This is a genomic window from Winogradskyella marina, from assembly GCF_015645385.1.
Classification (GTDB): domain Bacteria; phylum Bacteroidota; class Bacteroidia; order Flavobacteriales; family Flavobacteriaceae; genus Winogradskyella; species Winogradskyella marina.
This window is the reverse complement of sequence record NZ_JADOET010000001.1, coordinates 576,713-634,383: the sequence shown is the minus strand read 5'-3', so window position 1 is coordinate 634,383 and position 57,671 is coordinate 576,713. Positions and strand designations below refer to the sequence as shown.

The following is a 57,671-nucleotide window of genomic DNA, read 5'->3' as shown; positions in this document are numbered from 1 at the left end:
AGATACCGTAACCATCTCTAAAAGTCAACGTATTATTTCTTTTAATTTAGTTGCAGAACATACGTCTGCTCCTGCTAAAAATAAGATTGCTTATAAATTGGAAGGTTTTAATAAAGACTGGGTAGAAACAGACGAAGGTAAATCTGCTGTAACTTATACCAATTTATCTGATGGGACTTATACACTAAAGATAAAATCGGCTAATGGAGATGGCATTTGGAGTGATTCTACCAAATCCTTAACTTTAGTTGTTTTACCACTCTGGTACCAAACATGGTGGAGTTACACATTGTTGGTACTTATATTTTTAGGAATTGGCGTCGGAATTGTGTTCTATTTTGTTCAACATGAAAAATTGAAACAAAAATTAATCTATGAGCAATTAGACAAAGACAGAATGGAAGTCATTAACCAAGGTAAATTTAAATACTTTACCAATTTATCTCATGAGTTTAGAACGCCTTTAACCTTAATTTCAGGACCTTTAGATAGAGTAATTGAAAATAATACCAATCCAGAAAGTGAGCGCTTTTTAACGATTATAAAGCGAAATACACACCGACTTTTAAGTTTAATAGATCAATTAATCACGTTTAGACAAGCAGAGCAAGGATATTTGAATTTAAACTATACAAAGTCTACTTTGGGCGATTTCTTATATCCAACTACAGAAGCTTTTGAAAATTATGCTTTAGAAAAAAATATTAATTTTCATTACAAAATAAGTTCTCCCAATGAAGAGATTGTTATTGATGTAGAAAAATTAGAACGAATACTTTTTAATTTATTATCTAACGCTTTTAAAAACACACCTATACAAGGAACTATCAGTATTGATGCCTCTATTATATTTGATGATGATGTTAAAAAGATAAAAATAGATGTTATTGACACAGGTAAAGGCATACCAAAAGAAAGTTTAAACAATATTTTCGAACGGTTTTACCAATTGGGTAATCAAGATGGTAATGTTAGTGGAGGTGGTATTGGTTTATCCTTTTGTAAGTCTTTAGTCGAATTATTTAATGGTAGTATTTCTGTTAAAAGTAAACCCAATAAGAAAACTCGATTTAGGGTAATTATCCCATCTTCGACTATTGAAGACGTTGATATTGAAGACAGTGATTCTAAAAAATCTTTTATAAAAAATTGGGTGCCCTTACAAGGCAATACTATTGAAGCTTCTAAGAGCAGAAAAAATGGTGAAAAGCAGCACAATGTTCTAGTTGTTGAAAATGAATTAGATATTCAAGAATTTCTTAATAATGCTTTGTCGGATAAATATAACATCACCATAGCAAATAATGGAGTAGAGGCGTTAGAAGAAATTAAAAAAACAGAGTTTAGTACTGTTATAAGTGATGTTATGATGCCAGAGATGGATGGATTTGAATTATGTAAACGCATCAAAGCTAATCCTGAAACCTGCCAGCTCCCTGTTTTATTATTAACAGCGTTAGGAGATAATGTAGATTTAATTAAAGGTTTAGAGTTTGGGGCTGATGAATATATTAGTAAACCATTTTCTTTAAAGCATCTTGAGCTTCGACTGAAAAAGCTAATAGAGAATAATGTTAGGATAAAGGACTATTTTTCTAAGAATAGTTTACCTCCAAAAGACAAAAAGGAATTAGGGTTCTCTAAAAGGGATCTCGAATTTTTAGAGAATATTACCGAGATCATAGAGAAGAACTTATCTAATTCAAATTTTGGAGTAGAAGAATTATCTACAGAAGCTGGTTTAAGTTCCTCTCATTTCTATAGAAAGTTGAAGCAACTTACAGGGCAAGTTCCTAATGCCTATATACGTAATTTTAGATTACAAAGGGCTGCGGAATTATTAGATAGTAATAGTGGTTTTAATGTCGCCGAAGTGATGTATCAAATCGGTATAGAATCTAATTCTTACTTCTCTACCTCATTTAAAAAACTTCATGGTATGTCGCCTTCAGAGTACTCAAAAAGGCAGAAATGATAGTTTTGAGCAATGAAATGATGAATCATAGAATACCATTAAAGTAGATATCAATTAGGTTTGTTGTAAACAATAAATAATTAATCTTAAACAATTTTAAAATTATGAAAAAAACAATAGTATTACTTGTATTAAGCATCGCAATGTGTAGTACAGTATTTGCTCAAAAAAATTTAGAAAAAAGAATAGATAAAAGAGTGGATACATACGTCGAAAGGGTAGAGAGTAACATGACTTTATCAGATAAAGAAAAGAAAACTTTGGTGTCATTAAGGGAAGCACATGCGATAGCTTTTTATGAAATCAAAGAAAAGTATGAAAAAGGTTCCGCAGAGAATAAAGAGAAAAGAAAGGAAAACAACAGGGAATTTGCGAGATCATTAAATGAAGCTTTTGGAAAAGCTAGAGCAAAAGAAATAAAAAATGCTTCGAGGAAGAATTAAAGCAAATAGAAGAAAAAGTTAATGCCTAAAAAAAGGCATAAAGTGTAAAGTCCTTTAAAGTATTCAACGTTTGAATACTTTAAAGGACTCTTTTTTTGCAAATAAGTTCACTGTAGTTTTGCAACAAAAAACGGCTAATCGTGACTACTAATTCTATTCATAAGGCTTTAAAATACAGGCTTACAGAATTGTTTAAACACAAATGACATCTATAAAATTTTATCATTAATATATTTTCTCATAACGATAAACCACGTAAAGCTTCTATGTTTACCAAGATGCTAAGGCAGTTCTTACCCATGTGTTAGGCGCAATACAAACGTAAATATGTGTATTGGTTACTCTTATTTCGCCTTCAACTCCAGTATCAGTAGCACTAGTAGGTGCTGTATTTAATGCTGATAGTTTATATTGAGTGGCTTCAGTTGTGCCTTCTACTTCAAGAGCATGTGTCGTTGCTATTTTGGCAATACCCACTCTGTCATTGGTAAAGTCTCCATAAATTAATGGTGTAGCTTCTGTATTATTTTGAATTAATAGGGTTGAAGAAAGTGTACGTAAGTTCGTATGATAACCTGCACCATTACCAATTAAAACGTTAGAATCTCCTGTGGTAAAACGACCTGTGTTTTTTCCGATAAACACGTTGCTATCTCCAACTAATTCGCGACCAGAATGTTGACCGATAAGTACATTCTCATTTCCTGCTAATTCACTACCTGCTCTATTACCAACGATTACATTTGAGTTTCCAGAAGAGCCATCTCCTGCAAATGAACCCAAAGCAGTATTATTGCCAGATGTGTTACCACTAAGCGCAAAATGACCAAATGCGGAATTGTTGTTATTGTTAGTATTACTAAGAAGTGCCTGGTATCCTACAGCTGTATTTCGAACTCCTCCTGCATTTTGATGTAAAGCATAATAACCAACGGCTGTACTACTAGCTTCTGAACCTGACGCTGTATTATTAGTTAAAGCTTCTGTCCCAACTGCAGTATTGCCATTTCCAGTAGTGTTATCATACAACGCTAAATTACCAATCGCAACATTTTCTGTTCCAAGCGTATTTGTAAACATGGCTCCATTGCCAATAGCTGTATTTTGAGCACCAGTATTTTCTCCTAATGCGTCTGCACCCATTGCTGTATTATGATTGCCAGAAGTGTTTTTTTCTAAAGCTCTTTTACCAAAAGCAGAATTTCCTTGTCCTGAAGCGTTAACGCGCATGGCACTAAATCCAAAAGCCGAGTTATTATTGGCCGTATTATTCGTTAAAGTTGAATAGCCAAAAGCAGCGTTGTTATTGCCTGTTGTGTTTACTTCTAAGGCTTTGTAACCTACACCAACATTTTTACGATTGGCACTATCATCATTTAATCCTGCATCAACCCCAATGAAAATAGAAGAACCATCTTCAGAACCATCCACATCAGATTTTGCATCAGAAAGATCGTTGAGTTTTTCAATACTTGAAAACCGAATCCAACGTGTTGTAGCTTGGTCCCAATGATAAAAACCCTTAGCGTTTAAACCAACTGTTGTAGTTAGGTAAACAAGCATGCCATCTTGCGCGGCAGTAGGGTCAGTACCTGGGAAATTATCAATTCGAGGAATTAAGATGCCATCTTCATTTGATGGTGCTGCTTGGTTAGATGCCGTTATATCTAAAGTGGCTTGTGGGTTTGTGTTTCCAACACCGACTTGTGCGTAGGAAAAAGAAGCCATAATTAACATCACGTAAAACGCGATATATTTATTATACGTGTTACTTTCCGTAAATAATTTAGTTTTCATATCAGTAGAGGGATTTGATAATTGTTGTATTGTTGTAAATGTGGTTATTATTGTTTTATAAATTTAAAAACCTGAATGTCACTAGTTGCGGTATACGCTTTTATAAAATAAACGCCTTCAACTAATTTTGAAACATCAAAAGAAGCTTGATTACTATTAAATTTTAATATTTCCTGTCCATTAGCATTGTAAATAACTGCAGAAGAAATTTCTTTTGATAATCTAAAGTTTTGCTTAACAGGATTTGGGTATAAAACAAGTTTATTAAAATAATCATCAGAGTCAATACTTAATGTTTCGCCTACTAAGTAAGCTCCCTCTGGTCTTACGTAGGGGATGTAGTCTGGTTTTGGTGTTTGTTCCATTCTACCATTTATGTCTTCCATTATGGCCATTTCATCATCCGTAATGGCACCATCGGTAATCGTTGTGCTATAGGTAATAGTCGCCCCTGCGTCTGTTAAGGTTCTTACAAAACGGTAGGCTTGTTCAACTTCAAAAACTAAGTCTGTACTGGCTACACTCCAACGTTTTCTAATGGGACAAAAATAATGCTTTAAGCCGTCCTTACTGCCATCAAAAGAACCCCAAGGTGCTGCAGCAATTAGAGGAAAAAGAAGCTCTTCATAGGCCCAAGAATTAGGAGGAGCTCCTTGGCCAAGAGGTGTAGGATGGCCAGCTGTAAAATCCATATAAGGATCGTTGATTACGAAGTTTCTAATTCTATAATCTCTTGGGTCTTCATCATCAGTAGCATCTGAATCTACATAAATGAGATCCCCATTGTCGTCCGTTAGATATGATGCATTTCCATTTGTAGCAATGGCTATATTAGGGTCAACGTCTCTAATCATAGCGATAAAATCACTTAGTTCTCCCGGTAGATTCCCTAAATTATCTAACCAATAACCATCTACCAAGCCTTGAAACCGTTCGAGGTAGCCTCTAACTAATGTTCGCCATGCCAAAGCCTCATCACCAGCAAATTCAGTGTTGTAATAAGTTTCCCATGCTGCTGAAATTTCTAATTCTCTGTTGTCAACACTGCCTTGAATATATCCTGGTCCTGCACCATTTAAATAGAGAATTACTTTTTTTCCTGAATTTCTAAAAACATCAATGACATCTAATATAATTTGTTCATTTTCTAGTGTAGGTACCATATCAGGATGAATTTCATTGGCAATATCTACATAAGGATTATCTCTTAAAGTATAATAATAACCATGAGCAGGATGTGTGAAATTTGTAATAACATGACCAACAGCTGGTAAGTTATCTACAATTTCTTGTGCGCCAGCAACCCAATCGTCATTGCTACTGTTATCTAATCGATACCCGCCATTTAGATTAAATCGCACACCCCAAGAACCAGATAAAAATAAGGCATTTCTTAAGGGTTGCTCAAAACTTCCTGAAATGGTATCTATATAGTAAGTAGATGTTAATCCTGAAGTGTCTCCAGAAGCTAGTACAATCATAATTTGATCATAACCTCCTGCTACTAAGACATCAGAAGGAATTGTTTCTTGGTCAAAATCAAAGGAAAAAGACTCCCAAGTTTCGCCTTCAGAAAAGTTTGATTGTAGAAAGAGGTTGCTAGAACTTCCAATACTTGAGTTTTTTAAATACAACCGGATTCTGCTATTTGTGGTATTCAAATCAACAGTAGGTATAGAAATATAGGCTTTTAACGAAATTGTTTTTGATGATAAATCCGTTATTGGTACGGATAAATCGAAACTAACTTTAGGGTTTGTTTGTCCATCTCTAACAAATTTAGAGACTGACGCATTAGCGTTGATACTTGTTATTTCTGGATTTGTTTCATCGGTCGTAAATAGGCCTTTTTGTGCGTTGGCAAAATGGATGATGTTGGTGTGACTTGAGTTTTCATACCAAACTTGCTGTGCTGCAATAGGACTGTTAAAGATAAATACCAATAGAGCAATTAAATAAATTTTGTTAATCATACGTTTAGAAGGTGTTAATGAAAATTGTTTATTCTTAAGCTTTTTAAAAATTTAATTTATCATATCGATATTAATTGCTAAAGCCTAGCAAATGGATTATGCTTATACGAGATGAAATAATTATGTTATAAAGTTAATCGGACTGCTATTATTACGTTTTCTCTAATCCACCCATTTCTTACTGTATTCCGTCTAAGGGCTTTTATTGTAGGGGATTAGATGTAGTGGTTTCAAAATAATTTTATAAACCAATTTTTCAGAGGGTTTCGTTAGCGATTACGACATCAAAATTTCAGCAGAGGGTGAATTGATGGATTAAAGCAAAACTAAGAGCAAAATAAGGTATAGAATACCGAAGCTGTTTTGTTATTTAGCAAAAAAGTATAACATTTATTAATGTATCCCCTGAATTTAAAAAGACAGAAATGAAGTATAAGAACTATGTAACTTGCCTAATCGTCGCAATTTTTTGTTTTAGCTGTAATACACAACACCCAAAAGTATCGAGCCAGAAATCTCAAAGTACTGATAGACCAGAACCAAATGTTCTACTTTTACTTACTGATGATTTAGGTTGGCAAGATGTAAAAATCTATGATATTGATGAACCTTCGCCATACGAAACACCTAACATTGATGCCTTAGCGAAAAATGGCGTTCAGTTTTGGCAAGCGTATTCTCCAGCACCTACTTGTGCACCAAGTCGGTGTGCTATAATGAGCGGGAATCATCCAGCAAGAGCTCAAAAAACGCATGTTGTAGGTGGTGCTCCTCCTACGGTGTACGCTCGCAAAGAGACACAGCGTATCTTAGACCCTTGGTATAGCGGACGTATGCCAGAAAACGAAATGACTTTAGCAAGGGTTTTGCAGCAAAATGGCTACACCACAGGACATGCAGGAAAATGGCATATGGCTATTAATCACCACGCCTTTCCGCAACCAGAAGATCAAGGTTTTGATGTAACAACACATGATCGTGGTGTTACAAGTCCTCAAAAACCGCATCGTTTAACAGATTTTGCAACAACTGATGCTTCTGATCCTTACCGTTTAGATGAAAATGGTTTTCCTTTTCACCAAAACAATCAAGATGCCTTAAACTTCATAAAAGACAATAAACAAGATCCGTTTTTCCTGTACTATGCTACGTTTCTTGTGCACGCACCAATTCATACAAGGAGTAAAGCGCTTTTAGAAAAGTATTGTGAAAAGTTAGGGGTGCCTTTTCCAACGGATCCTGATCATTGGGAGTTAGAAGGACAGAATAATCCGTATTACGCAGCCATGGTAGAAATGTTAGATTATTATGTAGGACAAGTTTTTGAGTATTTAGAAACTACTGACGATCCACGATGGCCAGGCCACAAACTTATTGAAAACACCTATATTATTTTTACTTCAGATAATGGAGGCATGGAAGGCCATCCTGGAGAAGTTTTTACAGATAATTATCCATTAGACAAAGGGAAAATAAACGCTAAAGAAGGGGGAACAAGAGTGCCTTTATTAATCTCTGGGCCAGGTATTAAAAAAGGTGTAGAATCTAATGTTGTTGTAAATGGTCTCGATTTTTACCCTACAGTTCTATCTTTATTAGGTGTTGAAAAGCCTAAAGACAAACATTTAGATGGTGCAGATTTATCGACCTTATTATTAAAAGATCCTACAGATTCTAAATTGGTTTTGGATAAAAATGGCAATGAGCGAACAACGATGATGTGGCATTTTCCACATGCTTCGTACCAAAGCACCTTGCGTGTAGGAGATTATAAATTCATTAGAAATTATGATTATAAAAATAACCCAAGAAAATCACAATTTGAATTATACAAATTATATACGACTGATAAAGGAATCGCAGAGCGTGTAGATATTGAGGAGGCAAATAATTTAGCAACGTCTTATCCTGAAAAAATAAAAGAAATGAATGCGCAATTGACCTCTGTTTTAACAGAAATGAACGCGAGTTATCCGTCTTATAATCCGTATTACAAAGGTGAGATGGAACATAAAGAAACGGTTCCTACGGTATTATCTGCATCAAAAACACATAATAAAGTTGTTTTTAAATACAAAGAAAATGGTGCTGAGGTGGTTAAAGCTGATCTAATTTATACCACCAATGGTGGGCATCGTTACGAGGAGTGGTTTAAAATCGATGCAAAAATAAATACCGATGGTACTATAATAGCGAATTTACCAAAAGGAACCACGCATTATGTTATTAACGTAATTGATACGCATAATTTCTTAGTGAGCTATCCTGAAATGCCCACGATAAAATCACTTAGAAAGACGAAAAAAAAGTATTCAGATTATGCCTTAAGTAGTGAATAATTCATTATTTTATAAGGGCTTAAATAAATGATATTTTATTAAAAAAAATCATAAACCCTTCTGTTTTAGCTTGTATATGACCATTATACAAGAAATAAGAATGTTTTTGGGTGAATTAAGCAAGACGAATTTAAGTCATATGGCTAATTTTGATTAACTAATTTAAAACAATATATTATGAAAAAACAATTACTTTTTACGGCAGCGTTATTTGTTGCTACATGTACCACTTTTGCTCAAGAAGTTTGGTATGATATTGATAATTCAGTTACAGATTTAACATTGTCAAGTACAGTGAGTTGTGATGGTTGTACAGTTACAACGGAAGCCAATCCTGATGCTGCTGATGCTGCTGCTACCAATGTAACGTTATGGAAAGTCCCTGGAAGCGCTACCCCTGTTCTTGAAAACAAAGTGCTTAATTTTAGTTTTCCATCAGGTGAAGGTGTGACGCTTTCTGATTATTCTACATTAACTGTGACGGTACGTATTTATTTTCCTGAATACGATTATTTTAATGCCTTTGATAATGCAGACCGTTTTAGACTTTATTTAATGGATCAAGACGGTAATGGTTCTTATGTACAGAGAAAACTTCAAGAAACAAATGAAGGAGGGTGGCATCAATTGGTGTTTGATTTCAGTTCAGCTAGTGGAGCAGCACCTATTAGTGATATCGTTAAAGGTGAAATAAGAACAATTTATCAACCGACTAGGTTTGATAACCTAGATAACGATCTTGATTATTACATTGATACAATTTCAAGTAATAAAGCGATAGGGTCTATTACCTTATCAGTCGATGATCAGGAATTAAACGATTCTAAATTAAAATTATATCCAACGAGCGTGGTTAATACTTTTGAAACTTCAAGAGATATTGATTCTGCTGAGGTTTATAACTTAACAGGACAAAAAGTTAAAACATTTGGAGCACAAAACGCATTTGATGTTTCTAATTTAGCAGCTGGCATATATTTATTTCGTGCTCAGTTAGATAATGGAGCTACACAAACGTTGCGTTTTATTAAAGAGTAACGTATTATATCCCAATAAAAAAGTTCCTTGGTTAAATTGATCAAGGAACTTTTTTGTTTTTCTACAATAGTATAACATAATAAGGCTCTTAATTGCAAGATTTGAGTACCGATTATTAATCTACCTGTTATACATCAAAAGAGTTATATGAATTCAGAAAAGTGTGTAAAAGCCTGCTTATTAGTGTTGTTTACTTGTTTTTGCAAGAAATGAGAATACTTCTGGGTGAATGCAGCAAGAAGTGACTTCTCTAAATAGTTAGCTTTGACTAACTAATTTTAAAAGAATAAATATTATGAAAAAACAATTACTTTTTACAGCAGCATTACTTTTTGTTGCATTAACAGCATTTGGTCAAGCAACAGCACTTGACCCATTGGCGACAGATACACAAATTAGAGTAGCAGATACAGATTTTTCTCAAACTGATGGACCTTTTGGTGCAAGTGGAAATGGTGTTCATGTTAATGCAACTGAAGCAGAAGTTATTAATGGAACAATTAGTTTTGATGTGGTTTCCTCTGGAGAAGATTTCGAAACATCAATTATATTTCACGTAAGAAAATTATATGGTAATTCTGGTAGTGTAAATTTAACTATTGATGGCACAACAGAAGCGTTTCCACTGGCTCAAGATGCTGGTGCAGCCAATCTTGATGCTTATGAAACATTTAGCAATTTAACATTTTCGCAAAATGTAATGATAACATCGACTCCTAAAACGATAACATTGGATGTTAATATTTTAAAAGACGCTGCTGCTGAAGCTAAATTTAGATTCTATTGGGTTAGATTTACTAATGAAGCTTTAAGTGTCGATAATTTTGAAATACAAGAGACAACTGTTAATGTTTTTCCTAATCCTGCAAAAAATAGCTTTCAAATAGATTCTAACAATAGTATTGAGCGTGTAGAACTATATAATATTACGGGGCAATTATTAAAAACATATAGCGAAGAAGCTAATTATGATATTAGTGATTTAGCAACAGGAATTTACATTGCAAATATTAAGACGCAGTTTGGGTCTAAAACCTTGAGAATAGTAAAAGAATAAAGATTTTATTAATAACAAATTCATTCATTAAGAGTTCCGTAGTTACATTAACTATGGAACTTTTTTTTTCTATAGCATCTAAAAATTGTCACTTAAATTTATTTTGAAATTTAAGTGGTAGTATTCAATACATGAATCCATCACGGGTTTTAATACTAGTATTCCTTGGCCTGTCTAATAGTCTATTTAGACCGTCTGAGCCGTAAATTACAGGTGTTGGTAGTTTTGTGGGGCATAACAAAGGGTTAAAAGGATTGGTTTCTGTAGCGCTTCTTAAACGTCTTTTTCTATAGAGCAAGAGCTCAATAGAACTTATAGAAAGCAATATTACTAGTCAGCTATAGATTATGATGTTACTGAAAAACTAAGTTTTAATACCCAATTTGATTACTATGTGTTTTCAGATCATCAGTTTGCTACAGACCTGAAACTTCCTAAACAGAATATGGCTATTTCCTATAGTATTGGAAATAGCCATATTAGTCTTAATCTGGTTTTAATAGATTTTCTTGATAACAATGTTGATTTCGAAAAACGAAGTACGACTAACCTTTTTGATGAAACCACCTCAGAAAGTTTAGGACACTACATCATCTTAAGTTATACCTACAGATTAGGTAGTCGAAAGCAACAAAAAGCTGTTTTATTCCTTCAATAATTTTAAAGTCGATTTACTGCCGTCTTCATGTATGACTTCTAAAAAGTATAAGCCTGTTTTAAGCCCTGAGATATCGATGTCTTCATGCTGATTATTAAATTCGTATGCTTTAGCACCATGAATGTTATACAACACACCAGATGCTACGGCTTTTGAAAGACTAAAAGTCCCCTTTACAGGATTTGGAAATAGCTGAAGTGCTTGATTATTTGAAGCTACCTCTTCCACGCCCAAGCTACTTAAGTCTAAATGGAATGTAAGTGAGTAAACTCTAAACCTTGGTGTAGTACCTGCAGTAGCATTTGTAAGGTTAGTTACTAACAATTCCATAGTTTGCGCCGCTTCAGTGATAGTGACAGGCGTATTAAATTCATAATATAAATCATCGGTATCGCTAGTACTTGTGTACTCAAAACTTTGGGTCTCACCACCAATGGTCACATCAAAGTTTGCCGTATCACCTTCACGCGATCTTACTCTAAATGTGATCTTTTCACACAATACAGATTCGGTAGCCTTTACATTGATATTGAAACCATCGCCTCCGCCTTCTGTTCTCGTTTGTATAAATGCTGAGTTTGCAGTTGCATTTCCTATTAATTCTCCATAGACATCTGTACTTTCTGGTTCAAATTGTTGTGCTTCTTCCGTTGTATTAAGTGTGATTTTAACCACAGGAACTGTTGATACTTCCTCAGATTTAATTAAAAAATTATTTTCGTCTATGAGTGTGAAAACGATACCGATTGCCGTTTCTGGTACTTCAGCAGTAATCGTATTACCATTAACAGTGGCATCTATTTCAAACCATTCTTGATTATCTTCAGTATAAAGTAAATATGCTTTGTTAATCGCTGCTTCACCTGATTCTGTTGTTACGCTTGTAGTAGCAATTCGCGTATCTTGATTAAAAGAGCTTGCAATAATTGAAGGTACATTATTCTGATTTGCTAACGGTGCATCAGAGCCTGAGTAATCTGGATTCCATTGTGGAAACCTAGCGTCGTTATCGGCTAAAAATGTTTCTAGCTTGTTTGTCAGTTCATTTACAACAGTCGCATCAGCTGTATTGATGATGTTCGTAGTTTCTTCTATATCATAATTACTTCCATCAGTATTGTACAACTGATACAATTCATAAGAATTATCAACGTGATTTTTATAAAATTTATACTCGTTACTTCTAATAGCCGATTGCATTTGTATATCTTTATTATGCGGGAAATGCCAATAAAGATCTGTTCTTTCATTTCCATTCGCATCTGCGATAACAGTAGCTTCATTCTTTAAAAATGGATATAAATCAACACCATCTAATTTATCGGTAACACTTGCAGGAGCATCGGTGTCTGTTATAGATAAAATGGTTGGGTAGAAATCTAAATGCGAAACAACATTGTCATAATCTCCTACTGCTACATCAGGACCTGTAATAACCATAGGGGTACGAATACCACCTTCTTGAATATACTTTTTACCTTTATCTAAAGGGGAATTATCTGTAATGATTTCTGGGCCAGCATTCATTACACCTCCATTATCAGATGTAAATATGATATACGTTGTTTCGAATAATTTTTTACCTGGATGTCTTGGGTCATCTGTTGTTTTCAAATAATTGACCACTTTACCTAAACTCCAATCTAAAGAGGCAACCATAGCGCCATAATATGGATTTGTTTGTCCTCCTGTTGTAATATCTGTATCTGTCGTTGGTACAGGAATCCCTAATTTATCACAATAATAGGTTAGCAAAGCTAAATCTCTAGTTTGTATAGGTGTATGCACTAACCACGTAGCCATATATAGGAAAAAAGGCTCTGAATTATTAACTTCTAAAAATGCTAAAGCTTCTTCTGTTACGGCATCATAAGGTCTTCCGTCCTCATCAATCATATAAGGATCATTGGGATCACTTGTTGCATAACCTGTACTTCTATCAGGCATGCCAGATTGAATACCTCGACCAGTGTATTGAGAATCAAAGCCTTGGTCTACCGCTTCAGGAAATCGATTATGACTAGAGGCCATATGCCATTTACCAACATGACCCGATACATAACCTGAAGGTGCTAAAGCTTCAGCAATGGTCGTTTCTTCAACATGTAACCTTCCTTTGTAAAAAGGAGGAATCATTTTATCATTATTATTGTTAGTATTGACTTCTGGGATTCGTCCACCAGAGACATGTGTCATTCCGGTTTGTGTGGTATGACGACCACTCATCATCGCAGATCGCGATGGTGCGCAAGTAGGAGCAGGCGAGTAGGCCTGTGAAAAATTAGCTCCTTCTGCAGCTAAGCTTAACATGTTTGGGGTTTCCCATGGCACTGGCGTGCCTTCGTCATTCAATTGGGTGTCTTGCCAACCCAAATCATCTACATAGAATATAATCACATTTGGCCTATCAATGGTTTGGCCATAAATCTGTGGTGTTAAAAATAGACTAAATAAAAAAAATAGTGTAGTGTTTCTCATCTTAAAATTATTTTGGGTAAAGTTAGATTTTATAGAGAGTTCACTTATGCTATAATTACCCAAAACCTTTCTGAAATCACCCTTCAAATTTCTGAAATCACCCATTTACATAGGTAAAACGGAATTTCTAGGGTGCTAATAGAGTTGTCTGTTTTAAAATGTTAAATCACTATTTGTCAGTAGTATAGTTGGCAATCTAATTGAGCTCAGACACTAGCGTTTTACAGCGTTCTCTGTATTCATTTAAAATCTCTAAATACTCTTTATTTCCAACTAAGTTATTCTGCTCTTTTGGGTCGTTTATGATATCAAATAGTTCTTCGTAAATAGGTTTTTCATCTGTTTCAATAGATTGATTTGGGACATATTTTTTTCGATCATTCGCTTTACTAAACGAGCGAATGTATTTAAACTGTTTACTTCTCACGCCTTCTTGTCTTGGATAGCCTTGATCTGTAAATAGATTTTCTAAAAAGATGTCTTCTCTCCAATCTGTGTTTTCTCCATCTATTAAGGGCAGCATACTTTTTCCTTGATAGGATTGTGGCGTTTGTACACCACACATTTCTAAAATAGTGGCAGGTATATCTTGTCCAACTACCAATTCGTCAATCACTTTTCCTTTCGTTTTATCCTTGAAAAACGGGGAATACACAATCATTGGTACATGAACAGATTCATCATACAAAATGGTTTTGCCGCCTAAGCCGTGTTCGCCTAAGAACAAACCATTGTCGGAACAAAATACAATAATGGTATTGTCGGCTTCTCCTATGTCTTCTAGAAAGTCACGTAGTTTGCCTACCATGAGATCGATAGCATAATTAGCGCGATCCATTTTTAGCTTTTCATTTAATAATTTCCCTTTTTTAGACGTCACATAATATTTCATTAAATCGGATGTGGCATACACTTCTTCCGGCAAACTAATAGCTTGAGGGTAGTTATCTGGTAATTCCATTTTATGCTTTACATCATCATATTTGGTTTTGTAGTATTCTGGATCTGTTTCGCGAGATCCCATACCTCCAATACTAGAGGCATGCGGAAGATTTAAGTTAATCCAAGCTGAAAAAGGCTTGTTAGGATCTCTTTTCTTTAATTGATTTTTAATAGAAGGATCCGCATTTTCATAGAAGTAATCGTAATCATCTCCTTGTGACAAATAAGCTTTTGTCGCTTCTAGTAGGCCTTCAACTTGTGTTTCGTTTTTAAGATTGTTGAATTGCTTGTGCTTTTTGGCTGGATAAAACCCTAAATGCCCATTGCCATAATAACTGAAATCGGTATTTTCAACTAAAGGTGTATCTTTTCGGTCTCCAATTTTGGTGTGGTGTTTCCCAATAAAAGCCGTGGAATACCCCGCTTTTTTTAGTTGGGCTTGCCAGCTGTTTTGGTAGGTTTCTTCAGAGATCACATGTTTTGAAACATAGGTGAATCCAATTTTATTTTTGCGTTCCCATTGCCCAGTAAAGATATTAGCTCTGCTTGGGCCACAAATAGGACTTGTAATATATGCGTTGTTAAAAAAGACCCCTTCCTTAGCTAACTGATCTATATGTGGTGTTTCAGCTATTGGGTCGCCTGTCATGCTCAGTGAATTAAACCGTTGGTCATCCGAAAAAACAAAAATAACATTCGGTTTCTTTTGTTCTTCTTGTGCTTTGCACGCTATAAAAGAAGCGCATATAAGGATGCTGTATAGAATAGTTTTTTTCATGTGTTTATATGTATGGTTTATTTAAGGTCACACGCTGTTCGCTATTAATCATTATCCTTTCGTGATAAAATGTTGAACATGCTCGTTTCATAATACGTTTAGTAAGAACTGTAATAGTCGTGACCTGGTAGTCGTTTTGTTTTTTCACCATAACCGAATAGATTTTGCTCTGCTTCCGATTTTGGTAATTCTTTAATACTTAAATCTGTTTTGTTTATTTCTTTGGAAGTAATAATAACGGATTCATTTTGTTTTAAATCAATGTTATAAGAACCATCTTCAGATTGATTGATAACAACCGATTTTCCATCGATATAAAACTGTGGGTTTTCAAAATCAACTTGAACGACACAAGCTTTTCCTTTTAAACTTTTTACAGATACAAACTCTGTGTTTCCATCTATTTTTTTAGCACTGACTAAAAAGGCACCTTCCGTTCTTAAGTTGTGAAACGCAACATCTTTCCATTTTTTCGGGTTTGCAGGAAATACACGTATTTTCCCTCCCCAACTTTGCAACATCATGTCGTGTAAGCTTGTGGCAAAGGACAACGGACTTTCAATAACCGGATTTATTTTTCCTTCGGAATACATGGTTGTAGATGAAATATTTTTATGTTTAATTAAAAAATCAAGATAATAATACGCTTTATCGGCATCGCCTAAATTAGCATACATAGAAGATGCGCCAGTCGCTGTATAACCTGTAACAGGCATGGCTTTGATTTTTTTGCCACTATTAAACGTCACATCTAACCAATGGTCTAGAGACGTCCGTAATAATTTTTTATCTTCTTCTTTTTCTGGTGTAATCACCATTAAAGGATAATAGGCGAGTAGATGTGAATAGTGCCTGTGCGGATTTTCAAAAGGTCTATCTTTTCCTACCATAAGACCGTTTTCATCAATCTGAAACTCCACTAAATTATCTAATAAGTGTTGCCATTCTTTTTTAAGCGGATCGTTTATGTGATGCTGATTATCAATATCAATTAATGTTTGAGCACTCCAACGAATTAAAGCCAACGTAAAATTAATATCTTGACCACGTCCTGGTTTGTATTCGGGCGACCAACTGTATTTAATATGAATTTTACTGTCTTCGGCATCTACAGGATTGTCTTTAATATAGTTGAGGTAACTATTTACGGTCTTCTTTAAAATCGGAAACAATTTATCGCGCATACGACTATCATCGCCTGCAAATTGGCAATGCAACCAATAATCGTTTAACATCCATGCTAACATATCTGGCACTTTTGCGCCGTTGAAAGCAATGAGGTCTTGCGGCATTAAAGCAGCAACGGCAGCACTGTTTTTCCAGTGTTTTGGTGTGTTGCCTTCTAAATTAGCAGTGTATTTATCAATGTTATTGGGTAAAGATTCACCAATAAACATTCTATTAGCAGTTAAATGCGTCCAATAAATCAATTGCACATTTAAATCGCCCCAAACCATTGGCCAAAATGTTCGGTTATACCAAGGTCCCATTAAATCTAAAATTGGGCCGTTTCCTCTAGAAGCTGAGCCTAATTTATACATTTGTATCCAGTAGAAAGACTCTTTTTCAGCATCGTTAAGCGTTAAAAAACTTAAAGGGTAGTAGTCGTGCCACCATTTTTGGTGGGTAGAAATAAAGTTGTTCTTTTGGATTAAATCCTCAGCCTTTTTTAAATTTTCGGTAACAATGTCTAAAGAATTATGCTCAGGGAAACTGTGATGTACACTCGCTATTAATTGTTGTTTTCCTGAAGCTGGACCTGTTGTTTTCCATCCTGTTGTAGTTTCTCCTCTATTATCAAATAAGGCTTGATAGCAGAAATTATAACCATTTTTTTTACTGAATTCTGCCTTTGGTGCCATTTCCAAAGTCACCGCTCGCATTTTATCCCAAGTGCCACCTTTTGGACCGCCACCGCTTTTTAGAACTTCATAAACTGGTGGAATAGGGGCTTCGGCATGCCAAGTAATTTCTACATCTTCATTTTTAGCATCGGTTTCAAAATAGATGATATCAGTGGTGCTATGGGTAAGCCCTTTAATGGTATAGCTTCCTTGAGATGTTGTTATAGTGCCTGTTAATTCTGCATTCCATAAATCTAAACGCATATCTATATCGGTGATTTTTCCTTTAGATTTCAGTTTAAAATGACCTAATGGTAATCTACTACGTTTAATCCAAAGCATTTCATCAGCCTTTGTTTTAGCTTCTCTATGATCGTAATAATCATGACGACCTATATGTAATGAGATGATATTGTCTTTTTCCTCTGGACTTTGATATAATAGAAATCCAACATTACCATTTCCTGAATAAGGTGCAGTTTGCCATTTATCTGGAACAATATCCCAAAGCATGTCGTGTTTAGACAAAAAGGATTCGTAATCCACTTTAAAATCGACCTGATTATTCTGAGAAAATAAGGGACTCGAAATAATAATAAAAAGTAAAAGAATACGTAATTCAAATTTTAATCGAAACATGGACTATGATTAGTTTATACAATGTGTAACAAATATATTTTATTAACTAAGGAAAAGCGTTCTCTAATCTTGCATTTACTTTCTTTATTTCAGCATTCGGTCCATAAACGGTAGCTAAATCTATATTTAAATATGAAATAGGATGCCCTTAAAAAAAACGAATTGACCATAAGAAAGTAGCGGATGACCCGCGATGATTTAGTCAAGTTCAAATTGAGTAAGCAAATGGTCGATAACAGAAAACAGATTTTAGTCTTAATTCATAGGTTTACGATATTAATTCCAATATCCAATCTAAATCGACATGTACAAATCTATAATTGCAATTTTTGTTTTATGTTTTAGTCAAAATATACTAGCACAAAAACAAGTAGACACGAGTCGTCCAAATATCATATTTATTTTTGCTGATGATATGGGAATAGGTGATGTTTCTCATACCACAGGAAAAGCTGCAACACCACACTTAGACCGTTTGGCAGAAGAAGGTATTCGTTTTACGGATGCACATACATCATCTTCGGTGTGTACACCATCTCGTTATTCGCTTTTAACGGGACGTTATAATTGGCGTACAAGTTTATCTAAAGGGGTTATTCATAAACCGACTACCAAACCGTTGCTAAAAAAAGAGGAAACAACGGTCGCTAGCTTATTAAAGCAAGCAGGTTATCATACAGCGATTATTGGCAAATGGCATTTAGGTATCGAATGGGAATTATTACCTGACTTCAAGAAAGAAAAATGGCAAATAGGTGGCGGATGGAATATCGATTACACAAAACCTGCCGTTACGCCAACAAGTAATGGTTTTGATTACTATTTTGGAATCGCCGCTTCTTTAGATATGCCTCCTTATGTATATATTGAAAATGAAAAAGTGACAGAAATCCCTTCTGTTATGAAGGACCCAAATATTCGTGGTCGAAAAGGACCTGCAGGTCCTAGTTTTAAAGCGGATCATTGTTTACAAGATTTTGCAGAGAAATCCGTGACGTATATAAATGAGCGAGCTAATGAAAAAGAACCGTTCTTTTTGTATTTGCCATTAAGTTCTCCGCATACTCCTATTGTACCTAGTGAAAAATGGAGAGGAAAGTCGCCACTTGGTGATTATGGTGATTTTTTAATGGAAACGGATTGGGTTGTTGGAGAAGTTTTAAAGGCATTGGATAAACAGGGCTTAACCGAAAATACCATTGTTTTATTTTCTACAGATAATGGGTGTTCACCCGCAGCAAAAATTCCAGCTTTACAAAAGAAAGGACATTCACCAAGTGGGAATTTAAGAGGGAACAAAGCCGATATTTACGAGGGAGGCCATCGCGTTCCTCTTATTGTGCGTTGGCCAGAAGTTATCAATACAGGAACACAAACAGATAGATTAACCTGTTTGACGGATTTTATAGCTACATGTTCTGAGATTACGGATATAAAATTAGAAGGGACATCAGGTGTAGATGCCGTTTCCTTTTTATCCACATTGAAAGATCCAACCATTACAAACAGAGAAGCCATTGTGCACCATAGTATTAATGGCTCTTTTGCTATTAGACAAGGCAATTGGAAACTAGCACTTTGTCCTGGCTCTGGAGGTTGGAGTACGCCAAGAGCAGGTCAGACTCCAGAAGGATCACCTAATGTGCAGTTATTTGATTTAGCCAATGATATCGCAGAAACCACCAATTTACAAGATAAATACCCTGAAAAAGTAGAAGAATTAACCCAACTACTTCAATCTTATGTAGATAAAGGAAGAAGTACACCTGGAGAAATTCAAAAAAATGATAGAGACATCAATATCTATTCAGAAGATATAGCCAACTAAATTACAGCTTTAAAAGGAATAAAAAAATAAGGTTCTACCACGAATGATGTGGGACATAAGAAATTAGAAATTAGAAAAAATGGAAAAATAATTATACACTATTAAACTAAAGATTCTCAATTAGATTGTCCCCTTGAGGGGACTTTAGGGGTGTTCTTGGTCATTTTTTCCTATGAAACGCCTAGATAAACACAGTTTCTACCCACACAAATATTGGTAGAACCAAAAATAATGTAAACGAATGAAAAAAATAATCACCTTATTACTAGCACTGTGTATTGTACCATTATATGCACTAGACATTCATGTCTCCACAAATGGTTCGGATACTAATGAAGGCACAGCGTCTAAACCTTTGCTAACTATAAAAGCAGCACAATCTAAATTAAGAGCTAGTGGACGTTTAGGTAAAGAACCCTGTAAAATCATAATTCATCAAGGCATTTATAGGTTAAAAACGCCTTTACAAATTACAACTGAAGATAGTGGTACGGCACAATTTCCTGTTATATATACCGCAGCAAAAAATGAAGAAGTTGTTATTACTGGAGCACAATTAATTACCTCTAAATGGGAATTATTTAAAGATGGCATCTATAGAACTCATGTGGGAGATTTAAATGCTATAGATCAACTTTTTGTAGAGCATAAAAGACAGCATATGGCACGATATCCTAATTTTAACGCAGGATTTATACCTACCGATGGTGACGATTCAGTACGTGGAAAAAAAGCAGGAACCGTTCCTTTTTCAGGAGCGACACCAGACGCTTGGGATGCTAAAAAAGCGGCAGAATGGAAAAACCCTGAAGGCGCCATCTTAAATGGTATGCACAGAGGGCTTTGGGGTAGTCAACATTATTTTGTAACTGGTAAAAACGATAAAGGCGAATTGGTTTACGAAGGTGGTTGGCAAAACAACCGATCTGCGCCACCGCACAAAGGCTATCGCATGGTTGAAAACGTTTTTGAAGAATTAGATGTGCCAGGAGAATGGTATCACAATACCAAGGAGGGTTGGTTATATTATATGCCAGAAGCTCATATAAGCCTTAACGACACAAAGATTGAAGCGGTCCTTCAAATTAAGCACCTTATTGAAATTTATGGGGATCATAAACTACCTGTTGCAGAAATGGTTATTCACAAAAGTGGTAATGCACAAAAAGAGACCGTTGTTAAAAACTACGAAACTACGAATCCGGTAAAACATATTCAGATTTCTGGCATTCACTTTACAGGAACAAAAAGAACTTTAAAAGAAACGATTGAGCCTTTACTAAGAAGTGATTGGTGCGTATATCGTGGCGGCGCTATTCATATTCGTGGGACAGAGCATATTGTTGTTAAAGATTGTTCCTTCGAAGAACTAGGAGGAAATGCTGTTTTTATTGATAGTTATAATCGTAATGTAGAAATTAAAAGCAACTTTTTTCAGAATAATGGTTCTACGGATGTCAACTTGGTAGGTTCCTTTGCTGCGGTTCGTGATCCCGCTTTTAATTTTCACCATCTTCCACCAGCCATGGATGAGATAGATACTACAATTGGTCCAAAATCAGAAGATTACCCAGCAGATTGCCTAGTGGAAGATAATCTGATGATGCGTTGTGGTCGTTTTGAAAAACAAGCCTCAGGGATTAATATTTCTATGTCATCACGAATTACACTTCGTCACAATACCATTAGTCACACACCAAGAGCTGCCATAAATATTTGCGATGGTACTTGGGGAGGTCATATTATAGAATGGAACGATTGTTTTGAAACCGTTTTAGAAACACACGATCATGGTGCATTTAATTCTTGGGGAAGAGACCGTTTTTGGTTTAGAGCTTCACCTTCAGGGCCAGATTTAATGGATGAAAATGGAAAGCCCATGATTAGTAATTATATTGAAAAGTATCCAGATATGCCTTTATGGGATGCTTATCAAACCACTATAATTCGAAATAACAGAATGCAATGCGATCATGGTTGGGATATTGATCTCGATGATGGCTCTACGAATTATGAAATCTATAATAATATAAGTTTATCAGGAGGTATAAAAACTAGAGAAGGTTATCATCGTGTTGTTACCAACAATGTCATCCTTGGGAAAGGATACACCTGTAATGTACCATATCCTAAACCAACACATGATGTTTTTGAAAGAAATATTCTATGGGGTTCACCAACGTATCGTTCTAGCAATCCAACGCTTTGGGGAGGAACTAGAAATTTCAATTTTGTTCATAATCCAGATGCTAAAAATGTGGTACCGGCTTACGGCGTACAGCAGCAAACACTAGATGATGCAGAAAGTCTATATGGAAATGTTCTGTTTTCGGGAGAACCTCAACATGGCGACTTTACAGTTTCAAATAATTCAGAAGCATTACAACTTGGATTTAAAAACTTTCCGATGACTGGTTTTGGTGTGACTTCTGAAAAATTGAAGCATTTGGCAATGCAACCACAAATTCATACACCAAAAGAAATAGCCTCTAATGTATTTGTGAAGTCTAAGTTGAAAGGATTATTTGGAGCTAAGTTTAAAACGTTAGAAACAGAAGCAGAACTTTCTGCAACAGGAATGTTTGACACCTATGGAGTTTTATTGGTTTCTGTTCCTAAGAAAAGTAAATTGGCAAGAATGGGGTTTAAAGTGGATGATGTAGTGATCGAAATAAATTCGGATAAAATAAAAGAAGAACAAACTTTTTTCAAATATATGAGGAGCTTGCCAAAGGGAGAACACACCGTAAAAGTTTGGAGGCACCAAAAACAAGTTACTTTTTCTTTTATAAACTAAATAACAGAGTAACGTCCGTTTTTATCATACTTAAAAAATAAATTGATGAATACAAAGAACAGAATAAAAGTAAATAAAGTCATTTTATCAATACTTACAATTAAATTATTTGCCGCTTGTGGAGTGCAACAAGAACAGCAAACGAGTTCATTAAAGGCTGATATTTGGACCATTGCGTCTCAGGAAGACTGGCAAGCGAATATAGCTACAAAATCAAACTTGGAAATCACCAATGGAAAAGTGGTTCCTACTGAAAATGAAGCTATTTTTAAAAGCACCTTAAAAAAATTCACGAAAAAAAGGGCTGCAAAATCCATTACATTTTCACAATCACCAGAATGGTTAAATTGGGAACAAATTGCGCCTGTAGGACCTGCAAACTTAGGTGATGCTCCTGTGGCATTGCAGTTAGGCGATGGAAATTACTGGATGTTTGGTAGATATGATACTAGAGATAACAAACGACCAGCATCTTTTAAAAGTAAGGATACCGTTTTAAAAGGGTATGATGTGGTGTTGAAAACGACACATCTTAAAAATCAATTTGATGCTCCGGGAGGATTAAAAAAATCAGAAAGAGGTTACCATGCTTGGCAAAGTATTGATATGAAAAATTGGGTGCATCATGGTCCAATAACAGATGCGTCTTCACGTTGGGTGACTTCAGCAGAGTATGTTGATGGAAAGTTTTATTTTTATTACGATTTTCCAAACGATCAAGACCCACATTTACTTATTGATGAAGATCTAACGGATGGTCTAATTGGTAAAAAGATGGGCATGGCTTTTAAGGATCCATCAGATGGTTCAGATTGTGCAGTCATCAGAGATTTAGATGGTAATTTCCATATTATAGCTGAAGATTGGTCGCCTATTGATGCTTCTACGCATGCATGGGATTCGCCCTTAGCAACCCATGCGGTAAGTGATGATGGTTTTAATGATTTTAAAATTTTGAATCCTCCTGTTGATGAACGTACCCAACCCACAGGAAAATTTGCAGAATATGCACATCCACATTGGTTTAAGGAAGATCCTGATAACTATCCTGGAAAAGTTTCACAAGTTGATATTCCAAAACAAAGGATTAAAAAAGGAGATGTTGTTGCTTTTGGTACCTACGAAATCCACGAACCAGAACAGAATGCATTCGGAGATTGGGCTTCTATCGCTATCGGAGGACAGTACTATTTGTTTGCAGATTATGATCCAGCAGGTAAGACAGGTGGTAAACATATGAGTGCTGCTTGGTTTACGTCTAATGATATTAATAAACAATTTGAATTTTGTGGAAATATTGGACAAGGCCACCCAGATCCGGATATTATGTTTGCAGAAGGTAAATACTACCTACTTACGCAAACAAAGAATGATTATGTAAGTTCTGGTCCTTGGGTGGAAACTGTAGAAGTAAGAATGGGAGTTGATACCACTAATGATGGACGTATCAATGTTTGGAGTAACTGGCAGCTTGTAAAAGAACACTATGACTATATAAAAGGTTTTTCTAAGCAGGTTGAAAAAACACCAGCACAGTTGCATTTTTCAGACTTACCTAAAGGCTATGGTTTTCAATTTGAGGTTAAAATGACCGATACTACAGAAAATGAATCCAAACCAATTTTAGATCAGGTGGTTGTGTCGTTTGAGGATTAAGATTCTGAAATCTTAGTATTAATATCAAAAAAATAAAACAAGAAAATGAATAAAGTCTTTATACTGGTACTCTCATTTTTATTATTTACGGGTTGCGGAGTTCCTAAAAACAAAAGTATTTCAAACGAGAAAGCCATTGCAGCGTATGATGTAAAAAATGTAAGAACTTCAATTGATAAAAAATTTAAAGACTATAAAGTAGAAGAATTTTTGTTTGAAGGGCATAATGCAAAGATTGTGTTTCCAAACACTAAAAATTCAAATAATTACTGGATTTGGAGAGCTCGATTTTGGGGGCATGAGCCACAAGTAGATAAGGCTTTGTTAGAAAAAGGTTTTCATGTGGTGTATGTTGATGTAGGCAATTTATTTGGAAATGATGAAGCTGTTAGCCTATGGGACAGCTTTTATAATTATTGTGTAACTAAATACAATCTTAATTCTAAAGTTGTTTTAGAAGGCATGAGCCGTGGCGGTTTGATCGTTTATAATTGGGCATCAAAAAACACAGACAAAGTATTTTCTATTTATGGAGATGCGCCAGTATGCGATATAAAGAGTTGGCCTGGTGGTCTTTTTAATGGAGAAGGACATGCTAAATCTTGGGAGAACTGTTTAAAAGCATACAATCTAGACGCTAATTCTGTAAAAGCGTACAAGAACAATCCTGTTGATAATTGTGTACATATTGCAAAAGCAAAAATACCTGTAATACATGTTTATGGGGATATGGATACAGTAGTACCTTATGAAGAAAACACAGCTATAGTTGCAGAGAAAATCAAAAAAGCTGGAGGGATAATTAAAATAATACGAAAAAAAGGTGTCGGACACCACCCGCATTCATTAAAAGATCCCACACCAATTGTAGAATTTATTCTAGAAAGTGTGAAATAGCCGATCTCGTTTTTTTGAGACAAACCAGAATTTAATTTTTAGAGGTCAGTAGATAGTTACTCAAATTAGAGTTCAAATTTGACCTAAATATCTGGTTGAGCGCAGTCGAAACCTACTTTTTGTAAACAAATAATTCTCGACTGCGCTCGAACTGACAAAAGAACTAACTATTAAGCCTTAAATATCAAGATATCAATTTTTAATTTGGATAAGTACTTAACTAATGACCTCTATTAATTTTAATTAAATATGATGAATAACAAAAGTTTATTAACCGCTCTTGCAGTGCTGTTATTGATAGGAAACGCTTTTGCAAAAGATATTTACGTATCACCAAAAGGAAACGATGCTAATTCCGGAACAAAAAACAGTCCTTATTTAAGTTTTGAAAAAGCCTTACAAGAGGTGAAAAAGTATGCAAGCAAAGAAGCTGTTACGGTCTGGTTTGCTTCAGGCGAATATTACCTCAATGAGACCATTACAATAAACAGTAGTTATTCAGGGACGTTAAAAAATCTTGTTATATTTTCAGCTTTACCTGGATCAAAGGTCATTATGAAAGGCTCTCAGCATTTAAAGCATCTGGAATGGAAAGCCTATAAAAACGGTATTTATCAAGCACAAGTTCCTGAAGGATTAGCTATGGATCAATTATTTGTTAATGGAGAACGCCAAGTTAGAGCACGATTTCCTAATTACGATTACGAGAATCCACTTCGTGAAGGAAAAGGCTATCATCAAGTCACGGGCGGTACCAATAAACGTTATGACAAATGGTTTTCCTATGATCCTAAAACCTTTTCAGATAAAACATGGGAGCATCCAGAAACAGGAATAGTACATGGTTTTCAAAGTCATAATTGGGGAAATATGCAGTATAAAATTAAATCCATCGATAGAGAAGAACATAAAATATACCTCGATGAAGGTGGTTGGCAGTTACAAAGAACACATGGTATTGGCGGGAAAGGAAAAAAGGCTTCATATTATTTTGTTGAAAATATTTTTGAAGAACTAGATGTTCCTGGAGAATGGTTTTTAAACAAAGAAACCAATACCCTTTACTATTATCCTACTCAAGGTGTTAAGTTAAGTGACGTTAAAATTGAAGTTCCTATTCTAGATGACATGATTCAGTTGAAGGGCACTAAAGAAGCACCTGTAAAACATATTCAGTTTAAAGGCTTTCATTTTACACAAACCAATTATACGTTTATGGAATCTTATGAACCACTTGCTCGTGGAGATTGGGCTATTCACAGAGGCGGCACCATTTTTATGGAAGGTACAGAAAACCTGTTGATCGAAGATTGTAATTTTGAATATGTAGGCGGAAATGGTGTGTTTATGAGTGCTTACAATCGTAATAATAAAGTAAGCGGTTGTCGATTTGTACACACTGGAGAAAGTGCGGTTTGTTTTGTGGGATCGCCGGAAGCTGTTCGGTTTTATCAAACTTGGGACGATAGATTAATGCATGGAAAAAATTGGAATGAGATGCGTGAAAATATGGACTTAGAAGCTGGTCCTAAAACACCAGATTATCCAAAGAATTGCGTAGTTGAAAATAGCATCATGCACGATTTTGGTGATGTTGGTAAACAAGTGGCAGGCGTTTACATTTCTATGAGTCATAAAATTACAGCGTCTCATAATACTATTTATAATTGTCCACGTGCAGGAATCTGTATTAATGATGGCACTTGGGGAGGACACCTAATCGAATTTAATGATATATGGGAAACCGTAAGAGAAACAGGAGAACACGGGCCGTTTAATTCTTGGGGACGAGAAAGACAATGGAAAGGTGGTAGAGGAACGGATGAGCATTTTATTAAGGAATTGACGCGACTGGATGCTATTGATAATGTCGTTATTCGAAATAACCGAATTGCCAATTACCGTAAATCTATTAGTGCAGGAAATTGGACTATTGATTTAGATGATGGCTCTAGCTACTATGAAATCTATAATAATTTAAATTTAGGATCTACCATTAAATTAAGAGATGGTATGGGACGAAAGGTGTTTAACAATATAACCGTTAGTGCGGTTCCTTTGGGTTGGCATGTATGGCCAAAAAACTCAGAAGACGAAGTTTATAAAAACATTTTTGTCATTGCTGGTGCTGTACCTGGGAATAAGGCACCTACAAAAAACTTTATACGTGAGGTAGCTTTACCAATCGAAGTTAAATGGAGTACCAACTACGATAAAAACCTATACTGGAATGTTAATTACCCTGAAGGTTTTACTATGACACAAGATATGAACTTGGAGGAATGGCATAGAAAAGGGTATGACCTAGGTTCTATGGTAGCTCATCCTAATTTTGTGGATCCAATAAACGGTAATTATCAAGTGCAAGAGGATTCACCAGCATTAAAATTAGGGTTTAAAAATTTCCCAATGGATGAATTTGGTCATCAAATGACACGTATCTTGCCTTTTGGAGGTGATTTTGAAAATGAGATTGAAGTTCTTTTAGAAGCAGATATTAGAGCAGGAAAGGGAGCTAAGGTCTATTTCACCACTGATGGTTCAGAACCCAATAGGAATTCATCTGTATATTCATCACCATTTAAAATAAAGAATACTACCGTAATAAAGGCAAGAACTTTTAATGCTAACGGCATTGCAATAGGATTTACTGCAGAAGCTGTCTTTAATAAAGTAAAAACGCTTACGTATCCAAGCTGGTTGAATACCTTAATTGCTGGTGAATATAAAGCAGAATATAGCAATCAGGAGAAAAACACCAAAACTAGAAAGGCACTTGAAAAAGAAATACATGGCGCATTATTAATTAATATAGCAGACGATCCAGATTTAATAGATGCCACAGGTGGGTACAATTTTGGTTGTTATATTAAGACGTTGGATTCCAAAAAGGGACAAATGTGGTTAGATGCTGGATTGCACAAAGATTGGGTAATCCAAAAACTAAACAAGCATAAAATTTCAAATATTGCACATTTACAGAAGTTCCTTAAAACCTATTCAGGCAAAACAGTAACCATTACTGCGGTGAGAGATTATGGTACTAAGGTATTTGAGGTAAGCATTCCATAAGTTCATTTAGAGTAAATATTTCATGACTAAAAACTAAACCTCAATTAGGATTATCTAATTGAGGTTTAATTTTTTTAATAGACTTATTATATCGAAAATCGGTAGCTGTTGTGTTTGAAACAATTCCTACTCCCATATCATTAATAATATAAATGAATTTTATTGGAGCTGTTTTTATCCGCTTTTATTGGTTCAGAACTGCTAAAAGCAAAATAAATAGTGAATACGAATAGTGTTCTTTTTATAAAAACAGATAGTTATTGATATAATTTTTTAATGCCAAGTTATCTTAGATTGTCTCGTTTCGGTATCAACCCAAACGGAAGCATGTTCAAACTCGCGCGTAAACTCCCAACCTGTACTTGATGTTCTCTGATATGCACCTTTTGGGGCTCCTAATGGGTTTTGCAATTCTGGATAATCCATTAAAGAACCATGAGCCAATTGCCATCCCCAACCATATTGAAAATAGGAATATGGCTGTGCTCCAATTAGGTAACAAGCGTGATAAAACTCTAATTTCTCTTTAGAAAGTTTCGCAAATCGTTTATTTCTAAATTTTCCTTTGTAAAATGACGGGTCTGAAACAGCTACGCTGTCATACTCTACACCAATTCTAAATATAGAAATTTTTCCTGCTTTAGAAATCCTAAGCATATCTTCCCAATCATTCAATAGTTTTTCTTTACTTAATAAGTTATTGCCATAATGTTCAAACATATTGGCATCTATAGAAGGGAAAACATGTTGTGCCAATTTAGCATTTGCATTATTACCTAGTAATATTTTATCTGAACCTAATTTTTCTTTTAAAGCTTTCATCATAGCTCCCATAGCTTTTTGAACCTCTTGGACTTTATCTTGGCGTAACCATGAAAAACCATGCATTTGGTCTATAAAAGCACCATCGGCACCAGAAAACGCAACACCTTCTGCAACCGTGTTTACCCACCATTCTTGAAAATCAGGATTTAAAACATCAAAATAAAAAACGTTTTTTCGCTGCTCTAATTCCTTGGTTTCAGGGTTTTCTATTAAGAACGCCTTAAGCTCAGGGTGATTATTAATATTTTCATGCGTAAAATTCTTATTATAAGATGTAAATGGCCATGCATAAGCCGAATTAAAATAAAAAAGCACTTTCATATCTGGCTTTAGCTTTTTAAACGCTGCGACTTCATGTTTTGCGCCTAATTCTGCAGCTCCTAAATCCCCATGTCCATGTGATTTTTCAATACAAATAAAATCTGTTCGTTCTGCAATAAATTCAACTTCTTCTGGATGTAAAACGCGTTTTGGATCCCCAAACATATAATACATTGGGGTCGTTTTCCAATTAAATTTGGGATAAAATGGTTTCGTTTCAAAAGTACTACCATCACTTATTTTATAAGGGGTTTGAGCTGTTTTACATGAGCAAAACAATAAAACGATTGACATTGCAATAGTAACAGAAAGACTATGTTTCATTAAATAAATATTTTGTTGTTTATATAATTCCTTTTAAAATTGTAGTTCCGATAAAGGATTTTTTTTAATAAAAAAGATGTTTTATAGATGATTCTTAAAACGTATAAATTTTAGAATTAAAAATAAACTTGCCTCAGCCGTTTATTTATAAATGAATTTAAGTTCTTTAAAAAATTCCATCGCTTTTTCCATAGTTGAATTAAAAATAACATCTGTATTTTTCTTTCTGAAAAAAGAACCATTAAAAAAACCATGACCTTCCCCTTCATATGCAATCAATTCACAACTATTCCCTACCTCATTCATCAATTTTGTAAAGCGTTGTACATTTTCAAACGGAACTGTTTTATCAGCCGTTCCATGAAAAATTAAAGTAGGTACAATTCCTTCACGAACATGGCTGCAAGGAGATATTTCCGTTTTTCTCGCTTCGCCCACTTTTTTCAAGCCATAGCCTTTTTCTGTGGTATCAATTACCGGATTAAAAAGTAGCATTGCATTAGGAACCGAACTTACTTTTAATTCTTCCCCAACTTCTTCATTTCCTTCAATAACTCCTGTACAAGCCGCTAAATGACCACCAGCAGAACCTCCTGAGGCAATTACTCTATCAGGATCTATGCCCAATTCAGAAGCATGTACTCTCACCCATCTTATGGCAGATTTGGCATCACGCACACAATCAAAAGGCGTTGTATTATGTTTTTTAAAAACTCTATATTCAGCTGAAATAGCTACAATTCCTCTTTCTGAAAAGTATCTTGCTTGTTGGTAAAATTGTTTTGGTGAACCACCTGACCAACCTCCACCAAAAAAGAAAACAACTACAGGTCTTTTGTCCTTCTTTTTATGTTTTTCCGGTTTAAAAACATGAAGTTTTAAGGTTGTTTGTGGCGTTGTTTTATAAATCAAAGTTTCATCGGGCTCATAAGAAACCTGTCCTTTTGCAATAAATGAAAAGGAGATTAAGAATAAAATTAGAAGTATTTTACTGTTTTTCATAAACCTTTAGGGTTGAAAAGTATCTGTTCGAAATGGGTATACAGGTAAATCTAGTTCATTAACCAAATTTACTTCTGGCTTAGCAGTGAACGCGTATCGAATGTATTTAGGTTTTAACAATTTATTAGAATGCAGTACGACTGTTTTTCCTTTTATTTTGGCAGTTGCAGGAAACCATTTTTTAGAATCATCTGCTAACCAAAAGGCTGTTGGTGCTTTTCCATCTTTTGTTTTAAGCTTTTCAGCATAGTCAAAGTAAGCGACTATAGTATTCCCTTTTATTTTTGTTTTTTTTAATATGGGACCACAAGATTTAGTATCGGATTTTAATAGCTCATCCATTGCCAATAAAGCTAAACGTTTACCAATAGGTAATTTATCTTTTGGGTGAATATCCTTAACATCACCTAAATCTATTGTGTTTACTACTGATGTATTGGGCAACTCAAGGGCTTTTAATTGTGACTCTCGCATCCATGCCCATGAATGAGCATTAGGATTTTCAGAATTAATATCTTTTCCTGAATCTAAAATTTTTCCGTAACCTGGTAGCATTACGACCATAAAATGCATACTATCATTATTCCAAGATTTCCGGTAACTTTTTATCCATTCTTTAAGTGTTTCCCCATACTTTAGCATTCCTGAATTTCTGGAAAACCACGGTTTCGTTGCCATACCATGCATAGATCTTGTATTGCGTTCGCCTTGGTACCAAACTAATCCTTTACAGGCATAAGGAACTAATGGATACATCATTGCATTGTAAAGTATATTAGATTGCCTACGTAAAAAAACATCATCTTTTCTTGACCATGGTTTCGGACCATCTAAAATAGTTTTTAGTCTGTTTTTAGTTTCTACATCTGCATCAAACTCATCCATAATGGTTTTAAAATGAGGTACTGTTTTGGTCATTTCTCTTGGCATCCAAGCTTCTATAGACGAGCTTCCCCAAGATGTTAATATAATACCAACGGGAACATTGGCAGATTTTTGAAGAAAATAAGCAAAAGAAAAGGCTACAGCACTATTGGGTTGTTCATTCTTCCATGTACCTTCACATGTGTCTTGAGGCTCAAATGCGACAGTGTTTTTTACAGTAAAACTTCGAATATTAGAAGATTTAGGTATTAAAGCCTTAATTTCAGGAATACCTCCAACTTTCATTTCCATATTAGATTGCCCAGAACAAATCCATACATCTCCAACTACAATATCTGAAATCTCTATTTCTTCTTCATTTACTGAAGATGAAATAATCATGGTTTTAGGTTCAAAGCTTGCGCTTAAAGCGTTTAAATCTATGCGCCATTTACCATTAGAATCTACAACGGTACTTTTTTCTGAATCAGCAAAATTTACGGTAATGGTTGTTCCAACCTCAGCCTTTCCCCATACAGGAATAGGCTGATCACGTTGCAAAACCATATGGTTTTTAAAAAGAGAACCTAATTTAAAGGCGGTTTTAACATCAGCTTTTAAAGCAGACGCTGCTAACGTAGAGCAAGAATTCTCGGCAAATAAACAATTACTCAAGATTAAACTAATACATAATATTAAAGTATTTAACCTTTTCATAGAATTTTAATTTTTAGACTTTTTCTTTTTTGAGGTTCACTTCTTATTTGAAGTTTTCCATAATTTGATTTTATCAACATCATTTTTAGACATTTCGCCTTCTGTACTTCTTCCTAAAATTATATCTAATTCTAATTGCTTTAAAAGTTTTTCTGCAATTTTAGGATGTGTTGTATATAAGTTTGTAGTCTCGGCAGGATCACTTTCCATGTCATATAATTGCGCTACAGGCATAGTATCTAAATTAGCATCGTCTTCTTTTGGTACACTCCAACCCCCAGATCCTTTTGCTAGTAACAATTTCCATTTTCCTAGTCTATAAGCAAAATGACCACTAATAGAATGGTGAATAACGCCAGCTCTAGTGCTATTTATTTCTTCTCCATTTAAGGCTGGTAAAAAACTCACACTATCTTCTCCACTTTTGCTTGGCATAGCAACACCTGTTAGCTCTGAAAACGTAGCGAAAATATCGGTTAAGCAAATTAAATCATTGTTTGTTGTGTTAGGTTCTACGGTATTCGGCCATTTTACAATAAAAGGAATGCGATGTCCGCCGTCCCATAAATCGGATTTAGAACCACGATAACCTGCACTTACAATATGTCCTTGTCTTTCTAAGTTAGGTATGTTTGCTGCTTTAGAAGTCCCATTGTCACTACTAAAAATCACCAATGTATTTTCTGATAAGCCGTTATCTTTTAATGCTTTTGTTATAGCGCCTACGGTGCCATCTGTTTGCATCACAAAATCGGCATAATTACCAAGTCCACTTTTGCCTTGCCATTCTTTTGAAGGTACAATTGGTGTATGCGGAGATCCTAAAGGCACATATAAGAAAAATGGTTGTCCGTCTTTGTTTTTTGCTTGATTGTTAATATAATCTACAGACTTAGTCGTTAAGCGAGGTAACATATTAATTTCATCGTCATGAATAATGACTTGGTCGTTTTCTATAACAGCTTTCATACTTCCAGCATGGTGAAAACCATGAAAATAATCAAAGCCTCTTTGGTTAGGACCATCTGGAATACGAGCGCCAACAGGCGGTAATTTTTTTCCTTTTTTTGGAATTAGTGCTTGCGTAGTAGGATTTAAATACTGAAAATTAAGATGCCATTTTCCTATTATAGCCGTGTGGTACCCTTGGTCTTTAAGAAAGTTTCCTATCGTAGGTCGGTCTTCTTTAATTAAATTGGGTTTAAAACCAGATACAACTCCACGTTGTAACTTTGTTCTCCAACTATAACGCCCTGTCATTATACCATAACGCGTTGGGGTACAAACGGAGGAACCGGAATGCGCATCTGTAAAGATCATCCCTTCCTCTGTTAGTTTATCAATATGTGGGGTTTTAATTTTACTTGTTTCAGGTGCTAAACTTTGCACATCACCATAGCCTAAATCATCACACAATATCAATACGATATTGGGTTTTTTAGAATTTACTTGTGCGTTAGAAAACCAAGTAAAGGTGCTTAATAGGATTACAACTAAGCTAGTTGTAGAGACTCCAATTTTATTCATGATAGTTCTAATAGTTATCGTTATTATCTTGAATTAGTATTAAAATAATAATCCGTTTATTTTAAATGAGAAACAAAAAAATCAATAGTTGATTGTTCAATTTCTCCTCGTGTTGGATTTATGTCTGCACCTACTTTACGCCAATTATGCCCTGAGTTTTTTACAATTAATGTGGTCACAGGCGCGCCAATTTTATTCGCTTTTTCTGCCATGTAAAAGGCATGTTTTACTGGGATGGTAGTGTCCTTATCGCCTTGAATCATTAATAATGGTGCGCTGTTTTTTTCTAAATAATTAATAGGACTCATTTCCCTATAAAGCAATAATTTATCTTTAGGTTTGGTATTTGGTTTTGTTATTCTAGCACCGAATCGGTCTTTAAAATTTGGGCTGTCATCATGGTTGAATAAATTGATATCTTCAAAATCACAAGGACCATACCAAGACACGCCAGCGACCATGTTATACGTGTAAGAAGCTAATTCAGAATCGCCTTTTAAAGTTTCTGGTGAACTTAATAAGAGCATTTGGGAAATTTGACCACCAGCAGAATCTCCAAAAGAGAAAAACCGATTGGCATCAATGCCTAAGGTGTCACTATGTTTAGATAAATAACGCATAGCATCTTTACTGTCTATTACGCAGTCTCGCATAGTATTATTTCCGTCTTTTTCCCAAAGTCTATAACTTACGGATACCACACAGAATCCTTTTTCTAAAAGTGCCGTATGTACGGTTTTAAAAGAAGCATTAGCTGCGCCATGTCTACTTCCTTGTGCCCAGCCACCTCCGTGTGTGTAAATCACTACGGGTAATTTTTTACCTTCTTTTGCTGTTTTAGGATAATAAATATCTAAGTATAAATCCTTTTCTTCGGTAACTTTGTAAAGCACATTTAACTTTCGTTTTCCTTCTGTTTTCAAGTATGGAACGCGCTTATTAGCCGAATATTCTTCAAAGCTAATGAGGTCATCTTCGTTACTGTCTAATATTTTATGTAAATGTTTCCAGAGGCGTTTGTTATCCTTCTCTGTAAATTTACCGTCTTTGTTTTTATCTAATCTTTTCCAAGATGTGTTAATGTAAACATCGCGATACGCCCCGTTAGATTGATCCTCAGATTGCGCCATTCCTTTAAAAAAAGGAAATATGATGCATAAAATTACTAATGAAAAATTAAATTTTATAAGTCTTGTCATAACGCTGTTGTATATCTTATTAATGTTTGGTTATTCTTTAAACGCAAAATTTGCTTGTGGCCATTCGCCTGTTATAGCATCGTTTTCTTGCACTTTTCCAGGGGTACTTCTACCGTCTCTTATTTGTTGGGTTAGAATCTCTTTTAATTCCTTAACTTTTTCAGGAAATTGATCGGCAACGTTATTTTTTTCTTTGACGTCTGTTTTTAAATTGTATAAAATCTCTTCAGCGGTAACATCTTTATGTGTTTTTGTCTTTCCAGAGGCCATAATGCCAGAATTAGGCGATACAATTAATTTCCAATCTCCTTTTCTAATAGCAAAAACACCATACTTGTCATGATGAATCGTTGCATCTCTTGAATAATTTCCTTCGTTGGTTAATAACGGCATCATACTAAAACTGTCTTCGGCTTCATTATCCTTAAAATTATAATCGATAATATCGGCGCAAGTGGCCATAAAGTCTGTAGTACATATGGTGGCATCGGAAACCGAATTGGGTTTAATTTTTCCAGGCCATTTTACTAAAAAAGGTACGCGATGACCTCCTTCTAAATAACTCCCTTTATAACCGCTATATATATAACTAGGACTGTGTTTTTTTTGTCGCAAGGTTTTTAAGTCATTGGTGGTGGCATAACCATTATCACTTGTAAAAACGACTAATGTATTGTCTTCAATACCTTGTTCTTTTAATGTTTTAAAGATATTACCCATTAAATCATCAATCATAATTACAAAATCGGCATAAGGGCTGCCTATGTCACTTTGCCCTTTCCATGGCGCAATTGGTAAAACGGGATTATGTGGCGAAGGCAAAGGAATATACATGAAAAATGGTTGGTCTTTATTGGCATTCTCCTTAATAAAAGAAATGGATTTGTCAACAACGTTGGGTAGGACCTCTTCATGTTTAAAATCATCAGCAATAGCGCCTTTTATCCAACTACTAAAAGGATATGTTTTTCTGCTTCGTTCTGTTATTTCTGTAGGAATCATAGTAGCCTTATTATTTTCTAAATACACGTAAGGCGGCATATTTAAGGATGCAGAAATCATGTAAGAATAATCGAAGCCCATGTCATTAGGTCCAAATTTTAAAGGCTTGCTATAATCCATATTTTTAAAATTTAAACGCTCAGATGTATTTGAAAAATGATCAAACTCTGGGCTATTATTTTTCATAGACCAATTTAAACCTAAGTGCCATTTTCCTATACTAGCCGTTTTATAGCCATTATCTTTTAGCATTTGCGCTACTGTTAATCTGTTTTTCTGAATTAAACTAGGTGAGTTTCCCCAAGTCACAAATTCTTTTAAAGGGGTTCGCCAATTGTACCTTCCTGTTAAAATACCGTATCGTGTAGGTGTACAAACGGAAGAGGAGGTATGTGCATCTGTAAACTGCATGCCTTCTTTTCCCATTTGATCTAAATGAGGGGTTTGAATTTTACTGTTTTCATTATAAAGGCTTACATCACCAATACCTAAATCATCAGCTAAAATGTATATGATGTTTGGTTTTTTAGTTTTTTGTTGTTCTGTAATGTCGTCATTATCAAAACTTGATAGCATAAAAAGGGATGCCAATAACAAGCTGCTAATTATAAGTATTTGAGTTGTTTTAGTTTTCATAATTTTATTTAATTGTTTTTTAAAGTCACTTCTATAACGAAACCAAGCGCATCTTTAGGCACTCCGGTTACTGTGGTTTGTAATCCGTTTTTATTTTGAGTATAACTAAGAGTTTTATCGCTTCCTAATAGTTTTACTTTTTCAATATCACCTTTCCCTTTTCTTAGTGATTTTATTAAAATATCACCATCTGTATTGGTTAGTGAAATAGCGTACACCTTATTTCCTTTAGTTGTAAACCAAAAGTCTTTGGATGTAAATTCTCTTTGGAACCCTTTAGAGGCTCTATGACCTGTACCATCTAATAGCGTTTCTTCTTGGCCTTCGTTTGGTGTGTTCCAACGGGTTGTGCCATAGACTGCTTCCGCATTTTGATGAATCCATTTGCCCATTGCTCGCAAATTTTGTGCGCTTGTTTCTGGTACATGTCCTTTTCCATCAGGACCAATGTTTAATAGATAATTTCCTCCTTTCGATAAAATATCTACAAAGTAGTACAGTAGTTCTTTTGGACTTTTCCAATCGTTGTCATAAGATTTGTAGCCCCAAGAATTGTTTGTGGTTCCACAAGTTTCCCAATATTTTTCTAAGGTTTCATTTGCTGAAGGAATCTTATTATCTCCTGCGTCTAAATAATCACCAAAAGCATAACCGACTCTTCGGTTAACTAATACATTTGGATTGATATCATAAACCAATTTGTAAAACTGAAAGGCTTGTGCTTCCGTAGTAAAACCTGTGCCATCAAACCATATTAAACGCAATTCTGGTAACATAGTTAGCAATTCCTTTATTTGAGAATAAGCTTTATTTTGAAGGTATTCCTCATGTGTGTTGTCACTTGGATCCCATAAATTTTTACCATTCGGATGCGTATAAATGCCAAGAGAATCGTTTACTTTTTTTACGTTAGCATAATTTCCGTCGGTGCCATCCATCCAATCATTTCCATGCGAATAATACACGCCAAAATCGATACCTTCGGCCAAACAGGCGTTGTAAAGCTCCTTAATAATATCGGCTTTGTACGGTGTGGCGTCTACCATGTTAAAGTCCGAACTTTTAGAATCGAACAACGCAAAACCGTCGTGGTGTTTTGAAGTGATGACGATGTATTTCATACCAACATCCTTGGCTAATTTTACAACGTTTTGAGCAAAGGATTTATCGGGATTAAAAGTTTTAGCTAACTCCTTATATTCTGTTCTAGGAATTTGAAACGCATACATCAACCATTCGGCTACTTTTGGTCCTGGATGTGGTGCATTATTGATTTTTGTGCCTTTCCAAATACCGCCAGCTTGTGAATACAATCCCCAATGTATAAACATACCAAACTTCGCTTCTTTAAAGTGTTTTAGGGCTTCTTGCTTTTCATCAGACTGGTGCATGGCTAACCATTCTTGATGATACTTACCAGAACCAATTTGTTTTTTAAAATGCGGAATGAATCTAAGGCTTTTAAAATCGGCTTCAGTCGTTATAGAAAGTGTCTGTTTTTCTGTGTTTTTTAGTGGGATTATGTTTTTGAACTCGGAAACGATTTCATTTTCATTTATAACATAATTTTTTGATAAGGATTCTTCAAAAGCTTGTTCTTCTATTTTTACTGTTGCCGTATCAGTATCTGTAAAGGAACCATCTTTAGTCACTACTTGAAACACATAATCGGAAGGGTTTTTTACCTCAAAAACCCAAGTAAAAGTAGTTCCTTCTTTAGTTGCATCTGTTTTGTCTAAAACGATCCAATTATTGGTTTGGTCAAATTCTGGATTTTGAGAAGTGTTAGCTTTTTCTTTGGTTGTACAGCTATATTGCGCTATTAAGGTTAATACGAGCGAACATATAAGTATTGTGTTGATTTTTAATCGTTTCATGGTTAAAATGATTTTATAATAGCATCTAAACTAACTCCCAATGTGGCTTCGGCGATTTTACTTAATTCTCGTTCATCTCCTTGTAAATGCATTGTGGTTTGAATATGAACCATGGTTTCATTCGGTTGTAATGCTGCTGCTGGTGATGAGGTTTCTAACTCGTAAAAGGGACCCATTGGCGGAACGCCTGGTTCTGGTGATCCATCGTTATATGCATTTATAACATCGCCAGCAAAGGGATCTTCTTGGTGCTCCCATGCTGAATTCACATAGCCATGAGGTGCTTCTTGAGTATTATAAGTCACCAAAGTCAAAACTTTCCCTACGGCATCATAGCTTCCGGCAATTCCTTTTGTACGTTTTGAGTTGATACCAATTTTACTGCGTTTTGTTCCGTCTCCTTTAAAAAACAAAACATCATTTTTTACTTCTAAATAGTCATTTGGCACCTTACCAAAATAGGTGTCATTTACCTTTTGTCCTAAGACAGTTTCTTCTCCTTCTTTAAAAGGAATGATCATCGTTGTTTCTGGTGATGGGTTATACATTCCTAACATCCAGATAGAAGGTAAGCCCGTTTCAGGTAACCATTGTTGATCACCAATATTTGTGATTTGATTATTGGTTTGGTAGCCAACAAACGCAACATTTGCTGAAAATTTTGTTTTTATAATGGTTTCAATGGTGGCTTTGTTTAAAATAGTAATGGAACGACCAATACCCATTTTAAAAACAGTCCCACTTTTGTTTGTCAGTTCACAACGGTGTTCAAATGTTACCGCATTGTTTGTTTTTGATACCAAAGTAAAAGCTTCTGTATCGATTACTGCAGGAGTTTTCCAGTTTGAAAATTCAAAATCGTCTTCTGGTTTAAAAAAGAGTGAAAACTGACCGCCTTCAGGACCTAACCAAAAACGCTCTTCACCTCCAAATACATAAATCTGATTTTCTAAGCGACCTTTACGCTCTTCCTCGGACAAGAAACCAGCTTTAATCACTTTTTTATTAATCCACCCAAAACCGTCACCTTCATTTACATTAGTAGTGCTCGTCATAACACGTCCTTGAAATTGTGGTGCAATAGCTACAGCGCTTTGTTCTTCTTGCAAAACAATAATATCTGTATGTTTTTTTAGAAAGTTAAGATCTTTAGCAAAACCGTGGTCTTTTTTCAGTGTATCAATCATAGTTTTAGAATGGTAGCGTACTTATAAATTCAATAGAATTTCAAAATCGTTTTCTACGAGATTAAAATTTTCAAGGTTACTAATTTGTAATTTCTTTGAGATTAACCTCATATCTAATTCAACCTAAAAGATGTCTCTTTTAAATAAATCATAATAATTCATCTTTTTAGTTTTTTTCGGCAATCCCATTATTAGGACTCCAATAAGGAATTCCTTGTGCTTCTAATTGCTCGTAATATTTGGTGTGAAGCGGTTGTTGTTTTATCCGCTTTCTATTTTCGTTTATCATTAGTGGCATAGAGGCAGACCACCAGTTGTTATAAGGTTGTTGAAATTTGGCAATGACATCAGGGTGTTCTGAAGCCACGTTTTTGCGCTCTCCAGGATCTTTACTAATATCGTATAACTCTTCGTTATTGATAAAGCGCCATTGTTGACTTCTAATCGCCATTTTAGTGTATTTAGCTTCGTTGACCATGCCAGTTTTCCATCGTCCACAATGTGTAAATAGCAAACGGTCTTCCCAAGTTGTTGCTGTATTTTCTAATAAAGGGATTAATGACAAGCCTTCTAAAGGCTGCATTGTTTCTGGAAGTTTCGCACCGGTTAATTCCGCAAAGGTTGGGTATAAATCGAGGTGTGCTGTAAGTTGGTGAATGTCTTTTCCTTCCGTTAGCACACCTTTCCAATACATGAACAATGGTACATGATCTCCACCTTCGTAAGGTGAATTTTTTCCGCCTCTTAAGCCTGCATTAAAATGTCTTATTTTTTTCCCATTTAGTGTTCCTCCTAAATGTGTTGCGCCATTATCTGTGGTAAAAATGACTAATGTATTGTCTAAAGCATCCCATTCTTCAAGTTTGCGCATTAGTCTTCCAAAATTATCATCGATGTTTTCAATCATACCGTATCTACTCGCAGTACCTTCATCATAGCCTAATTCTAAAAAACGTTTTTTGTATGCTTTAGGTGCAACTAGAGGTGCATGAGGTGCGTTAAGAGATAGATAGGTGAAGTATGGTGTTTTAGTATCAATTTGTTTCTTCGTCCAAGCCAATCCTGCATCAAAAAACACATTGGTACAAAAGCCCATGGTTTTTACAACCGTATCATTGTGAAGTAAAACGTTATCAAAATATACGTTGTCTTTATTCGGTGGAAAATCGCCTAAGCTTACTTGGCCTATACCACCAGCTCCATGCATCAATACTTCATTAAATCCTCGATTTTGCGGTAAATAGTCCTCGGCATCTCCTAAATGCCATTTGCCAAAAAGTCCGGTTTGGTAGCCTGCAGATTGCAAGGCTTGTGGAAGGGTGTGCACCTCTAAAGCCATGCGTTCGCGTTCTAAAATGGTATGTGTAACACCAACTCTAAATTCATGTTGACCACTCATAATAGCAGCGCGCGTTGGCGCACAAGTGGGACTGACATGGTATTCGGTAAAACGTGTTGATTTTTCATAGAACGCATCAATATTAGGCGTCTTTACAACCTCATTTCCCATGCAAGACAAATCGCCCATACCTTGGTCATCTGTCATCACAAAGATGATATTAGGCCTACTGTCTTTTAACGTACCAGCGTTTTCTTGGGTAAAACCGATTTGAAAAAAAAATAGGAAACACAAACAACAGTATGTAACTGTATTTTTCATGATTCCTATTTTTATCTTAAACATTTTATTACTTTACTTTATGAAATTCGCCTTTTACTATAAATCGATTCTCATCGATTAAAATAATGCCATATTCTTTTGCTTCCTTAGGAACCGTAAAGGTGTATTCTAATTTATTACTACCAACTTCAACAGGTACTTTTATGTATGTAGATTTTACTTTTCTTACTTTCTTACTGTCTGAGATTTTTACAAGCGCATAACTTTCAATCACATTAGATTTTCCTTTTTCTAATTGAATAGAAACTTTACGAGATTTTGCATTAAAAGCATCATTTACAATAACAGGAATTGCAGCTGCGTCTTCATCATTTTTAAATTTTGAAGGGACTTTATAAGGCAATTTGGCATCATAATCTTCAAGGTACTTTTCTAACTTTGAAGCTAGCTCTTTAGTAATTTCAGGTTCTTTTTTAGAGATATCATACTTTTCTTCTAAATCATAGCGCTTTCCATCTTTATATAAACGATGCAATACATAGTTGCCTGAATTAAAGTTTTTATACAATTTATAGTCTCCAGATCTTATAGCCGATTGGTTTTTTACATCATCACCATAAGGATAGTGCCACCATAAATCTTCTCGAGGATTTCCATTGTTATCTTTAACCTCATTTTCATTATGCAATAAAACACCTGAAACATCCAAACCATCTAAATCCGAACGATATTCAGCAGGAATTTTACTATTGGTAAGGTTTAAAATGGTAGGGTAATAATCTAACTGATTGATTAAAACATCTTTCGTTTTTCCTTTAGGAATATTTGGTCCAGAAATTAGCATTGGTACTCTAATACCGCCTTCTTCTGAGTATTTTTTTCCTTTGTCTAAAGGTGCATTATCCGACATAACTTCAGCTCTACGAGTTTCCGCTCCACCGTTGTCTGAAGAAAAGATAATGTAGGTGGTCTCGTATAATTTTTTACCAGGATTTCTAGGGTCGTCTGTTTTCTTTAGTAAATCGATTACACGACCTAAACTCCAATCTAAGGTCGTTACCATGGCACCAAAATAAGGGTTATTCTGACCTTCTTTAGTCCATTCCGTATCCTCTTCCGGAAGTTCTACGCCTAATTTATCAACATAATAATCTAATAATGCACGGTTTCTTGTGTGAATAGGGTAGTGCACCATCCAATGTGCTAAATATAAAAAGAAAGGCTCCTCTTTATTGTTTTGTATAAATTCCAGTGCATTTTCAGTAACCGCATCTATTGGATATGAAATACCATTAGGATTTTCTTTTGTAAAAGGAAAATACTTTTCTTCACTTAAACGAAAAGGATCATTTGCATCATTTGTTGCAAACGAATGCAAACGGTCAGATTTTCTAGACCTTTGGTGAACTCCTCTAGATTCGTGTGCAAAATCAAAACCTTGATTGGTAGATTCTTGAATTTGAAGTGCTCCTGCATGCCATTTTCCAACATGTCCTGTTCTATACCCGTTCATTTTTAAAGCCTCTGCGATGGTAAAATGTTCAGGCATTAATCCTTCTGGATAATAAGGACTCATGTATTTTTCATTTCTGCGAGCCTTAGGAATTCCACCACCACTCACGTTAGTAATTCCTGTTTTAGCAGGGTGTAATCCACTTAAGAGTGCAGATCGCGAAGGCGCACAAGTTGGTGCTGGTGAATACCCATTGGTGAAATTGATAGCATCTTTTGCTAATGCCGCAATGTTTGGCGTATCCCAAGCACAAGGTTCGTCTAAATCGTTTAATTCTACATCTTGCCAACCTAAATCATCAGCATAAAATATGATAACATTAGGTTTTATTAATTGGTCTTTTTTCTGACTATTACCATAGTTTACAGAAAATAACACTAGTAAAATTAGAGTTATGAATGTGTTGTTGTTTTTCATTATTTAGTTTACGTTTTTAGTTGATTTTATGAAATTCACTTTGTACCATAAATCGATTTTCATCGATTAAAATAACCCCATATTCTATAATGCCTTCAGGAACAGTAAATGTGTATTCTAAATTATTTTTACTTGATGTTAAAGGTATTTTTATGAAGGTGGTATCGTGTTTTCCGTATTTTCTTGTCTTTCCGTTCTTTTTCTTTCTAAGTTTTTTTGCTATTTTGACTAAGGCATAAGGTTCAATGACCTTTGTTTTTCCTTTTGCTAAGGTTATAGATGCTTTACGAGATTTCGTGTCAAAGGAATCGCTAATAATAACAGGAATCGATGCTACATCTTCTCGATCTTCTTCGCTTTTAAATTTTGAAGGATTTTTATAAGGAAATTGCGCATTGTTATCGGTTAGATAGTTTTCTAATCTTGTAGATAATTCTTTAACGACTTCAGGATTTTGTGAAGCAATATCAAACTTTTCTTCTAAATCTTCTCTTTCACCGTCTTTGTATAAGCGGTATAGTTCATAATTGCCTTTAATATGGTTTTTATACAATTTATAATCTCCATGTCTTATGGCGGATTGCATTTGGTGGTCCTGATTGTGTGGGAAATGCCACCATAACTCTTCTCTAGGTTCTCCTGTATTGTTTTTTACAATATTTTCATTGTTTAACAACACATTTGAGATATCTAAACCGTCTAACTTTGAACTGTATTTAGCAGGTATTTTACTTTCTGTAAGATTTAAAATAGTTGGAAAAAAGTCTAATTGATTGATAAGTACATCTTCTGTTTTTCCTTTTGGTATACTTGGACCAGCAATAACCAATGGTACTCTAATGCCCCCTTCTTGTGCGTATTTTTTACCTTCATCTAAAGGGAAGTTGTCTGTAACGATATCTCCATTGGCTTTTTCTACGCCACCATTATCGGAAGAAAAAATAATATAAGTCGTTTCATATAATTTTTTACCAGGATTTCTTGGGTCGTCTGTAGTTTTTAATAAATCGACTACACGTCCTAAACTCCAATCTAAAGTCGTTACCATAGCTCCGTAAAATGGATTTGTTTGACCTTCTGTTCTAATAGGAATGTCTTCTTTAGGGAAATCTATGCCTAACTTATCACTGTAATATTGTAATAATTCTTTGTTTTTAGTATGAATTGGGGCGTGCACCAACCAGTGAGCCAAATATAGAAAGAAAGGCTCTTCTTTATTAGATGTAATAAACTCTAATGCTTTTTCGGTTACCATATCTTTAGGATACGAAATACCGTTAGGTGACACTTTTGTAAAAGGCGGATATTTTTCATCACTTAAACGGTACGCATCACTTTTATCGTGAGTTGCAAAATCGGTTAAACGATTTTTAGGTTTTTTTGGGCCTTGATGTGCACCTCTAGACTCGTAAGCAAAATCAAAACCTTGTTGTTTTGATTTTTGAATGTTAAGTGTGCCCACGTGCCATTTTCCAACATGTCCCGTTTTATAGCCATTCATTTTTAAAGCTTCAGCAATGGTAAAGTGTTCAGGCATTAAGCCTTTTGGATAAAAGGGCGCTATATAATTTGAACGTCTAGCAGATGTAGGTATTTTGCCTCCACTTACGTGTGTAACGCCTGTTTTAGTAGGATGCAAACCAGAAAGTAGAGCAGCTCTAGAAGGTGCACAAGTCGGAGCTGGCGAATATGCATTGGTGAAATTTAAACCATCATCTGCTAATTGGGATATATTGGGAGTTTCCCATGGACTAGGTTCATCTAAATTGTTTAATTCGGTGTCTTGCCAACCTAAATCATCTACATAAAAAATGATGATATTTGGCTTCGTTAAATCCTTTTTGTTCTGACTCATCCCATAATTGGAAAAGCACAGTAAAATTACAAGCGTTGATAAAAGTGATTTCATTTTTTATAATATAAGTAATAATTTAGGGTTCGTTTATTTCCAGTGTAATTGGGCGGTTTGATGTTCTATATCTAACCATACATCTAAATGCTCAAAAGATCTTGTGTAAATATAGCCTTCACGTTTGGCCTTGCCTTTTGGTGCACCTAGTTTTTTTTCATACTGTGGAAACGTTTTAAGCCAGACCGCAGATTTTTTAATATCATAACCATCATGTGGATAGACATAACTGTGCTTTTCAGCGCAGACTAGAAAAATAGCCAATAGATAATCTAAGCGTTTTGTAAGGTTTTTATTTAGGGTTACTTTTTTTCTAGCATCATCAATGCCTGCTTCTGCATTCTCTAATGCTTTACCTATGCCAAGCGACATCGCAATGACCTTGCCTTCTCTTGCTGATTTTTGGACTGCTTCAATACCTTTTGCCAGATAATCTTCATAAGTCATGCCAAAATTCTCATGTTCAAAGCCTTCTATATAAGAGCCATCGAAAAATTTTAAATAATCTCTACCAGAATCTTTAAATTCTGGACGCACACGAAGGATATTTGCAATGAGTAAGTTGTCTTTTCCTATTTGAGCATCTAAATCTCCCATCATGGATAAGTAGCCCGTTTTAATAGCGTCTCGTTTTTCTTCTCCAACACGGTTGTTAAAAAACATAGGTACTAAAACTTTAATATTAGCATCTAAAAAGACACCATCAATATAAGGGCTTTCGGTGACTTTTTTTACATGGTTTAACCAATACGCACGCACATAGTCTTCAGAGATATCAAAAAAACCAGTTCTTCGATTTGGCATCAACGCTTTTTGTCCTTTAGTGTTGACTAATAAAGCTTCGGGATGTTCATTTAAAAATGCTTTATCTTCAGCATAACCTCCCCAGTTTACAATAACATTCTTGTAATATAATATTTTGGTCTCAGGGTTTATTTTTTTGACAGCTTTAGCAGCTTTAATAGTTCCTTTTTCTGTGGATCCATATGCTTTACTTCCTGTAGTTTTTTCAAATGTTATTAGCGGAAATTTTGAAAGATAGGTGAGCTCTTTTTTTGTAAATACTTCAGATTTACGAAGGTGCATATACAATGGCATTTTGTCCCAAGAAAATTCTGGTAATTTTTGTTTTACCACAGCGGTCTCTTGTTTTTGTACGGAACACGCACTTAAAGAAACGGCTAATAAAACGACTAAAAAGGACGATTTAAAACGCATGGTTACCTCTCATTATTTTAATTGTATTGTCAACTATTCTGTAATTATTTTAAAACAAATAGCAGATTGGTTTGGGATGTTTTTAAAATCATATGTAATCGCCAAACCATCGTTGTTTCGGTTCCAGCTAATGGTTTCATCGCTGCCTAACAACTGTATTTCTTTTATATTCTTTTGTAAAAGCCCATCTTGCTTTAACACCTTAATCAAAATATCTTCTGTGGGTGGTGCTAAAATAAAAGCATAAAGATGGCCATCCTTTGTGGTAAAACGAATATCTTTTTCTGAGAATTCTTTTAAGTTTTCACCAGCGCGTTTTGTCACAATTTCTAAAGGCCCTTCTCCAAAGGTTTTCCATGGTCTGGTATTGTAAATGCCTTCTTGGTTAATTTTTACAAAATCTCCGAAATCATTTAACATCTGTTTTTGATTCTCAGGAATTGTACCGTCTCCTTTTAAAGCAATATTAATCATAACAACACCATTTTTACTAATGGCATCAATAGCGTTACCAATTAAAACATCTAAAGACATTTTGGTAAATGAATTCTTTCTGTAAAACCAGCTTCCAGATAAATCAGTTGCCCATATCCAAGGATGCGCTTGTTGTTCGCCAAACATCCCTCTCTCGAGATTGTAGGTAAAAGCCGCTTTGTTCTCTTTGGCGTTTTTAAAAGATAAAACAGTAGTTTGTTTGCCGTTATTCTCTTTTAAATCTCTGTTTAAATAATCTGAAAACAACTTAACACCCAATCCTTTTCCCGATTTTAGAGTTGGATAAGGCGAATCGTTATTAAACATGTCTGGATCGTATTTTTCTATTAAATCCCAAGAACGCTTGTACCAATGTTCATTCCAACTATCTTGGCTAGCAAATTTATAGGTGTCATAATCCATATTGAAGAACTCCCATTCTGGCGTGCCTTCTTTTTGATATTTCCGAGCCGTTCTAAAAAAGCGTGGTGACCAATATAAATGGGTCGATACACCAAATTTTAAATCATGTTTGTAGGCGGCGTCTTTCCATTCTCTAAGAATATCTTTCTTAGGACCCATTTTTACAGCATTCCATGGAAAGAAGGAATCATACATATCAAAATTATCGTGATGTGTGGCTACGGGCATGATAAAACGTGCTCCATTGTCTTTAACAAACTGTACAATTTTATCTGCATCGAAGTTTTCAGCTTTAAAGTCAGCTATAAATTTTTCGTAACCAAATTCTGAAGGCGGTCCATAGCGCTCCGTATGCCATTGTGTTAATCTTTTTGTCCTTAGCCTGTCAGGTTCGTTTCGGGCATCATAATCTTCATCTCCATACATGCGTCTCCCGTAGTGAGAACCATCCTCTATTCTGTTTTCGTCAATTGAAGAAGGAATTCCCCAATGCATCCAAACCCCAATTTTTCCATCTTGAAACCATTCTGGAACCTTATAATTCTCAGCCATGGATTCCCAGTTCGCTTCAATTACTTTTTTGGTTGGAAGAGATTGACCTAAAACAAAACAAGTGCTTAAGGTTAAAAACAGGATAGATGTAAGTTTCACTAAAGACATTTTTATCTATTTATCATGTACATACAAAGTAAACATTTACTAATTTAGTAATGCTTCTCTATTCCGTCATTTTTTTGCTGTAAAAACTCAAACCCATTGATATAGCTTGGTCCTTAAAGGCTTTGGTTGAAATGAGAAAATTTTAAAAAGAACAGAGCAAGTAGATTTATCTTATTTGATTCATATTTGTAGATATACGACGCACTAGTTAATTTATCTAAAAAATAGTTGGCATTGCAGCCAATATTATTTTAAACTTTTATAATCTCGAATGCTACCCGTTATAGGTTTAGCGCCAAAAGTAGTAAAGGGTTTAAAAATTTAAATGATAGTGACTTATATGAGTAGTTTGTAAAGAACTCAAATGTCGGTGAATAGGCCTTTGTTAGCTCGTTTATTTGAAAACGAGCAAGGATTTGAACTAATACAGAAAATCTTTTTTGGGTCAATGATATACTTTAGCAGAAACTAATTAAACCATAATTATACATGAAACAAATTCTAACTATTTTTCTTCTTACACTTGGTCTCCAAGTTTTTTCACAAGAGAAAACTATAACAGGGACTGTGAAAGACGATACAGGACAACCGATACTCGGAGCTTCAATATTAGTTAAGGGTCTTGCTAAAGGCACGGTTACTGATTTTGATGGAAATTATTCGTTAAACCTTAATAAGGGTGATGTTTTGCTTTTTTCTTATTTAGGTGCGGAGACTAAGGAAGTGGTTGTCGGAGAACAGAGCGTAATTGATGTAACGTTAGTGATGACAGATACGTCACTAAGTGAAGTGGTTGTAGTGGGTTATGGAACCGTAGAGAAAAGTGATTTAACGGGGTCTGTGTCTTCTATTAAAGGAAAAGAGCTCACGCAAGCGGGTACTACAAGTCTTGATCAAGCCTTGGCTGGAAGAGCAGCGGGGGTTGTTGTTACGCAAAACTCGGGTGAACCAGGTTCGGGCGCTTCCATTCGCGTTAGAGCTATTAGTTCTTTAAATGGAAGTGAGCCATTATATGTTATAGATGGTATTCCAATGGATAACACGAGTGCTGAGGGATTAGGTGATCAAGATGTTGAGAGTTCGGTTTCTAGTCCGTTAGCGATGATTAATCCGGCGGATATAGAATCTGTAGAAATTCTTAAAGATGCATCATCAACTGCCATATATGGATCTCGTGGTGCTAATGGAGTTATATTGATTACCACAAAATCAGGAAAAACAGGTAAAGGTGTTGTTACTGTTGAACATGAATATGGAATAACAGAGGTACCTAATTATATAGATGTACTAGATGCTAATGATTATTATATTTTAAATCGAGAAGCTGCTTTTAACGCTGGTAATGGGAATGACGAAGGTCAATCTGTAAGACTAGATTCTGCTAGAGCCGGTTTGCTCCAAAATAACAATTGGCAAAAAACCATTTTTCGCGCGGGAACTACATCTAACACAAATTTAGGTTTTAGTGGTGGTAATGAGGATCTTCGTTATTTAATTTCGTCGAATTATCTTAACGCTCAAGGTGTTGTAAAAGATACGGATTATAAACGTGTTTCAACTCGAATGAACGTCAATGCTAATATTTCTAAAAAGTTTAAAGTAAATGCAAGAATAAATTATTCTCATGTGACTTCAAATCAAAAAGCCGTTAGTACTGGTCTTAATAATCTTAGAGGTGCAACTAGTGCTATTTCTAGAGCACTTAGAGCTGCGCCAACCACTGGTTTACTCGCTGATGATGAAGATGAAGGTATTGAGCTTTGGACGCCTACAACCGCATTAGCAGCTAACAATTATAATAATTTATTGACTCAAATGGTTGGTAGTTTAAATGCGACCTATGATTTTACTGACGACTTATCATTTAAAACTGCGTTTTCTTATCAAAATAGAAATACGGCGCAACGGTATTACCAATTAAACATTTTGCCTAGGAACGTTGCTGAAGGTGGTAGAGCGAAAACTAGTGATTCTCGAGTTACAAGAACGACGATTACAAATACCCTTAATTTTAGAAAAAGAATAAATAGGAACCATAGAATTAATGCTGTTTTAGGGCAATCATTAGAATCAAAGGAAAGTGAAGGTATTTATGTTTCTAATTATGGATTTGCCAATGATTTATTAACCTATTATGACCCAGGTTCTGCAACCTTTTTCGATCCTGATAGAGTGAGATATAGCGAAGATAAATTAGCATCGTTTTTTGGACGAGTAAACTATACGCTTAATAGAAAATACTTATTTACTTTAACTGGTCGTTTTGATGGATCTTCAAAATTCGCAGCTAATAATAAATGGGCATTTTTTCCGGCAGCAGCATTTGCTTATAAACTTTCGCAAGAGAAATTCCTAAAAAATAGTAATACCATAAATGAACTTAAGCTACGTGTTAGTTATGGTGCTTCAGGTAATCAAGCTATACGTACTTATCAGTCTTTAGATCAGTATGTTAGTGATCTTATTGCGTTTAATGAGTCTCAAACAACTATTTATTATGCGAGTCAATTACCTAATCCTAATTTAACATGGGAAACAACAACACAATTTGATGCTGGTTTAGACTTTGGATTATTTAATAACAAATTAACAGGGGCTTTTGAATATTATAGCAAAATAACTGAAGACCTTTTATTTACAGGTAATAGGATTCCTGTTCAATCAGGATTTGAAACATACACAGAGAATTTTGGGTCTTTAGAAACCAATGGGTTTGAGGTCTCTTTTGATGCACGGATAATCAATAACGAAAAATTTTCATGGAGGTTAAATGGTAATATTGCTACGGGTAAAACCAAGGTTAGAAATTTGGCTTCTGATAATCTATTTAGTGGTTGGGATCCTGGATTTATTGCAGGTGGAACACAGCGTTTGATTATAGGTGAAGAAATAGGAACATTTTTTGGACATAAGAGAGCAGGTATTGCACAATTTGATGACTTCGTAGAATTTCAAGGACTTTCAAATCAAGAACGTATAGATATGTATAACGCTAATCCTGATGCTACTTATACGTTTGTAGATGGTTACAATGGTGGCTATCCTGTGTCAGACCAAGATCAAAGGCCTGGTGAACAATTATTTGAGGATGTAACTCCTGATGGTAAAATAGATGCTGATGATAGAACAATTATTGGGCAAGCACAACCTGATGTAACGTTCGGTATAAGTAATGTTTTTAAAATTGGAGGTGTAGATCTTAGTATTTTTATTGATTCTCAAATCGGAAAAGATATAGCCAATATGCAAAACATGAATCTATTAAATTTTAGAGGTAGACAAGGTTTAAACGTTACTCAAAATAGATGGACACCAGAAAACCCAAGTACTATTTGGCCGAGATTAGATATGGGTAACAACAACAACAATCTTTTTAGTGATCGCTATATTGAAGATGGTTCTTTTGTACGATTACAAAATGTGACTCTAGGGTATAACTTTAAAAAGAAACTGACAGACGAATTAAATATAAGTAGTTTAAGGGTTTATGTCTCAGGTACCAATTTACATATATGGACAGACTATACAGGCTATAGTCCTGATGTATCAATAAGAGGGAATTCTACAACAAATTTAGGACATGACAATGCAGGTTATCCATCTGGTCGTGTTATCAGAATGGGTGTCAATTTAAAATTCTAAAAAAAATTAACTAAAAATATTATAAGATGAATATAAAAGTAAAAATAGGGTTATTACTACTCGTAGTGATGAATATATCATGCGAAGCATATCTTGAAGAAGAGCCACCAACATTTATTTCAGCAAGTAATTTTTTCCAAACACCTGGAGATGCCAGAACAGCAGTAGATGGTGTTTACAAAAGTATGTATGTCGTACACAGTAGGTTTTGGACGGTTGTTGACGCCTATACGGACGATCAGGTGAGTAGAACAAATGGCGGAAATCATGACGCCTTTGGAACCCATACCGTAATGCCAGTCGACCCAATGTTTGAGCAACATGGAGTTTATAGTGATTGGTGGGTAGGTATAGCTAGAGCTAATACGGTATTGGCACACGTACCAGCAATAGATATGGATGAAACAGAAAAAAACATAATTTTAGGTGAAGCACGTGCCTTAAGAGCTTATTTCTATTACCAATTAGTCAGAGCATTTGGTGATCAACCACTAATTGTTGATGCAGTTACGGCTGAATCAGATTTTCAAAAACCAAGAATAAGTGCAGAAGATATTTATGACCAAGTTATTATACCAGATCTTCAGTTTGCAGAAGAGAATTGTAAAGATGCCTTACATGATGGTCGTTTTACAAAATGGACAGCAAAACTACTTTTATCTGAAGTTTATTTAACACGCGCAGGTCATCGAAGAACATCTCAAGGCGATTTTATTCAAGGCGATGAGTCCAATTGGGCATTAGCTAGAGATAAAGCAAAAGAGATTATTGATGATTCACCACATAGTTTAAATCTTGAAGGTTCAGGAAATACGCCAGCATTTGGTGTGGCATGGTTAGACGACAATCCATTTACTAAAGAATCCATGTTAGAACTATCTTATGTGCAAGTTGCAAACCTTGGAAGTTGGTTAAGCCGAGAAAGTAATGGCTCTGGAAATGCTGCTGGATATTGGGGACCAAACGCCAATGCAACACCATTAGTAGATGAAGGTTGGCCAGGTAATTTAAGACAAGAAACTGAAACTAATCCAGATGGGTTGTTTTTCCCAGGAAGACCTCCTGGAGTTGGTGTAAATTTACCTACACCTGATCTTTATAGTGCTTTTGAAGATGGTGATGAACGGTTATGGAGTATTATGACAAGATATGATTCCCCTTCAGGAAAACCATACCTCTGTCAGCCAACATTTAGAAAGTTTATTGATATTTCTTTTTATCTCGCTGAAGATGGGACGAGTTTTCAATACACCAACTCAAATATTATACTCTATCGCTATGCCGACGCCTTATTAATTTATGCAGAGGCGCAAAATGAAGCTGATGGTGCACCAAATGCAGAAGCTTACAGTGCCATAAACGCATTAAGAAATAGAGCAGGGTTAGGTGATTTAACACCAGGCTTATCTCAAAGTGATTTCAGAGAGGCTGTTTGGCAAGAAAGACGTGTTGAACTTAACGCTGAGTTTAAACGTAAATTCGACCTTATCAGAACGAATAGACTAGTTTCTGAAACTACGGACATTCTACTTGATTGGACTGCAGAACAAGGATCTTTAACAGATTACAGAAATGTTTATACGCCATTTTATAACACGAGACCAGTATGGCCAGATAATGAGTGGCTATTTCCAATTCCCCAATCAGAAATAGAATTGAACATTGAAAATGGGTGGGAACAGAATGATGGCTATTAAAATTAGATAACCCAAAATAATTTTTAAAGCGCATTAAATATTAATTTTTAATGCGCTTGTTTTAAGTAACAGTAATAAAAAATAATAATAATGACTATAAAAAAAATAAATTGCCTTTCCGCCCTTTTATGTATAGCGCTTCTTTTTAGCACGAATATTTTCGCTCAAGATAAAAACAAAAAGGGAATGGAAGAAATGTGGGGTGAAACGAGCGTTACTGGTGATGCCTTAAAAAGTGGAAAAGCAAAGTTGTTCGATGAAGGTAACTACGGTATGTTTATTCATTGGGGATTGTTTTCAAACCTTGGAGGAGTATGGGAAGATAAAACGTATTACGGCATTGGTGAATGGTTAATGAGCAAGCGTGTAGCAAATATTTCGCCGAAAGAGTACATGGAAACGGCGAAAACGTTTAATCCAACAGAATTTGATGCTAAGCAGATTGCACAATTGGCCAAAGATGCCGGAATGAAATATATAATCATTACGAGTAAACATCACGAAGGCTTTGCGATGTTCGATTCTGAAGCGAGCGATTTTAATATTGTTGATGCCACACCATTTGGTAGAGACCCTATGCACGAGTTATCTGCTGCTTGTAAGGAATTAGGATTGGGATTCGGGTTTTATTATTCGCATAATCAAGATTGGACAGCTCCAGGTGGTACGCGAGGTCCTGAAGTTGACGAGCATGGAAACAAAATGGACTTTAAAGATTATTTCTATAATAAGTGTAAACCTCAAGTTAGAGAAATCTGTACCAATTATGGTGATATAGATTTCGTATGGTTTGATACTCCTGGCGATATGCCAAAAGAATACGTCGTAGAATTAGCTGATATGGTTAGAGAATTACAACCAAAGGCTATGATGTGTAGTAGAGTTGGTTATGGTATGGGAGATTATGCCAGTATCGGAGATATGGAAGTGCCAACCCGAAATGTTGAAGGCCTATGGGAAACAGCAGATACCAATAACGATTCTTGGTCTTATGCTTGGTATGATAATAACTTTAAAAGTCCTAAGAAAATTCTTGGTCGCGTTATTGAAACCGTTGCTAGAGGAGGTACGTATTTATTTAATGTTGGTCCAGATAGTAATGGCGCTATCCCTAGTATTGGTATAGAATTTTTACAAGAATCTGGTCGTTGGATTCAAAAATATCCACAGATTATTTACGATGCAGGCAGTTCACCATGGGGTTACGCCTTACCTTGGGGAGATGTCACCACAAATGATGAATCGCTTTATTTGTCAGTAAGCGAATGGCCAACGGATGGTAAATTATACTTGCCTGGATTAAAGTCTAAAGTAAAAACTATAGCACTTTTAGATGGAAAAGAAAGCAGTGCGTTAAACTATAAGATGGTCAATGATTGGTTAGTCATCGATGTGCCTTATAAAACACCAGATGAATTGATCTCTGTAATACAAGTTAAACTTGAAGATGAAGAAGCTATCGTAGAAACGAATTTAGGCATCTATCCAAATATTCCTACTAGATTATTAACCGAGTTTGGAGTTGCAAAAGGCGCAGAACAAAAAAACGTGCGTTGGATGGAAAAATTTGGTGAATGGAAGCATGCCAACCAAGTCAGTGATTGGGAAGAAAACGGCACCGTGACTTGGGAAGTGAATGTTCAAAAACCAGGCTATTATTATTTAGATTTAGAATACGCAGGTGAAGAACGACTGGTTTGGAAAACAACTACTGATGAAGGTATTAAAGTTCAAAATCAGCAAGCTGCAACCGATAAGTATGCCTTTCGTAATATGGGTATTATAGAGTTTAAAACAGCAGGAAACCACATCATTAAAACATCTTTAGTTGAAGGTGATCCAACAACATCTAGCTTAAAGTCTATTAAGCTTTCACCTATAAAATAAAAGTGAAATAGTGAAGTCTCGTTTTATACATAAAAGTTTATTTTTAATTGGTTTGGTAATTAGTCAAGTTGCCTTTTCGCAAAATGATAAGCACTACCCAAAATTTAGCTGGGATAAGGTTCCAGTGGCTTTTCACTTCGGAAAAAGAGGCGATCTTTTAACTAAGTCTGAAGCCAAATTTGTAGCGTCTCATTCTAACTTTACTGTATTAGAAAAGGCACATGGTTTTCCAAAATATAAATATTCAGAAGAAGCTATTGCTGCGGATGCCAAAGTGTTAAAGGATTTAAATCCAGACATGAAAGTAGTATTCTACTGGAATGCGTTTTTAGATTATAACATGTATGAAGCGCATGAAGATTACCAGACAAAATCAGATTGGTGGCTTAAAACAAAAACCGGTGACTTAGACTTAAAAAACGAAAGGATTAAGCGTTATGATTTATCTAATCCCGAACTTAGAGATTGGTGGTCAGATATTGCGTTAGACAATTTAAAGAATGATAACATTGATGGTGTTTTCTTTGATGCTTTGATTCAGGTTACAAATCCAGGTAATAAACGATTATGGGGAACTGAAAAATATGATGCTATTCAGCAAGGTCTTAAAGATTTAATCAAAGAAACCAGAACTAAAATAGGGGACGATAAATTAATCGTTTATAACGGTATTCGTTCAACACCCGTTAGAAATAGTGGTAATGATTTTCCAGATTTTACGGATGCCGTTATGATAGAGCATTTTGGATATTTTAACAGCAAAACCAAAGAAAGTATGCTTAAGGATATTCAAGAAATGGAAAAAGCAGGTAAGAGTGGTAAAATCGTAGTGTTTAAGACATGGCCAGAAAATGCATGGGTAAACAAAACCTTTATGGCCAAATCTGATAAAGAAAAAGCGGAAATTTCAAAAGAACACTTAACCTTTGCGTTGGCTTCTTTTTTAGCCGGAGCACAAAAACATTCTTATATCAGTTACAATTGGGGCTATCGCTTAGGTATGGGATCGCTATTGTGGTATCCAGAATTTGATAAACCTTTAGGGAAGCCTTTAAACGAGATGCAAGTTAAGGATTGGATTTTAACCCGAGACTATGAACATGCTAGTGTTTGGGTCGATTTAGAAAATAAGAAATCCACTATTGACTGGAAAGAATAAAAACAAAATCATGAAAATAAGCGCTTCATTTTATCTTTTAATCTTGGTGTGCTTGACAGCCTGTCAACAACAACCAGAACAACCAAAACTAACGACTAAGGCTACTAAACCTAACATCATTATTTTTTACGCCGATGATATGGGCTTTGGTGATTTGGCCATTCAAAATCCACAATCTAAAATCCCAACACCTAATTTAGATCAATTAGCTAGAGAAGGTTTGCTAATGACAGATGCTCATAGTTCTTCTGGTGTTTGTACGCCAAGTCGATACGCCTTATTATCTGGTCGTTATCATTGGAGAGATTTTAATGATATTGTACATGCTATGGGCGAATCTGTTTTTAAAGAAAATCAGGTGACTTTACCTCGAATTCTTAAGAACAATGGTTATCACACCGCGGCAATTGGTAAATGGCATTTGGGGTGGAATTGGGAGTCCATCAGAAATAAAGATTTTACTGAAAAAATAAAGGCGAAACACGGAAAGAAGGACGTCGAAATCTGGCCAGCTCAGGCTTATGATTGGGATAAACCTATTCCTAATGGTCCTTTATCCATAGGTTTTGATTCTTATTTTGGCGATGGTACCATTAATTTTCCACCATACACTTGGATTGAAAATGATAAGGTAACAGAAGCACCAACAATAACGCTAGAACACCCAAAGAAAGAATTTGCCCTAGAAGGAAATTGGGAGCTAAGACCTGGCCCAGCCGTTAAAGGTTGGGATTTTTACAAGGTTTTACCTACTGTGACGAGTTCTGCAGTTAGCTTTATTGAAAACCAAGAAAAAGCGGAAAAACCATTCTTTTTATATCTGCCTTTTCCATCGCCACATGCGCCTATAATTCCGAACAAAGCATTTAGAGGAAAAAGCGAAGCTGGTCCTTATGGTGATTTTGTATATCAAACAGATGATGCTATAGGTCAGGTTTTAGAAGCTTTAAAATCCATTGATGCAGACGAGAATACCATTGTTATCTTTACTTCAGATAACGGATCGGAGCGTTATGCTTACGATCGTATTAAAAATTATGATCATGATAGTTCGCGTCCCTTCAGAGGCGTAAAAAGAGATATCTACGAAGGTGGACATCATGTGCCTTTTATTGTAAAATGGCCAAACAAAATAAAACCAGGAACTAAGAGTACGCAATTATTTAGTCAGATTGATCTTCTAAATACCTTAGCGTCTATTACAAATAGTGAGTTGCCAAAAGGATTTCAACACGATAGTTTTAATTTTTCAGACGCCTGGTTAACGGATGCTACTGAACCCGTAAGAACGACTATTGTCCATAATACTTGGGCATCTAAGTATGCGATTAGAAAAGGGGATTGGTTGTACATTAATAA

34 protein-coding genes (2 of these 34 running past the window's edge) are annotated in these 57,671 nt (G+C 35.2%); 16 read left to right on the top strand and 18 right to left on the bottom strand.

Going from position 1 to position 57,671, the window contains the following annotated elements:
• On the top strand, nt 1–1,975 hold the end of the coding sequence (locus tag ITJ86_RS02555) for a hybrid sensor histidine kinase/response regulator transcription factor (protein ID WP_195870029.1). It extends 2,159 nt beyond the left edge of the window; only the last 1,975 of its 4,134 coding nucleotides appear in the window; the start codon falls outside the window, past its left edge; it ends in the stop codon at nt 1,973–1,975.
• A gap of 104 nt (nt 1,976–2,079) precedes the next feature.
• Nucleotides 2,080–2,418 (top strand): hypothetical protein, encoded by a 339-nt coding sequence (locus ITJ86_RS02550; RefSeq protein WP_195870028.1) that lies wholly within the window; start codon nt 2,080–2,082, stop codon nt 2,416–2,418.
• Between the two features lie 270 nt (nt 2,419–2,688).
• On the opposite strand, the gene ITJ86_RS02545 is transcribed toward ITJ86_RS02550, so the two are convergent.
• The gene (locus tag ITJ86_RS02545) at nt 2,689–4,215 is read right to left on the bottom strand and encodes a hypothetical protein (protein ID WP_195870027.1); all 1,527 of its coding nucleotides are present in this window, start codon (nt 4,213–4,215) and stop codon (nt 2,689–2,691) included.
• A gap of 47 nt (nt 4,216–4,262) precedes the next feature.
• Nucleotides 4,263–6,188: a T9SS type A sorting domain-containing protein gene (locus tag ITJ86_RS02540; RefSeq protein ID WP_195870026.1), complete on the bottom strand. Its 1,926-nt coding sequence runs from the start codon at nt 6,186–6,188 to the stop codon at nt 4,263–4,265.
• Nucleotides 6,189–6,613: 425 nt separating this feature from the next.
• Here ITJ86_RS02540 and ITJ86_RS02535 point away from each other — a divergent pair, with 425 nt between their 5' ends.
• The 4 genes from ITJ86_RS02535 to ITJ86_RS02520 all read left to right on the top strand — a co-directional run bounded on the left by ITJ86_RS02535 (nt 6,614) and on the right by ITJ86_RS02520 (nt 11,280).
• Complete coding sequence (locus ITJ86_RS02535) at nt 6,614–8,527, top strand: sulfatase (protein WP_195870025.1); 1,914 nt, start codon at nt 6,614–6,616, stop codon at nt 8,525–8,527.
• Between the two features lie 177 nt (nt 8,528–8,704).
• On the top strand, nt 8,705–9,565 hold the full coding sequence (locus tag ITJ86_RS02530) for a T9SS type A sorting domain-containing protein (protein ID WP_195870024.1): 861 nt from the start codon (nt 8,705–8,707) through the stop codon (nt 9,563–9,565).
• A gap of 295 nt (nt 9,566–9,860) precedes the next feature.
• The gene (locus ITJ86_RS02525; protein WP_195870023.1) at nt 9,861–10,622 is read left to right on the top strand and encodes a T9SS type A sorting domain-containing protein; all 762 of its coding nucleotides are present in this window, start codon (nt 9,861–9,863) and stop codon (nt 10,620–10,622) included.
• A 394-nt stretch (nt 10,623–11,016) separates the two neighbouring features.
• On the top strand, nt 11,017–11,280 hold the full coding sequence (locus tag ITJ86_RS02520; protein ID WP_195870022.1) for a hypothetical protein: 264 nt from the start codon (nt 11,017–11,019) through the stop codon (nt 11,278–11,280).
• Here the strand turns inward: ITJ86_RS02520 and ITJ86_RS02515 are convergent.
• The 3 genes from ITJ86_RS02515 to ITJ86_RS02505 form a co-directional block, all read right to left on the bottom strand.
• A complete protein-coding gene (locus tag ITJ86_RS02515) occupies nt 11,266–13,758 on the bottom strand; it encodes a sulfatase-like hydrolase/transferase (RefSeq protein ID WP_195870021.1) in 2,493 nt (830 codons plus the stop codon). The two genes, ITJ86_RS02520 and ITJ86_RS02515, sit on opposite strands and share 15 nt — an antisense overlap.
• Nucleotides 13,759–13,954: 196 nt before the next feature.
• The gene (locus tag ITJ86_RS02510) at nt 13,955–15,478 is read right to left on the bottom strand and encodes a sulfatase-like hydrolase/transferase (protein WP_195870020.1); all 1,524 of its coding nucleotides are present in this window, start codon (nt 15,476–15,478) and stop codon (nt 13,955–13,957) included.
• A gap of 98 nt (nt 15,479–15,576) precedes the next feature.
• Entirely contained in the window at nt 15,577–17,961 is a 2,385-nt protein-coding gene (locus ITJ86_RS02505) for a glycosyl hydrolase family 95 catalytic domain-containing protein (RefSeq protein WP_195870019.1), read from the bottom strand.
• A gap of 304 nt (nt 17,962–18,265) precedes the next feature.
• Between ITJ86_RS02505 and ITJ86_RS02500 the strand changes: the two genes are divergently transcribed.
• From ITJ86_RS02500 to ITJ86_RS02480, 5 genes are all read left to right on the top strand, one after another.
• Nucleotides 18,266–19,789, top strand: coding sequence for a sulfatase family protein (locus ITJ86_RS02500; protein ID WP_195870018.1), 1,524 nt, complete (start codon nt 18,266–18,268; stop codon nt 19,787–19,789).
• Nucleotides 19,790–20,030: 241 nt separating this feature from the next.
• Nucleotides 20,031–22,586: a PDZ domain-containing protein gene (locus ITJ86_RS02495; protein ID WP_195870017.1), complete on the top strand. Its 2,556-nt coding sequence runs from the start codon at nt 20,031–20,033 to the stop codon at nt 22,584–22,586.
• Nucleotides 22,587–22,631: 45 nt separating this feature from the next.
• Nucleotides 22,632–24,242, top strand: coding sequence for a glycoside hydrolase family protein (locus ITJ86_RS02490; RefSeq protein ID WP_230080190.1), 1,611 nt, complete (start codon nt 22,632–22,634; stop codon nt 24,240–24,242).
• 45 nt (nt 24,243–24,287) lie between these two features.
• The gene (locus ITJ86_RS02485; RefSeq protein WP_195870016.1) at nt 24,288–25,139 is read left to right on the top strand and encodes an alpha/beta hydrolase family protein; all 852 of its coding nucleotides are present in this window, start codon (nt 24,288–24,290) and stop codon (nt 25,137–25,139) included.
• Between the two features lie 249 nt (nt 25,140–25,388).
• On the top strand, nt 25,389–28,211 hold the full coding sequence (locus ITJ86_RS02480) for a chitobiase/beta-hexosaminidase C-terminal domain-containing protein (RefSeq protein ID WP_195870015.1): 2,823 nt from the start codon (nt 25,389–25,391) through the stop codon (nt 28,209–28,211).
• A gap of 273 nt (nt 28,212–28,484) precedes the next feature.
• Here ITJ86_RS02480 and ITJ86_RS02475 read toward each other — a convergent pair whose 3' ends face one another.
• The 13 genes from ITJ86_RS02475 to ITJ86_RS02415 form a co-directional block, all read right to left on the bottom strand.
• On the bottom strand, nt 28,485–29,681 hold the full coding sequence (locus ITJ86_RS02475) for a putative glycoside hydrolase (RefSeq protein ID WP_195870014.1): 1,197 nt from the start codon (nt 29,679–29,681) through the stop codon (nt 28,485–28,487).
• A 141-nt stretch (nt 29,682–29,822) separates the two neighbouring features.
• Complete coding sequence (locus ITJ86_RS02470; protein WP_195870013.1) at nt 29,823–30,683, bottom strand: alpha/beta hydrolase; 861 nt, start codon at nt 30,681–30,683, stop codon at nt 29,823–29,825.
• Nucleotides 30,684–30,689: 6 nt separating this feature from the next.
• Nucleotides 30,690–32,264 carry a sialate O-acetylesterase gene (locus tag ITJ86_RS02465; protein ID WP_195870012.1) on the bottom strand — a complete coding sequence of 525 codons (1,575 nt, stop codon included), beginning with the start codon at nt 32,262–32,264 and terminating at the stop codon, nt 30,690–30,692.
• 36 nt (nt 32,265–32,300) lie between these two features.
• Nucleotides 32,301–33,791, bottom strand: coding sequence for a sulfatase family protein (locus ITJ86_RS02460; protein WP_195870011.1), 1,491 nt, complete (start codon nt 33,789–33,791; stop codon nt 32,301–32,303).
• Between the two features lie 56 nt (nt 33,792–33,847).
• Nucleotides 33,848–34,990 (bottom strand): prolyl oligopeptidase family serine peptidase, encoded by a 1,143-nt coding sequence (locus ITJ86_RS02455; protein WP_230080189.1) that lies wholly within the window; start codon nt 34,988–34,990, stop codon nt 33,848–33,850.
• 30 nt (nt 34,991–35,020) lie between these two features.
• Nucleotides 35,021–36,628 (bottom strand): sulfatase family protein, encoded by a 1,608-nt coding sequence (locus ITJ86_RS02450; RefSeq protein ID WP_230080188.1) that lies wholly within the window; start codon nt 36,626–36,628, stop codon nt 35,021–35,023.
• Nucleotides 36,629–36,636: 8 nt separating this feature from the next.
• Entirely contained in the window at nt 36,637–38,505 is a 1,869-nt protein-coding gene (locus ITJ86_RS02445) for an alpha-L-fucosidase (protein WP_195870010.1), read from the bottom strand.
• Between the two features lie 2 nt (nt 38,506–38,507).
• Nucleotides 38,508–39,692, bottom strand: coding sequence for a DUF6786 family protein (locus tag ITJ86_RS02440; protein WP_195870009.1), 1,185 nt, complete (start codon nt 39,690–39,692; stop codon nt 38,508–38,510).
• Between the two features lie 166 nt (nt 39,693–39,858).
• Nucleotides 39,859–41,352, bottom strand: a complete 1,494-nt coding sequence (locus ITJ86_RS02435) for an arylsulfatase (RefSeq protein WP_195870008.1) — start codon at nt 41,350–41,352, stop codon at nt 39,859–39,861.
• A 28-nt stretch (nt 41,353–41,380) separates the two neighbouring features.
• The gene (locus ITJ86_RS02430; RefSeq protein WP_195870007.1) at nt 41,381–43,243 is read right to left on the bottom strand and encodes a sulfatase; all 1,863 of its coding nucleotides are present in this window, start codon (nt 43,241–43,243) and stop codon (nt 41,381–41,383) included.
• A 16-nt stretch (nt 43,244–43,259) separates the two neighbouring features.
• Nucleotides 43,260–45,152 carry a sulfatase gene (locus ITJ86_RS02425; protein WP_195870006.1) on the bottom strand — a complete coding sequence of 631 codons (1,893 nt, stop codon included), beginning with the start codon at nt 45,150–45,152 and terminating at the stop codon, nt 43,260–43,262.
• A 33-nt stretch (nt 45,153–45,185) separates the two neighbouring features.
• Nucleotides 45,186–46,370: a putative glycoside hydrolase gene (locus ITJ86_RS02420; RefSeq protein ID WP_195870005.1), complete on the bottom strand. Its 1,185-nt coding sequence runs from the start codon at nt 46,368–46,370 to the stop codon at nt 45,186–45,188.
• A gap of 33 nt (nt 46,371–46,403) precedes the next feature.
• Nucleotides 46,404–47,927 (bottom strand): alpha-L-fucosidase, encoded by a 1,524-nt coding sequence (locus tag ITJ86_RS02415; RefSeq protein ID WP_195870004.1) that lies wholly within the window; start codon nt 47,925–47,927, stop codon nt 46,404–46,406.
• Between the two features lie 489 nt (nt 47,928–48,416).
• Here ITJ86_RS02415 and ITJ86_RS02410 point away from each other — a divergent pair, with 489 nt between their 5' ends.
• From ITJ86_RS02410 to ITJ86_RS02390, 5 genes are all read left to right on the top strand, one after another.
• On the top strand, nt 48,417–51,569 hold the full coding sequence (locus ITJ86_RS02410) for a SusC/RagA family TonB-linked outer membrane protein (protein ID WP_195870003.1): 3,153 nt from the start codon (nt 48,417–48,419) through the stop codon (nt 51,567–51,569).
• Nucleotides 51,570–51,595: 26 nt separating this feature from the next.
• Nucleotides 51,596–53,266, top strand: coding sequence for a RagB/SusD family nutrient uptake outer membrane protein (locus ITJ86_RS02405; protein ID WP_195870002.1), 1,671 nt, complete (start codon nt 51,596–51,598; stop codon nt 53,264–53,266).
• A 186-nt stretch (nt 53,267–53,452) separates the two neighbouring features.
• The gene (locus tag ITJ86_RS02400; RefSeq protein WP_195870001.1) at nt 53,453–55,153 is read left to right on the top strand and encodes an alpha-L-fucosidase; all 1,701 of its coding nucleotides are present in this window, start codon (nt 53,453–53,455) and stop codon (nt 55,151–55,153) included.
• Nucleotides 55,154–55,163: 10 nt separating this feature from the next.
• Nucleotides 55,164–56,312, top strand: coding sequence for a putative glycoside hydrolase (locus ITJ86_RS02395; RefSeq protein WP_195870000.1), 1,149 nt, complete (start codon nt 55,164–55,166; stop codon nt 56,310–56,312).
• A 46-nt stretch (nt 56,313–56,358) separates the two neighbouring features.
• Nucleotides 56,359–57,671, top strand: the 5' portion of a protein-coding gene (locus tag ITJ86_RS02390; protein ID WP_317190615.1) for a sulfatase family protein. 202 nt of this gene lie beyond the right edge of the window; the window shows 1,313 of its 1,515 coding nt (coding positions 1–1,313); it begins with the start codon at nt 56,359–56,361; its stop codon lies off the right edge, out of view.

Excerpts from the sequence above, each read along its gene's own strand:
- ITJ86_RS02525 (WP_195870023.1), top strand. The coding sequence starts at position 9,861 with ATGAAAAAACAATTACTTTTTACAGCAGCATTACTTTTTGTTGCATTA.
- ITJ86_RS02400 (WP_195870001.1), top strand. The coding sequence starts at position 53,453 with ATGGAAGAAATGTGGGGTGAAACGAGCGTTACTGGTGATGCCTTAAAA.
- ITJ86_RS02530 (WP_195870024.1), top strand. The coding sequence starts at position 8,705 with ATGAAAAAACAATTACTTTTTACGGCAGCGTTATTTGTTGCTACATGT.
- ITJ86_RS02415 (WP_195870004.1), bottom strand. The coding sequence starts at position 47,927 with ATGTCTTTAGTGAAACTTACATCTATCCTGTTTTTAACCTTAAGCACT.
- ITJ86_RS02455 (WP_230080189.1), bottom strand. The coding sequence starts at position 34,990 with ATGACAAGACTTATAAAATTTAATTTTTCATTAGTAATTTTATGCATC.
- ITJ86_RS02535 (WP_195870025.1), top strand. The coding sequence starts at position 6,614 with ATGAAGTATAAGAACTATGTAACTTGCCTAATCGTCGCAATTTTTTGT.
- ITJ86_RS02510 (WP_195870020.1), bottom strand. The coding sequence starts at position 15,478 with ATGAAAAAAACTATTCTATACAGCATCCTTATATGCGCTTCTTTTATA.
- ITJ86_RS02545 (WP_195870027.1), bottom strand. The coding sequence starts at position 4,215 with ATGAAAACTAAATTATTTACGGAAAGTAACACGTATAATAAATATATC.
- ITJ86_RS02450 (WP_230080188.1), bottom strand. The coding sequence starts at position 36,628 with ATGAAAACTAAAACAACTCAAATACTTATAATTAGCAGCTTGTTATTG.
- ITJ86_RS02485 (WP_195870016.1), top strand. The coding sequence starts at position 24,288 with ATGAATAAAGTCTTTATACTGGTACTCTCATTTTTATTATTTACGGGT.
- ITJ86_RS02475 (WP_195870014.1), bottom strand. The coding sequence starts at position 29,681 with ATGAAACATAGTCTTTCTGTTACTATTGCAATGTCAATCGTTTTATTG.
- ITJ86_RS02505 (WP_195870019.1), bottom strand. The coding sequence starts at position 17,961 with ATGTTTCGATTAAAATTTGAATTACGTATTCTTTTACTTTTTATTATT.
- ITJ86_RS02440 (WP_195870009.1), bottom strand. The coding sequence starts at position 39,692 with ATGATTGATACACTGAAAAAAGACCACGGTTTTGCTAAAGATCTTAAC.
- ITJ86_RS02420 (WP_195870005.1), bottom strand. The coding sequence starts at position 46,370 with ATGCGTTTTAAATCGTCCTTTTTAGTCGTTTTATTAGCCGTTTCTTTA.
- ITJ86_RS02490 (WP_230080190.1), top strand. The coding sequence starts at position 22,632 with ATGAATACAAAGAACAGAATAAAAGTAAATAAAGTCATTTTATCAATA.
- ITJ86_RS02500 (WP_195870018.1), top strand. The coding sequence starts at position 18,266 with ATGTACAAATCTATAATTGCAATTTTTGTTTTATGTTTTAGTCAAAAT.
- ITJ86_RS02425 (WP_195870006.1), bottom strand. The coding sequence starts at position 45,152 with ATGAAATCACTTTTATCAACGCTTGTAATTTTACTGTGCTTTTCCAAT.
- ITJ86_RS02410 (WP_195870003.1), top strand. The coding sequence starts at position 48,417 with ATGAAACAAATTCTAACTATTTTTCTTCTTACACTTGGTCTCCAAGTT.
- ITJ86_RS02445 (WP_195870010.1), bottom strand. The coding sequence starts at position 38,505 with ATGAAACGATTAAAAATCAACACAATACTTATATGTTCGCTCGTATTA.
- ITJ86_RS02495 (WP_195870017.1), top strand. The coding sequence starts at position 20,031 with ATGAAAAAAATAATCACCTTATTACTAGCACTGTGTATTGTACCATTA.
- ITJ86_RS02515 (WP_195870021.1), bottom strand. The coding sequence starts at position 13,758 with ATGAGAAACACTACACTATTTTTTTTATTTAGTCTATTTTTAACACCA.
- ITJ86_RS02540 (WP_195870026.1), bottom strand. The coding sequence starts at position 6,188 with ATGATTAACAAAATTTATTTAATTGCTCTATTGGTATTTATCTTTAAC.
- ITJ86_RS02480 (WP_195870015.1), top strand. The coding sequence starts at position 25,389 with ATGATGAATAACAAAAGTTTATTAACCGCTCTTGCAGTGCTGTTATTG.
- ITJ86_RS02550 (WP_195870028.1), top strand. The coding sequence starts at position 2,080 with ATGAAAAAAACAATAGTATTACTTGTATTAAGCATCGCAATGTGTAGT.
- ITJ86_RS02460 (WP_195870011.1), bottom strand. The coding sequence starts at position 33,791 with ATGAATAAAATTGGAGTCTCTACAACTAGCTTAGTTGTAATCCTATTA.
- ITJ86_RS02465 (WP_195870012.1), bottom strand. The coding sequence starts at position 32,264 with ATGAAAAGGTTAAATACTTTAATATTATGTATTAGTTTAATCTTGAGT.
- ITJ86_RS02435 (WP_195870008.1), bottom strand. The coding sequence starts at position 41,352 with ATGAAAAATACAGTTACATACTGTTGTTTGTGTTTCCTATTTTTTTTT.
- ITJ86_RS02470 (WP_195870013.1), bottom strand. The coding sequence starts at position 30,683 with ATGAAAAACAGTAAAATACTTCTAATTTTATTCTTAATCTCCTTTTCA.
- ITJ86_RS02405 (WP_195870002.1), top strand. The coding sequence starts at position 51,596 with ATGAATATAAAAGTAAAAATAGGGTTATTACTACTCGTAGTGATGAAT.
- ITJ86_RS02430 (WP_195870007.1), bottom strand. The coding sequence starts at position 43,243 with ATGAAAAACAACAACACATTCATAACTCTAATTTTACTAGTGTTATTT.